This window comes from Streptomyces beijiangensis (genome assembly GCF_017315755.1).
GTDB classification, from domain to species: Bacteria; Actinomycetota; Actinomycetes; order Streptomycetales; family Streptomycetaceae; genus Streptomyces; species Streptomyces beijiangensis.
This window is the reverse complement of record NZ_JAFLRJ010000159.1, coordinates 1-56,320: the sequence shown is the minus strand read 5'-3', so window position 1 is coordinate 56,320 and position 56,320 is coordinate 1. Positions and strand designations below refer to the sequence as shown.

Sequence of the window (56,320 nt, the reverse complement as noted above, 5' to 3'; positions counted from 1 at the left end):
GTACGTCCAGGTGCCTGGCGCCTCCCTGTTGACCTGCAGCGTCGGCCCCGGACCACCGGAAGGAGATCCCACCTTCCAGGCGGTCCCCTCCAGCCGCGGCGCGTCCGTGAACCCGAGGGCGCCGGCGAGCTTCCTCACCTCGTCCGCGGAGACCGTGCCCTGCGCGCGGTACACCGCCGCACGGTCCTTCCCCTCGGGGAGTTTCCCCTCGGCCCGGTAGACGGTCCGTCCGCCGGTCGGGTCGGGCTCACCGGGTGCGATCCCCGGCGGGCCGCTCTGCGAGGCGCCCTTCGAGGCGCCGTTGCCGAGCGACAGCGGGGGAGGAGAGCCCCTGCCCGCGGGCTCACCACCGCTCTTCGTACCGCCGTCGTCGCCGAAGGCGGTCGACGCCCAGTACGCACCACCGCCACCGGCCAGCAGCACCGCTGCCGCGACCGAGGTGACGGCGAGCGGGGAATGCCGCCGCCGGGGGCTGCTCACCACGTCGTTGTCAGGTCGCTCGCTGCTCACCGCACGCTCCTTCGCCTTGTGCTTCCCGTTCCGTGCCGTACGTCGTATCCCCTCAACGGGGGACACGGGTGGGACGGAACGGGGGAGCGCACGGTTCCCTCCGGGCGCTCCTCAGTCGCCGTACTGGGACATCGAGTCGATCAGACGGGCGGATGCGGGCGGGACGGTGATGCCGTGAATCAGCGACGGATGGACCGGTTCGGGCAGTGGTGCGGCGGGCACGACCCAGTGCGGAGCCATGCGGGCGCAGTCGACGCGGAGTTCGATCAGGCTGAGTTCGACAGGGTTCGCCATATCCGCACCGTACGCACCTGGGACGCTGCGAAAAAAGCCCTACTATCAGGTAGTTTCCCGGCTTCGGCGCACAGCCGCCGACCCGGTAGCGTGAAGTGTCAACCTCCCTCCTCCACAGGAGCGTCCTCGCCGTGCGCATCGCAGTCACCGGCTCCATCGCCACTGACCACCTCATGACCTTCCCCGGCCGCTTCGCCGACCAACTGGTCGCGGATCAGCTGCACACGGTCTCCCTCTCGTTCCTCGTCGACAATCTCGACGTGCGGCGCGGGGGCGTCGGCGCCAACATCTGCTTCGGCATGGGCCAGCTCGGCACCAAGCCGATCCTGGTCGGCGCCGCGGGCTCCGACTTCGACGAGTACCGCGCCTGGCTCGACCGCCACGGCGTCGACACCGGATCGGTCCGTATCTCCGAAGTGCTGCACACCGCGCGCTTCGTCTGCACCACGGACTCCGACCACAACCAGATCGGCTCCTTCTACACGGGCGCGATGAGCGAGGCCCGCCAGATCGAGCTCCACTCGGTGGCCGAGCGCGTGGGCGGCCTGGACCTGGTCCTGATCGGCGCCGATGACCCCGAGGCGATGCTCCGGCACACCGAGGAGTGCAAGTCCCGCTCGATCCCCTTCGCCGCGGACTTCTCCCAGCAGATCGCGCGCATGTCGGGGGACGACATCCGCACGCTGCTCGAGGGTGCGACGTACCTCTTCTCCAACGAGTACGAGAAGGGCCTCATCGAGTCGAAGACCGGCTGGACCGACAAGGAGATCCTGGGCAAGGTCGGCCACCGCGTCACCACCCTCGGCTCGCGCGGCGTCCGTATCGAGGCCGTCGGCTCCGACCCGATCGAGGTCGGCTGCGCCGAGGAGGAGGCCAAGGTCGACCCGACGGGCGTCGGCGACGCGTTCCGCGCGGGCTTCCTCTCCGGCCTCTCCTGGGGTGTCGGCCTGGAGCGCGCCGCCCAGATCGGCTGCATGCTCGCCACCCTGGTCATCGAGACGCTCGGCACCCAGGAGTACACCCTGCGCCGCGCCCACTTCATGGACCGCTTCACCAAGGCGTACGGCCACGAGGCCGCGGCCGAGGTCGAGGGCTTCCTCGTCTGAATTGCCGCTTCCAGTCGCCGCTTCCAGTCGCCGCGTCCAGTTGCTGCGTCTAGTTGCTGCGCCGCACCCGGTAGGCGGTTCCGCCGCCCACCGGGTGCGCCCCCAGGTACTCCTGCGAACGCATGTCGCACCACGCGGGGATGTCGAGCCGCGCCGCCTCGTCGTCGGCCAGCACCGTCACGACCCCGCCCACCGGCACATCGCCGATGACCTTGGCGAGCTCGATCACCGGGATCGGGCACAGCTTCCCCAGCGCGTCGACCACCAGGTCCGCCGGCTCCTCCAGGCCCTCCAGGCGTTCCCTGCCGCCGCTTCCCGCGGCGGGCGCGGCCGGAGCCCCCAACTGCTTGCGTACGCCCTCCACAGCGGCCGGCAGCACCTCCAGGAACCGCTCCACGTCCGCCTCGGCGGTCCCCACCGGCAGCGACACCCGCACATTGCCCTCCGAGAGCACGCCCATCGCCTTCAGCACATGACTGGGCGTCAGCGTGGAACTGGTGCACGAGGACCCGGACGACACCGAGAAACCGGCCCGGTCCAGCTCGTGCAGCAGAGTCTCCCCGTCGACATAGAGACAGGAGAAGGTGACGAGGTGCGGCAGCCGGCGCACCGGATCTCCGACCACCTCGACATCCGGCACGGCCCCGGCCACCCGTGCCCGGATCCGGTCCACCAGGGCGCGCAGCCGCAGCGACTCGGCCGCGGCCTCGGCCCGTACCGCACGCAGCGAGGCGGCCGCCGCCACGATCGCCGGGATGTTCTCGAAACCGGGGGAGCGCCCCGACTCCCGTTCGTCCGCCGGGCCTTGAGTAGCGAACCTCACACCTTTTCGTACGGCAAGGAGCCCGACCCCTGCCGGTCCGCCCCATTTGTGGGCACTCGCGGTGAGCAGCGACCAGGGTGCGTCGACCGGGCCCCAGGCCAGCGACTGTGCGGCGTCCACCAGCAGCGGCACCCCCGCGGCCCGGCATGCGGCGGCAACTTCGGCGACGGGCTGCTCTGTCCCCACCTCGTGGTTGGCGGACTGCAGACAGGCCAGCGCGGTGTCCTCGCGCAGGGCGGCGGCGAACGCGGAGGCGGTCACCGCGCCGGTCCTGTCCACCGCCACCTCGGTCACCGAACCGCCGTCCGCCGCCAGGGCTGCCGCCGAATGGAGCACCGAGGAGTGCTCGACCGCCGAAACGACCAGATGACGTCCGACACGCCGACGTCCCGCAAGCGCTCCGGCAATTCCCAGATGGACCGAACGGGTCCCCGAAGAGGTGAAGACGAGCTCGTCGGGACGGCAGCCGACGGCCTCGGCGGCTGCCTCGCGCGCCGCGTCGATGAGGAGTCTGGCGCGCCGCCCCTCCCGGTAGAGCCGGGCCGGATCGGCCCATCCCTCGTCCAGCGAGGCCTGCAAAGCCTGGCGGGCGACGGGATGCAGGGGTGCGGAGGACGCGGCGTCGAAGTAGGGCACGCCGCCACGCTAGCGCCCGGTAGGGACCCGCAGCTCCTCCGGCCGGCGCCGTTCGTATCCGCCGTCAGGGGAGGGGCCGTCAGATAGCCCTCGGAAGCCGGGATTCCATCCCTTCGGGGAGTCGGACGGCGCGTTGGGCACCCTCCCCGCGCGACCCCAAATGGCCTCCAGTAGGGTTTGGTCCGCATAAACATCCAAACCCCTGCCCGCGCAGGATCCGGCGACCGACCAGAGAGACGGCCGCAGGGCCGCACGGGCGAGACTCTCGGGAAGGCGCTACGTGAGTCCCACCGGCTCCGACCGCTCGTCGCGGCGCCCGATGCGGCGGAAGCTGCTCCAGGTGCTTACCGCGGGCGTGGTCCTGGCGACCGCCTCTGGTTGCACATACAAGGACTTTCCCCGCCTGGGTATGCCCACCCCGGTAACGGAAGAGGCCCCTCGGATCCTCTCCCTCTGGCAGGGCTCGTGGGCGGCAGCGCTCGCCACGGGCGTGCTGGTATGGGGGCTGATCATCTGGAGCGTCATCTTCCACCGGCGCAGCCGCACCAAGGTGGAGGTCCCTCCGCAGACCCGGTACAACATGCCCATCGAGGCGCTGTACACCGTGGTCCCCCTCATCATCGTCTCGGTGCTCTTCTACTTCACCGCGCGTGATGAGACGAAGCTCCTCAAGCTCTCCCCGACCACACCGGCCGTCACGGTCAACGTGGTCGGATTCCAGTGGAGCTGGGGCTTCAACTACATCGAGGACGTCGACGGCAAGGCCGATACCGGCGATGCCGCCAAGTCCAAGGAACTGAAGGACATTCCGGACAGGTTCCTGAACCAGTTCCCGGCGAGTGCCGAGGGCGTCTACGACGTCGGCACCCCGGGTACCCGTAACCCGCAGAACGGCAACCCGGGTCCGACCCTGTGGCTGCCGAAGGGCGAGAAGGTCCGCTTCGTTCTCACCTCGCGCGACGTCATCCATGACTTCTGGGTGGTGCCGTTCCTGATGAAGATGGACGTCGTCCCGGGCCACACCAACTCCTTCGAGGTGACCCCTTCTCGTGAGGGCACCTTCAAGGGCAAGTGCGCCGAGCTCTGCGGCACCGACCACTCCCGGATGCTCTTCAATGTGAAGGTCGTCTCCAAGGAGAGGTACGAGCAGCACCTCAAGGACCTGGCGAAGAAGGGCCAGAACGGCTACATCCCCGCCGGGATCGCGCAGACTGGCCACGCCAAGAACGCGGAGACGAACAACCTGTGAGCATCCTCAACGAACCTCAGGGTGCCGAGGCAGCAGACTCCTACGAGAGCGAGCTGCCGGTACGGCGCAAAAAGCCGGGATCCATCGTCGTCAGCTGGCTGACCACCACTGACCACAAGACGATCGGCACGATGTACCTGGTCACGTCGTTCGCGTTCTTCTGCATCGGCGGGATCATGGCGCTCTTCATGCGCGCCGAACTCGCCCGCCCCGGCACGCAGATCATGTCGAACGAGCAGTTCAACCAGGCGTTCACGATGCACGGCACGATCATGCTGCTGATGTTCGCGACGCCGCTGTTCGCCGGATTCGCGAACTGGATCATGCCGCTGCAGATCGGGGCGCCCGATGTGGCGTTCCCGCGGCTGAACATGTTCGCGTACTGGCTGTACCTCTTCGGCTCGCTCATCGCGGTCGGTGGCTTCCTCACCCCGCAGGGCGCGGCCGACTTCGGCTGGTTCGCCTACTCCCCGCTGTCGGACGCCGTCCGCTCACCGGGTGTCGGCGCCGACATGTGGATCATGGGTCTGGCCTTCTCGGGCTTCGGCACGATCCTCGGGTCGGTCAACTTCATCACCACGATCATCTGCATGCGCGCCCCTGGCATGACGATGTTCCGTATGCCGATCTTCGTGTGGAACGTCCTGCTGACCGGTGTTCTGGTCCTGCTGGCCTTCCCGGTGCTCGCCGCCGCGCTCTTCGCGCTGGAGGCGGACCGCAAGTTCGGTGCGCACATCTTCGACTCCGCCAACGGCGGGGCCTTGCTATGGCAACACCTCTTCTGGTTCTTCGGCCATCCAGAGGTGTACATCATCGCCCTGCCATTCTTCGGAATCATTTCCGAAGTGATCCCAGTGTTCTCCAGAAAGCCGATGTTCGGTTACATCGGCCTCATCGGAGCCACCATTGCGATCGCCGGCCTGTCCGTGACCGTGTGGGCCCACCACATGTACGTCACCGGCGGAGTGCTCCTGCCGTTCTTCTCCTTCATGACGTTCTTGATCGCCGTGCCAACGGGCGTGAAGTTCTTCAACTGGATCGGCACGATGTGGAAGGGCTCACTGTCCTTCGAGACACCGATGCTCTGGGCCGTCGGCTTCCTGATCACCTTCACCTTCGGTGGTCTGACCGGCGTCATCCTGGCCTCGCCCCCGATGGACTTCCACGTCTCGGACTCGTACTTCGTGGTCGCGCACTTCCACTACGTCATCTTCGGCACCGTGGTGTTCGCGATGTTCTCCGGCTTCCACTTCTGGTGGCCGAAGTTCACCGGCAAGATGCTGGACGAGCGGCTCGGCAAGATCACCTTCTGGACCCTGTTCGTGGGCTTCCACGGCACGTTCCTGGTGCAGCACTGGCTGGGTGTCGAGGGCATGCCGCGTCGTTACGCCGACTATCTGGCGGCCGACGGGTTCACCGCGCTCAACACGATCTCGACGATCTCCTCCTTCCTGCTCGGCCTGTCGGTCCTGCCGTTCTTCTACAACGTCTGGAAGACCGCCAAGTACGGCAAGAAGGTCGAAGTCGACGACCCGTGGGGCTACGGCCGCTCGCTCGAGTGGGCGACGTCCTGCCCGCCGCCGCGGCACAACTTCCTCACACTGCCGCGGATCCGCAGCGAATCCCCGGCGTTCGACCTGCACCACCCGGAGATCGCGGCTCTCGACCAGCTCGAGAACCACGACCTCGGTGACAAGGCCCTCGCCGGCGGCAAGGAGGCAGGCAAGTGAAGGTCCAGGGAAAGATGTTCCTGTGGCTGAGCTTCTTCATCCTCGCGATGGCCATCGTCTACGGCGTCTGGTCGAAGGAGGCCGCCGGAACCACGGCGCTCTTCATGGCCTTCGGCCTGAGCGTGATGATCGGCTTCTACCTGGCCTTCACGGCCAGGCGGATGGACGCTCTCGCGCAGGACAACACCGAGGCCGATGTCGCGGACGAGGCCGGTGAAGTGGGCTTCTTCGCCCCGCACAGCTGGCAGCCGATCTCGCTGGCCATCGGTGGCGCTCTCGCCTTCCTGGCGATCGCCATGGGCTGGTGGCTGCTGTACTTCTCCGCACCGCTGCTCCTGATCGGCCTCTTCGGCTGGGTCTTCGAGTTCTACCGCGGCGAGAACCAGAACCAGTAACACCTGTTCCATGCACGACGAGGGGCCCGGTCACCGGTTCAGGTGGCCGGGCCCCTCGTTTGCAGTCACCCAGCGTGCCGGATCTGACTGGCCTTCATAACGTGAGCCCATGAGCCACGCACCTCGAATCCGTACGGTCCTGAGCTGCACCCTGCTGGTCGCGTCCCTGGCAGCGTCAGCGACCGCGTGCGCAGGGTCCGGCGCCAACCCGCTCTCCGCGAAGCCGTACGACGCGGCGGGGCAGGTCTCCTTCAACGGTCCCGCGGGCAACGGGAAGACCAGCCCCGACAAGCCTCTGGAGATCACCGCCAGGGGCACGGACGGCCGCATCACCGATGTGACCGCCACAGACGCCTCAGGACGCTATCTGGCGGGCGAGCTCTCCGCCGACGGCAGCAGATGGCACTCGACCGCCCCACTGGCCGCAGACGCCCACTACACGGTCAAGGTGGGCACCGAGGACCAGGACGGCGCACCGGGCCTCAGGACGCTCACCTTCGACACCGCCGCCGCCTCCAACCGGCTGAAGGTCACCTTCGGCCCCGAGGGCGGCACGTACGGCGTCGGACAGCCCATCACCGCCCAGCTCAGCGCGAAGATCAAGTCCCCGGCCGCCAGGGCGGTCGTCGAGCGTTCGCTGAGGGTCGAGACCTCGCCGTCCGTCGACGGCGCCTGGTACTGGGTGGACGACAATCTCCTGCACTACCGCCCCAAGGAGTACTGGCCCGCGCACACCACCATCAACGTGCACAGCAACCTCGACGGCATCAAGGTCGAAGGCAAGCTGTACGGCGGCGCGGCGACACCCCTGAAGATCACCACGGGCGACCGCATGGAGGCCGTCACGGACTCCGGCTCGCACTACATGACGGTGAAGCGGAACGGGAACGTGATCAATACCATTCCGGTCACCACGGGGAAGCCCGGCTACTCCACCCGCAACGGCGTCAAGGTCGTGCTGGGCAAGGAGTACTACGTACAGATGCGCGGTACCAGCATCGGTATCCCCGAGGGCAGTTCGGACTCGTACAACCTGCCGGTCTACTACGCGACACGCGTCACATGGAGCGGTGAGTACGTCCACGCGGCCCCGTGGTCCGTCGGCTCGCAGGGGTACGACAACGTCAGTCACGGCTGCACGGGCATGAGCACCGACAACGCCGCCTGGTTCTTCAACAACTTCCGCTCCGGCGACCTCGTCACGGTCGTCAACAGCGAGGGCGACACCATGACGCCGTTCGACAACGGCTTCGGCGACTGGAACCTGTCCTGGGCCAAATGGCGCAAGGGCAGTGCCCTGGACGCCGGTACGCAGCGGAACAGCGATCCCGCGGCCCCCGCGGACTCCGAGGAATCCGCGGGATCGGCACGGCTGCGGCCGACCGCGGCCTGATCCGCAGCCGGTGGAGTGCTCAGATGCGTACGGCCGACTCACTGCGCAGCAGGGCGGCCAGTGTGCCGGCGAACTCCACCGGCTCGACCGGAAGGGTCACCGCCGCCTCCGCACGGCTCCAGGTGGCCAGCCAGGCGTCCTGCGGGCGGCCCATGAGCAGCAGCACGGGCGGGCAGTTGAAGATCTCGTCCTTCATCTGCCGGCAGACGCCCATGCCGCCCGCGGGGGCCGCCTCGCCGTCCAGCACGCAGACGTCGATCCCGCCGCGGTCCAGTGCGGTCATGACGGCGTCGAGGGTGGCGCACTCCAGGAATTCCACCGGGGGAACGTCGGCGGCCGGCCTGCGACCCGCCGCAAGACGCACCTGTTCGCGGGTGTTCGCGTCGTCGCTGTAGACCAGGACCGTGGCGCTCGGCTGCATTGTTCCTCCGTGACGACTGTGTCTTCGGCGTATGCGGTGTACTCGTTGCCAGTAGGGCTCGTTGGGCGTGAACCCTGGCGCGGATGCTACTCCGCCGGACACCCCGTCAACACCGCTTCGGACCGTCTTCCGATGGGCCGTTCGGGCAGGACACACGCCCCTGACACACCGAACAGCACCCCCCAGGGTGAGGGCGGGATAAGCGACCGACATAATGTCGGTCGTGGCGACAGCAACGACAGTAGAAACCGGGCACGCGCACCCGTCGGTCAATCGACCGAACCTCACCAGCGTCGGAACCATCATCTGGTTGAGTTCCGAGCTGATGTTCTTCGCGGCCCTCTTCGCGATGTACTTCACCCTGCGATCGGTGACGGGTCCCGATCACTGGAAGGAAATGGCGCACAGCCTGAACCTTCCGTTCTCGGCGACGAACACCACGATCCTGGTGCTCTCCTCCCTCACCTGCCAGCTCGGCGTCTTCGCCGCGGAGCGGGGCGACGTGAAGAAGCTCCGCTCCTGGTTCATGATCACGTTCGTGATGGGTGCGATCTTCATCGGAGGCCAGGTCTTCGAGTACACCGAACTGGTGAAGAAGGACGGCCTCTCGCTTTCCTCGGATCCATACGGTTCGGTGTTCTACCTGACCACCGGCTTCCACGGCATGCATGTGACAGGCGGTCTGATCGCCTTCCTGCTCGTACTCGGCAGGACATACGCAGCCAAGAGATTCACTCATGAGCAGGCCACAGCCGCCATCGTCGTGTCCTATTACTGGCACTTCGTCGATGTCGTCTGGATCGGCCTCTTCGCCACGATCTACCTGATCAGGTAGCCGGGCCCGCGCGCCCCACTCATCCCGCAAGCACCGACGCAGAAGATCCTGACACCGGGGTAATCCGTGAAAAAGCTCTCCGCACGACGACGCCATCCGCTGGCGGCGGTCGTCGTCCTACTCCTCGCGCTGGCGGCCACCGGGGGGCTGTATGCCGCGTTCGCTCCCGCGGGCACGGCACAGGCCGACGAGACCTCTCAGTCCCTTGCCATCGATGAAGGCAAGAAGCTCTACTCCGTCGGCTGCGCAAGCTGCCACGGAACCGGTGGTCAGGGCACCTCGGACGGTCCCAGCCTGGTCGGCGTCGGCTCTGCCGCCGTTGACTTCCAGGTCGGCACCGGCCGTATGCCTGCCCAGCAGCCCGGCGCCCAGGTGCCGAAGAAGAAGGTCATCTACTCGCAGGCTGAGATCGATCAGCTCGCCGCGTACGTGGCCTCTCTCGGCGCCGGCCCCATCACGCCGACGGAAAAGCAGTACGACTCGGCGGGAGCAGACATCGCCAAGGGCGGTGACCTGTTCCGCACCAACTGTGCCCAGTGCCACAACTTCACCGGTGAAGGCGGCGCGCTGACCAACGGCAAGTTCGCTCCGAGCCTGGAAGGCGTGGACGCGAAGCACATCTACGAGGCCATGCAGGTCGGCCCGCAGAACATGCCGTCCTTCCCCGACACGACGATGCCGGAGAAGAACAAGCAGGACATCATCGCGTACATCAAGACCGTCAACGGTGACAACTCCGCCAGCCAGGGCGGCCTCAAGCTGGGCGGCCTCGGTCCGGTCAGCGAGGGTCTGTTCGGCTGGATCTTCGGTCTGGGTGCGCTCGTCGCAGTAGCCATCTGGGTCGCGGCCCACACCGCTAAGGCCAAGAAGTCATGAGTAGCAACGAGAATTCCGAAGAGAACCTGCCGAGCGCGCAGGGCGAAGGCGAGCACGGCTCGGTGGAGCGTGCGGACAATCCGTTCGCCGACCCGGGACTGCCGGCCCACAGGCCGCGCGTCCAGGACATCGACGAGCGGGCCGCCAGGCGCTCCGAGCGCGTGGTCGCGTTCCTGTTCACGCTGTCGATGATCGCCACGATCGCGTTCATCGCGTCGTACGTGGCCTTCCCGGTCGACAAGATCGTCTACATCTTCCCGATCGGGCATGTGAGCGCGCTCAACTTCTCCCTGGGCATGACCCTGGGCGTGGCGCTCTTCTGCATCGGAGCGGGCGCGGTCCACTGGGCCCGCACGCTGATGTCGGACGTCGAGACGCCGGCCGACCGCCACCCGATCGAGGCAGACGCCGAGACCAAGGCCCAGGTCCTCGCGGACTTCAAGCAGGGTGCCGAGGAGTCCGGCTTCGGCCGGCGCAAGCTCATCCGCAACACGATGTTCGGCGCGATGGCCATGGTGCCTCTCGCCGGTGTGATGCTGCTGCGCGACCTCGGTCCGCTGCCGGAGAAGAAGCTCCGCACCACCCTGTGGGCCAAGGGCAAGGTCCTCATCAACATGAACACCAACGAGCCGCTGCGTCCTGAGGACGTAGCAGTCGGCTCGCTGACGTTCGCCATGCCCGAGGGCCTGGAAGAGGACGCGGAAGACTTCCAGACGCAGATCGCCAAGGCTGCCCTGATGATCGTCCGTATCCAGCCGGCAGACATCAAGGACAAGCAGGAACGCGAGTGGGCCCACGAGGGCATCGTCGCGTACTCCAAGATCTGCACCCACGTCGGCTGCCCGATCAGCCTGTACGAGCAGCAGACGCACCACGTGCTCTGCCCGTGCCACCAGTCCACCTTCGACCTGTCCGACGGCGCACGCGTCATCTTCGGCCCGGCCGGGCACGCCCTGCCGCAGCTGCGGATCGGCGTCAACGGCGAGGGGAACCTCGAAGCGCTCGGCGACTTCGCAGAGCCCGTCGGTCCTGCCTTCTGGGAGCGCGGATGAGCACCGTGACGGATTCACAGCGCAAAGCGCCCGCCGGCGAGCGGGTGGCCGACTGGGCGGACGGACGCCTGGGCATCTACGGCCTGGCCAAGACCAACATGCGCAAGATCTTCCCGGACCACTGGTCCTTCATGCTCGGTGAGATCTGCCTGTACAGCTTCATCATCATCATCCTCACGGGTGTGTATCTGACGCTGTTCTTCCACCCGAGCATGAACGAGGTCGTGTACCACGGCCCGTACGCACCGCTCCAGGGTGTGCGCATGTCCGAGGCCTACGCCTCGACCATGAACATCAGCTTCGAGATCCGCGGCGGTCTGCTGATCCGGCAGATCCACCACTGGGCCGCGCTGATCTTCATCGCCGGCATGCTCGTGCACATGATGCGCGTCTTCTTCACGGGCGCCTTCCGCAAGCCGCGCGAGGTCAACTGGCTGTTCGGCTTCCTGCTGTTCATGCTCGGCCTGTTCACCGGCTTCACCGGCTACTCCCTCCCGGACGACCTGCTCTCCGGTACGGGTGTCCGGTTCATGGAGGGCGTGCTGCTCTCCGTGCCGGTCGTGGGCTCGTACATGGCGATGTTCCTGTACGGCGGTGAGTTCCCCGGCGGTGACTTCGTCGCCCGGTTCTACTCGATCCACGTACTGCTGCTGCCGGGCATCATGCTCGGCCTGCTGGTGGCGCACCTGATCCTGGTCTTCTACCACAAGCACACGCAGTTCGCGGGTCCCGGACGTACGAACAAGAACGTCGTGGGCATGCCGCTGCTGCCGGTCTACATGGCCAAGGCCGGAGGCTTCTTCTTCCTGGTCTTCGGCGTCATCGCGGTCATGGCGGCGGTCGCCTCGATCAACCCGATCTGGGCGATGGGCCCCTACCGTCCCGACCAGGTGTCCACGGGCGCCCAGCCGGACTGGTACATGGGCTTCTCCGAGGGTCTGGTCCGCATCATGCCGGGCTGGGAGATCAACGCCTGGGGTCACACGCTCGTCCTGGGTGTGTTCATCCCGATCGTGATCTTCCCGCTGGTCCTGGTCGCGATCGCGGTCTACCCGTTCATCGAGGCCTGGGTCACGGGCGACAAGCGCGAGCACCACATCCTGGACCGCCCGCGCAACGTTCCTACGCGCACCGGCGTCGGTGTCGCCTGGATCACGCTCTATCTGATCCTGCTCGTCGGTGGCGGCAACGACCTCTGGGCCACGCACTTCCACCTGTCGATCAACGCGATCACCTGGTTCGTCCGGATCTTCATGTTCGTCGGACCGGTACTCGCGTTCATCTTCACCAAGCGGTGGTGCCTGGGTCTGCAGCGCCGTGACCGCGAGAAGGTGCTGCACGGACGTGAGTCCGGCGTCATCAAGCGGCTGCCGCACGGCGAGTTCGTGGAGATCCACCAGCCGCTGAAGCCGGCGGAGATGCACACGCTCACCGCGCACGAGCAGTACAAGCCGCTCGAGATCGGCCCCTCGGTCGACGAGAACGGTGTCGAGCGCAAGGTGTCGCCGCTGCAGAAGCTCAAGGCCAAGCTGAGCAAGGGTTACTACGGCGGCGAGAGCCAGATCGAGAAGCCCACCGCACAGGAGCACGAGGAGATCACCAGCGGCCACGGCCACCACTGATCACCTGACCTCAAGGTCGCCACAGCTGGAGCCCCGTCCATCCGATGGACGGGGCTCTTCGCTGTCCGGCGGCGCTGGATAAGGTGTTCCCATCCCTATTCGGCAGTGGACCCAGGAGCGGACCATGAACGTTGTGACCCCGGTCGGCGGCGACAGCGTGGCGGCATACTCCTGGCCGGGCGTACTCGACGCACTGCTCGGCGGCACGGACGTGGGTGCGGACGTCACGGCCTGGGCCATGGACCGGATCATGAGCGGTGAGGCGACGAACGCCCAGATCGCCGGCTTCGCGGTGGCGCTGCGGGCCAAGGGCGAGACGGTGGAGGAGATCTCCGGTCTCGTACGGACCATGTACGCGCACGCCAACCTCATCGAGGTCTCCGGACAGACCGTGGACATCGTCGGGACCGGTGGTGACGGCTTCAAGACCGTCAACATCTCCACCATGTCGGCGATCGTGGTGGCCGGGACCGGGGCGAAGGTCGTCAAGCACGGCAACCGGGCGGCGTCGAGTGCGTCGGGTGCCTCGGACGTACTGGAGAAGCTCGGCGTCAATCTGCAGCTGACGCCGAAGCGGGTCGTCGAGGTCGCGGAGGAGGCGGGGATCACCTTCTGCTTCGCCGTAAAGTTTCATCCGGCGCTGCGCCATGTGGCCAGCGCACGGCGGGAGTTGGGGATCCGCACCACCTTCAATCTGCTGGGTCCGCTGACCAACCCGGCCCAGGTACGGTCCCAGGCCGTCGGTGTCGCCGATGCGCGGATGGCGCCCATCGTGGCCGGGGTGCTGGCCGAGCGTGGCAATTCGTCGCTGGTCTTCCGGGGCGACGACGGCATGGACGAGCTGACGACGACCGCGACCTCCAAGGTGTGGGTCGTACGGGACGGTGCCGTCCGCGAGGAGGCCTTCGACCCGCGGGACGTGGGCATCGGCCTGGTGCCGGTGGAGGCGCTGCGCGGAGCGGACGCCTCGTTCAACGCCGAGGTCGCCCGGCGGCTCCTCGACGGCGAGAAGGGTCCCGTACGGGACGCGGTCCTGCTCAACTCGGCGGCGGCGCTGGTCGCCCTGGAGCCGGGGCCCGGCACCCTGAACGAGCAGATCGAGGCGGGGATCGCCAAGGCGGCCCGGTCCATCGACTCAGGGGCCGCACGCAGCGCTCTGACCCGCTGGGTCGCGGTGAGCAACACCTAAACCTGGGTCCGGTGTGACGTAAGGCGCAGTCCAGATGACGGACTGCGCCTTGCGTGCGTTGGGCCTTGTGGCAAAATTCTCGGCAGGTCATGAGTGACAGCGATTTCGGCCTCAGCCCGCTGTCCGGCAACCCTCCTTCCGTGGCGGGGTGCCCTGAGTGAAGACCAGGCCGCAGGCAGCGACGTCTGTGGCAAGCGCGGATCCCTCGCCAGGGGTCCTGGTTTCCGAGGGAGTGTCTTCCGTGGTTCAGCGAATGCGATAGGGCAGCAGCCCCTCTTCCCGCACACCCTTTTTCGCTTCTTCTCGCCTGCCTTTCCCGGGAGTTCGCCATGTCTGTCTCCAGCACTGTCGCCGACGCTTCGGTTTGTACCCCTCTGCCCGTACTTGGGCGAGATGTCCTCGTCCCGCTCGTCACCGGCGGCGAGGTCACCTACGCGGCTCTCGACTACGCGGCCAGCGCCCCGGCCCTGCAGCGCGTGTGGGACGACGTGGCGGCGTACGCCCCGTACTACGGCAGCGTGCACCGCGGTGCCGGGTACCTCTCGCAGCTCTCCACCGACCTCTTCGAGAACAGCCGCGCTACCGTCGCGGAGTTCCTCGGCTGCCGCGAGGGCGACCAGGTCGTCTTCACCCGCTCCACCACCGACTCCCTGAATCTGCTGGCCGCGGCCGTCCCCGCCGGCTGCCAGGTCTTCGTCTTCGAGACCGAGCACCACGCCTCGCTGCTGCCCTGGCGCGACGCCGAGGTGACCTACCTCAACGCCCCCCGCACCCCGCAGCAGGCAATCGAGACCCTGGAGCGCGCGCTCGCCGACCGTGACCCCTACGGTCCCGCGCTGGTCTGCGTCACCGGTGCTTCGAACGTCACCGGTGAGCTGTGGCCCGTGAAGGAGCTGGCCGCCGCAGCGCACGCCCACGGCGCGCGGATCGTCCTCGACGCGGCGCAGCTCGCGCCTCACCACCCCGTGGACATCGCGGAGTCGGACGTCGACTGGGTCGCCTTCTCCGGCCACAAGCTGTACGCGCCGTTCGGCTCGGGCGTCCTCGCCGGCCGCTCCGACTGGCTGACGGAGGCCGAGCCGTACCTCGCGGGCGGCGGCGCCTCCCGCAAGGTCGCCCGGCGCACCGACGGCGGAGTGGACGTGGAGTGGCACACCACGGCCGCCCGCCACGAGGCCGGTTCGCCGAACGTGATCGGCGTGTACGCGATCGCCTCTGCCTGCAAGGCGCTCACCGAGGCCGGCTTCGACTCGCTCGTCGAGCGCGAGCAGTCCCTGGTCACCAAGGTCCGCGAGGGCCTGGCCGAGGTGGACGAGGTCAAGGTGCTCTCGCTCTTCGGCGACGACGCCCCCCGCGTCGGCGTCATCTCCTTCGTGGTCGAGGGCTGGAACAGCTCGCACTTCGCCGCGGCACTCTCCGCCGAATACGGCATCGGCGTGCGCGACGGCCTCTTCTGCGCCCACCCGCTGGTCCGCACCCTCCTCGGCAGCGACCCGCAGGACCCGGGCGAGTGCGGCGCTCCCGAGGCCGAGCCGGGCGAGCGCTCGCTGAACGCGATCCGGGTGAGCTTCGGCGCCGGGACCCCCGACGAGCACGTGGAGCGCTTCGTGCGCGCGGTCAAGGAGCTGGTGCGCGACGGCGCGCGCTGGAACTACCGCACCGAGGACGGGCGTTGCGTCCCCGCGGTGTGACGCGGACAGACACGACGCGGACAGACACGACGAGGCCCCGGCAGCAGCTGCTGCCGGGGCCTTCGTGCGTAAAAAGAAGTGAGGGTTACGCGTCCAGGCCGATCGCGAAGGCCGCTTCCAGGTCGTGCTGGGAGTACGTACGGAACGCGACGTGCGTGTCCGTCGCCTCGACGCCGGGGATCTTGCTGATGGAGCCGGGGATGATGTCGGCCAGGTCGTCGTGGCGGGCGACGCGCACCATGGCGATCAGGTCGTACGTACCCGTGACGGAGTAGACCTCACTGACGCTGTCCAGCGCGGCGATCGATTCCGCGATCTCGGGGATCCGGTCCACGCTGGTCTTGATGAGCACGATCGCGGTGATCACGGCTTGCTGTCTCCCTCGGTGGCCGTCGCTGGGACCTTCACTCTAGTCGTACGGCGGTAGCGCGCCGCCGCGTAGAGGAACCCGGTGGAGAAGCCCACCAGGTGGGCCAGATAGGCCACCCCGGGGCCGTCGCCCGCACCCTGCGCGGCCAGCCACTGCAGTACGAACCAGAAGACCAGCACGATCCAGGCGGGGAAGCGCAGCGGCAGGAAGAGCAGGAACGGGAAGATGCTGGTGACCCGGGCCTTGGGGAAGAGATAGAGGAAGGCGCCGAGCACTCCGGAGATGGCGCCTGACGCGCCCACCAGGGGCTGGTCGGACGTGGGGTGCGCGAGGGCGTACCCGAGCAGGGCGAGATAGCCGACGACGAGATAGAAGACGGCGAACTGGACCCGGCCCATCCGGTCCTCCGTCAGCGCCCCGAAGACGTACAGGAAGAGCATGTTGCCGAGCAGATGCAGCCAGTTCGCATGCACGAAGAGTGCGGTGAGCGGGGTGACGAGGGCGTGCGCCGCGGCGGTGGTCAGCTCGTCGGGCACCACGCCCCAGCGGGCGAAATAGGCGCTCTGGGCCGCGAGGAGCGTGTCGCCCGTGCCGTAGACCGGATTGAAGCCCGAGACGGGGCTGAGAAGGAAGACCAGACAGCACAGGCCGATCACCCCGTAGGTGACCACGGGTCCCTGGATCGTGCCCTGCCGTCCGGTCGTACGCATCTTCGTCATCCACCTCTTGAACACAAGCGCGAGCATGACGTAAATGGACCAAACGGTACAGACCGCCTCGCCGGATCTCACATGGTCGACTGGCTCCACAAGGGGTACGCGCGAGGCCGTAGGGTTACAGGCAGTACACGGCGACGCGAAAGAGGACGGCACGTATGACGACGGTTCCCCAGGCGACGGCCACGACCCGCTGGCGCTGCACGCTCTGCGGCAATCTGACCCGGTTCGACGTGACCCGCTCGTCCAAGGTCGTCGAATACCTCCATCTGGACCTGGCCGGAGAGGCCAAGGTCGAGGAACGCGAGGTGGTCAGTGAGACCATCGAGTCGGTGCGCTGCCGGTGGTGCAACGCGGTGGACCAGATCGAACTCGTGGACAGGCCGGATGCCGCCTCCTGAGGGAGCGTGGGCAGGACAACAGTTGGGGTGACGGATGGTGGAGCCAGCAAGCGGCGCTGATCCGGCCGGTGCGGCCGACGGTGTTGCCGAGGCGCTCGACCGCCCGCTGCCCGAAGGTGTACGGCGCCGGGTCATCGCCCTCGTGTCGGACGCGTTCGGCGGTCTGACCGTCACCGAACTCCCGGCGCAGCTGCGCCAGTACGCCCGCTTCACCCCCACCAGACGTGCCAAGTTCGCGGGCAACGCGATGGCGGCCGCCCTGGAGAGCGACCCGCTGTTCCGCCAGCGTATCGGCGAGCGGCTGAAAGAGGCCCAGCCCGAGCTGGCCGGCGCCCTGGAGGACGGCTCGCCGCCCGCCGCCGCCGATCCGGTCGATGTGGCCGCCGCCGCCTATGTGCTGCGCCCCGTCGGCTGGGTGAAGCTGGTCGCCGCCGCGGGTGAAGAGGCCCAGCGTGCGGACGCCGAGCGTGCGGACGAGGCTGCCCAGCGCGAGCTGGAGCGGCTGCGCGAGGAGCTCGCCGGGGCGCGGGCGGAGACCAGGGGCGAGAACGAACGGCTGCGCGCCGAGCTGGACGCGGCCCGCAAGGAAGCCGAATCGTTGCAGCGCAAGCTGCGCAGCGCACACAGTGACATCAAACGGGGCGAGGCCGCCCTGCGCCGTACGCACGCGGAGATCGACACCGTCAAGGCGGAGGCCGCCACCAAGGCCGCGGCCGCCGAGGCCGAAGCGCGGCGCCTGAAGGCACGTCTCGGCGAGGCGGAGGCGTCGGCGGAGGCCGGGCGCCGTGCCGTAAGGGAAGGGCGGTCGGTCGAGGACATGCGGCTGCGGCTGCTGCTCGACACGGTCCTGGACGCGGCTCAGGGGCTGCGCAGGGAGCTGGCGCTGCCGCCCGCGACCCAGCGCCCCGCCGACCTGGTCGACGCGGTGGAGCCGGGGCGCATGTCGCCCAAGGACATCGCGGCCAGGGCGCTCTCGGACATGGACCCGGCCCTGCTCGACCAGCTCCTCGCGCTGCCGCAGGCCCATCTGGTGGTGGACGGCTACAACGTCACCAAGACCGGCTATCCGCAACTTCCGCTGGAGAAGCAGCGGCTGCGCCTCCTGGGCGGGCTCTCGATGCTCGCCGCGCAGACCGGCGCCGAGATGACCTGCGTCTTCGACGGGGCGGAGCTGGCGGCTCCGGTCCTGCTCGCGCCGCCGCGAGGGGTGCGGGTCCTGTTCTCCAAGCCGGGTGTCACCGCGGACGAGTTGATCCGTCAGCTCGTACGGGCGGAGCCCTCGGGGCGGCCCGTCGTGGTCGTCTCCACCGACCGTGAGGTCGCGGACGGCGTGGCGAAATCCGGTGCCAGGCCCGTCGCGTCCGCCTTGTTGCTGAAGCGGCTTTCGCGCGTCTAGTAACTCCTGTACCCATTGCCCGAATTCGATCCCTTCGGATCGAAGCACTGTGTCAAGTGGTCATTACTGCCCGTGTGATGTGGGTAAAGAATGCGCTCGGTGACCGAGATTTTTGCTATCGGGATTTGAACTGATCACAGGATGGTCACTAAGGTCAGGCCTCGTACCTTTGCGCGGTTGATCACTCATCCCGAGTGGCGGCGAAGGTCCCGCCGAGTCAAAGCTGTTCGGCGGCTGAGGAAGAAGGAGCTCGCCTTCGTGGCGTCCCACCGTCGACCCAAGCCTGCGAGCCGCACCCGCGTGACCGTGCTCACCGCGACCGCTGCCGCTGCCGTGGCCCTGACATCCCAGGCTGCGCACGCCGACCCGAAGCCGACCAAGAGCGAGGTCAAGGCGAAGGTCGACAAGCTCTACGAAGAGGCGGAGCAGGCCACCGAGAAGTACGACGGGGCCAAGGAGCAGCAGGACAAGCTGAAGAAGCAGGTCGACGACCTCCAGGACAACGTCGCCCGCGGCCAGCAGGACCTGAACAAGCTGCGCGGTGAACTCGGTTCGCTCGCCAGCGCCCAGTACCGCTCGGGCGGCATCGACCCGTCCGTGCAGCTCTTCCTCTCCTCGGACCCGAGCAACTTCCTCGACAAGGCGTCCTCGATGGACCAGCTGAGCTCTCAGCAGGCCGAGGCCGTCACCAAGATCCAGTCCAAGCAGCGCTCGCTGGCGCAGCAGCGCCAGGAGGCGCAGGACAAGCTCGGGGACCTCTCCGACACGCGCAAGCAGCTCGGTGAGAAGAAGAGCGAAGTCCAGGACAAGCTCGCCGACGCGCGGAAGCTCCTCAACACGCTGACCGCCGCCGAGCGCTCCTCGCTCGCCGCCGCGGACGCCCGCTCCAGCCGCGCCAGCTCCCGCGCCGACCTCGGCAACGACGTCCCGGCCTCGCAGCTCGGCGGTGCCGCCCTGGCGGCGGCGCAGTCGAAGATCGGCTCGCCGTACGTCTACGGCGCCACGGGCCCCGGCTCCTTCGACTGCTCCGGGCTGACCTCCTGGGCGTACGCCCAGGCCGGCGCGACGATACCGCGTACCTCGCAGTCGCAGGCCGGCGCCGGCACCCGCATCTACTCGCAGAGCGCCCTGAAGCCGGGTGACCTGGTCATCTTCTACGGTGACGCCCACCACGTGGGTCTGTACGCGGGCAACGGCCAGGTCCTGCACGCCCCCAAGCCCGGTGCGTACGTCCGCTACGAGTCGATCGGCAACATGCCGTTCCAGTTCGGCGTGCGCATCTGACGTCCGGCCTCTCCCCGGAAGAGCTGCCGACACCGCCCAAACGGGCGAATTACGGCAACTCCCGCTGACACCCCGCCCCGTCGGTGACCTGTGGTCTCCGGCGGGGCGTCACTTTGTGTACGCAACGGGGTCTTTGGCCGCAGTGTGGTCGCACGGCTACTGTCTGGCGTCGCAGCTCCCGGCAAACAGACCGCCCACCAGGGTGGCAGGGAGCCGCACACAGCGGAAGGGAGTGCGACTCCTGTGGCGTTCCATCGCCGTACGGGCCAGTCCGGTCTCACCCACAGCGCCCGGGTCACCGTGCTGTCCGCCGCCGCGGCCACCGCGGCGGCAGCACTCGGGGCCGCTCCCGCGGTCGCGGACCCGCAGGACACGGCCACCTCCGCGCAGACCCGGGTCGACGGGCTCTTCGAGCAGGCGGAGAAGGCCACCGAGGCGTACAACAAGGCCGGCGAGCGCGCCGGCCGGCTCCGCGCCGAGGTCGCCGCCACCCGGGACAGCGTCGCGCGAGGACAGGAGCGGCTCAACCGGATGCGGGGCAGGCTCGGTGCCTTCGCGGGCGCCCAGTACCGCTCCGGAGGCATGGACCCCTCGCTGGCGCTGCTGCTCTCCGGCAGCCCGGACACCTATCTCGACAAGGCCTCGACGATCGAGCGGATCGGGGACCGGCAGTCCGGCGAACTGCGCGAGGTCCAGGAGGAACAGCGCAGAATCGGCCAGCAGCGTCTTGAGGCGGCGGCCCAGCTCGCGGATCTCGAGGAGTCGAGGACCGCGGTCGCCCGCCACAAGCGCGTGATCGAGAGCAAACTGGCGGAGGCACGGCGGCTGGTCAACGCGATGCCCGCACAGGAGCGGGCGGCGTTCGACCACGCCTCGCGCTCCTCGCTCCGTGACGAACTGCCCTCGCTCTCCGGCTCGGCGCCGTCGTCGGCGCGCGCGGCGGCCGCGGTGATGGCGGCCAGGCAGGCCGTCGGAAGGCCCTACGTCTGGGGCGCCAACGGGCCGTCCGGATTCGACTGCTCCGGGCTGATGCAGTGGTCGTACGCCCAGGCCGGTGTCGGGCTGCCGCGTACCTCGCAGGCGCAGCGGTACGCCGGGCGGCAGATCCCCCTCTCCGAGGCGAAACCCGGTGACCTGGTGATCTACCGCGACGACGCCAGCCATGTGGCGATGTACATGGGCAACGGCCAGGTGGTGCACGCGCCGTACCCGGGCGCACCGGTGCGCTACGACCCGGTCGGCATGATGCCCGTTTCCTCGGTGACGCGGGTCTGATCCGACCGGCTCCGGGCAACGTACGATCGGCGGCGTGGCAGGTCAGCGGCGCGGCACACGACGACGGCAAGAGGTGGTGGCGCTGGGTGCCGCCGCCCTGGTGCTGGCGTCCGGGTGCGCGTCGCCCGCACCGCGGCCCGACTCCACGGGACAGGACATCCAGGCGGTGCTCGACCGGAGGGCCGCCGCCGTCGTCGACCGTGACGAGAGCGCCTATCTGACCGCCGTCGAACCGCAGGCGACTGCCGAACGGGCGGTGGAGCAGCGGGAGTTCAGGAATCTCGCCGAGATCCCGCTCGGCTCGTGGGGCTACCGGGTCAAGAGCGTGCGGCACACCGGCGCCCGGGCCACCGCCGAGGTCGAGCTGCGCTACCGGATCAAGGGGTACGACCTGTCCCCGGTGGTCAGTGCGCGCACCCTGAAGCTGGCCGAACACGGCGGCCGCTGGTACATCGCCACCGACCGGCCGGGCAAGGGTGCGGGCCGGCTGCTCTGGCAGCAGGGCAAGGTCACCGCGGTCGCGGGCGGCCACAGCCTGGTCCTCGGCGTCGGCCAGCGCGCGCGCCTGCTGCGCGAGGTCGCGGCGGTCGCGGACCGGGCGGTGCCCGCGGTGGACTCCGCGTGGCAGGAGAAGTGGTCCGGGCGGGTGGTCGTCCTGATGCCGTCCTCGCTGGAGGCGATGGCCTCGCTGCTCGGCGCGCCGGCCGCTTCGTACCGGGGGATCGCGGCGGTGACCACGGGGGAAGCAGGGAGTTCGGGCTCGGCGCCCGCGGACCGGGTGATCATCAATCCGCAGGCGTTCGCGGTGCTCGGCGAGTTCGGGCAGCGCGTGGTGGTCACGCACGAGACCACGCATGTGGCGACGCGGACGCACACGACAGCGGCGACCCCGCTCTGGCTCTCCGAGGGCTTCGCCGACTGGGTCGCGTACCGGGGGAGCGGGCGCACCGCCCCGCAGGCCGCACCCGAGCTCCAGAGCGCGGTCCGCAGCGGGTCGCTGCCGGCCACGCTGCCCACCGACGAGGACTTCGGCTTCGGGGGCGACGCGGACAAGCTGGCGCGGGCGTACGAGGGCGGCTGGCTGGCCTGCAAACTGATCGCCCAGAAGTGGGGCGAGGCGAAACTGACCGCCTTCTACCGGGCCGTGGGCGCGCACAAGACGCGCGACGGAGCCGTGGAGAAGGCCATGAACGATGTGCTCGGCACGACCCCGGAGGACTTCGCGGCGCGCTGGCGCGAGTACCTCAGAGACCAGCTGGGCTGAGTTCCGCGGGAGTTGCCGAGGCGATGCGTGCCGCGCGCCGCCTCGGTTCGGACACCGTGTGGATCCAGAGCGTGCGGCAGGCGGTCAGCGAGGCGGCGACGAGCAGTCCGTTGCGTACGAGAAGAACCGTGATCCCCAGCAGGTCACTGGCCACCACGTGTGAGAACCAGACCGGGAAGTCCAGGAAGCTGAAGAAGGTGGCGAGCAGCACCAGACGGGCCGGGAGCGCCATCCTGCTGGTGCGGAACACCAGGCACGCGGCGGCGAGGCCGACCAGCCACAGCATGTACTGGGGGCTGATGACCCGGCTGGTGGTGGTGAAGAGCAGGATCGCGGTGAAGGCCGTGTCGCAGGTCGTGCTCGCACTGAACCTCCGTGCCGCGAGACGCCAGAACAGCAGCCAGCCGAAGGCGGCGACGGTGAGGCCGAGCGCGAGGGTGGAGACCGTGGAGACGTACGGACCGAGGAACTCCACCGAGCCGTAGTTGAGCAGCACCTGCCCGTGCCAGCCGAAGTGCCTGGCCACGTGGAAGACCATGGCGCCGAGCGACTCGACCTCCGTGCCCCGGTCGCGCTGGAAGGTGAGGAAGGCCAGCGAGCCGGGCATGACGGCGCCGAAGAGGAGCAGCAGCCCGGCGGCGGTGACCGCGGCGGCCGTCCAGGAGGTGCGGGTGACGCGGCCGCGCGGGGTGCCGGCCAGCAGCAGGACCGGCCACACCTTCAGCAGGGCCCCGAAGGCGGCCAGCGCGCCCATGGTGCGCGGGTGGCGTGCCCCCGCGAGCAGGGCGGCGACGGCGACAGCGGTCACCATCAGGTCGTAGCGCGCGTACGCGGTCGGTCCGAGCAGGGCGACACCGGCGACCCACACCCAGGCGCCCGCGAGCCGCCTGCCGGGGCGGCGGGCCGCGCGCAGGAGCAGGAGGAGGACCGCGGTGTCGCAGAGCAGGGCGAGGACGAAGAAGGCGGAGGCGTACGAGAGGAAGGGCAGCAGGGCGGGGGCGAGGATGACGAGCGCGGCGGCCGGCGGGTACTGCCAGGTGACGTCGTCGAGGGGGTAGGTGCCGGTCTTCAGGATCTCGTACCAGCCCTGGTAGATCACCGAGACGTCACCTGTGACGTCGACGCCGGGGGAGGTCAGCACGTGGAAGACGCAGAGCAGCAGCACGGTCCTCGTCAGGGCCCAGACCGCGATAATGGACTTTGTACTGGTTGCGCCCGGCATGACCCGCCTCATCCGCATTAGTGGGGTGTTGGGGTGTCATCATGCCGGGCGGCCCTGTGCACGAGCCATCAAGCAGGGCCGAGCGGAAACGGTACTGTCGGCGGCGATGCACAAGACCTTGATCGTGACCAATGACTTCCCGCCCCGCCCCGGCGGGATCCAGGCGTTCCTGCACAACATGGCGCTGCGTCTGGACCCCGAACAGATCGTCGTCTACGCCTCCACCTGGAAGCGCGGCAGCGAGGGCACGGAGGCGACCGCGGCCTTCGACGCCGAGCAGCCCTTCACGGTCGTACGCGACCGGACGACGATGCTCCTGCCGACCCCGCGCGTCACCCGCAGGGCGACCGAGCTGCTGCGCGAACACGGCTGCGGATCGGTGTGGTTCGGGGCGGCCGCCCCGCTCGGGCTGATGGCCCCCGCCCTGCGCAAGGCGGGCGCCGAGCGTATTGTCGCGACCACGCACGGGCACGAGGCGGGGTGGGCACAGCTGCCCGCGTCCCGCCAACTGCTGCGCAGGATCGGCGAGTCCACGGACACGATCACCTATCTCGGTGAGTACACACGCTCGCGGATCGCGGCCGCGCTGACCCCCGACGCGGCCGGCCGGATGACCCAACTGCCGCCAGGCGTCGACGAGAAGACCTTCCACCCGGGATCGGGTGGCGCGGAGATCCGGGCCAGGCTGGGGCTCTCCGACCGCCCGGTGGTCGTCTGCGTCTCGCGTCTCGTCCCGCGCAAGGGCCAGGACACCCTGATCCTGGCGATGCCCGCGATCCTGGCGAAGGTGCCGGACGCGGTGCTGCTGATCGTCGGCGGCGGTCCGTACGAGAAGGAACTGCGCAAGCTGGCCGCGGAGACCCGTGTCGCGGACTCCGTGCGCTTCACCGGCTCCGTCCCCTGGTCCGAGCTGCCCGCCCACTATGGCGCGGGTGACGTCTTCGCGATGCCCTGCCGTACGCGCAGGGGAGGCCTGGACGTCGAGGGCCTCGGCATCGTGTACCTGGAGGCGTCCGCGACCGGGATCCCGGTGGTCGGCGGCGATTCGGGCGGTGCACCGGACGCCGTGCTCGACGGTGAGACAGGTTGGGTGGTCCGGGGCGGCTCGCCCGAGGAGGCGGCCGACCGGATCGTCACGCTGCTCCAGGACCCGGAGCTGCGCCGGCGGATGGGGGAGCGGGGCCGGGCCTGGGTCGAGGAGAAGTGGCGCTGGGACCTGCTCGCCGAGAAGCTCAGGGCGCTGCTGTAAGGCTGCCGCAACGACAGAGGGGCGCCGTCCAGACCCGGACGGCGCCCCTCTTCGTATGCGGGTCTCTCAGCCGCGGTAGATCGCCTCGATCTCGTCCGCGAAGTCCTTCGCCACGACATTCCGCTTGAGCTTCAGGGACGGCGTGATGTGGCCCGCCTCCTCGGTGAACTGGGCGGGGAGGACCCGGAACTTGCGTACCGACTCCGCCTTGGAGACCGCCGCGTTGCCGTCGTCCACCGCACGCTGCACCTCGGCCAGGAGCTCCGGGTCGTCGCGCAGCGACAGTGCCGTGGAGGTGACCGGCTTGCCGTGCTCCTCGGCCCAGCGGCCGATGAACTCGTCGTCCAGCGTGATGAGCGCGCCCACGAAGGGCCGTCCGTCGCCGACCACCATGCACTCCGCGACCAGGGCGTGCGCCCGGATGCGGTCCTCGATCACCGCGGGGGCGACGTTCTTGCCGCCCGCCGTCACGATGATCTCCTTCTTGCGGCCGGTGATCGCGAGGTAGCCGTCCTCGTCGAGGGTGCCGATGTCGCCGGTGTGGAACCAGCCGTCGGCGAGCGCCTCGGCGGTGGCCGTCTCGTTGTTCCAGTAACCGGAGAACAGGTGCTCGCCGTGGAGCAGCACTTCGCCGTCGTCGGCGATCCGGACGACAGAGCCGGGCAGCGGCTGGCCGACCGTGCCGATCTTCTGGCGGTCCCAGGGGTTGAACGCGGTGGCGGCGCAGGACTCGGTCAGTCCGTACCCCTCCAGGACCGTGAAGCCGATGCCCCGGTAGAAGTGGCCGAGCCGCTCGCCGAGCGGGGCGCCGCCGGAGATCGCGTACTCGCCGCGGCCGCCGAGCACCGCGCGCAGCTTGGAGAAGACCAGCCGGTCGAAGACCTTGTGCTTGAACTTCAGGCCGACGGACGGGCCCTGGGGGGTGCCGAGCGCGCGGCTGTAGGCGATCGCGGTGTGCGCGGCCTTGTCGAAGATCTTGCCCTTGCCGTCGGCCTGGGCCTTGGCGCGCGCCGAGTTGTAGACCTTCTCGAAGACGCGCGGGACTCCGAGGATCAGCGTCGGGCGGAAGGACGCCAGTTCATCGGTGAGGTTCTTGATGTCCGGTACGCAGCCGATCTTGATCGGCGCCATCACCGAGGCCACCTCGACCAGCCGGCCGAAGACATGGGCCGCGGGCAGGAAGAGGAGCACCGAGCACTCGCCCGTACGGAAGAGGGGCTTGAGGCGCTCGACGATGTTCCCGCACTCGGCGAAGAAGCTGCGGTGGGTCAGCACACAGCCCTTGGGGCGTCCCGTGGTGCCCGAGGTGTAGACGATCGTGGCCGGATCGTCGGCCTTCGCGCTGGAGCTGCGCTCCTCGACGAGGGAGTCGGGGACGCCGGCGCCCTCGGCGCGCAGGGTGTCGACCGCGCCCTTGTCGATCTGCCAGATGTGCCGGAGTGCGGGCAGCGCGTGCCGTACGGACTCGACGGCGACAGCGTGCGCGTCCATCTCGATGATGACCGCGACCGCACCCGAGTCGCCGAGGATCCACTGCACCTGTTCGGGCGAGCTGGTCTCGTACACCGGCACCGTGATGGCGCCCGCGCTCCAGATCGCGAAGTCCAGCTGCACCCACTCGTAGCGGGTACGGGACATCAGGGCGACGCGGTCACCGGGCTGGATGCCCGCGGCGATCAGCCCCTTGGCCGCCTCGCGGACCTCGGCCAGGAACTGGGTGGCGGTGACGTCGGTCCAGACGCCGGCCACCTTTCTCGCCATCACCGCCACATGGGGGTGCTGAGCGGCATTGCGGCGGATGAGATCCGTCAGATTGCCGTCCGAAGGGACCTCGTACAGGGCCGGAAGGCTGAACTCGCGCAAGACTGCTGCTCCTCTGGGCGCCATCGCCGCTATTGGACTGCCCGGACGTTACCCGCGGGTACAAGGTTCCGGATAGGGGGTTCCGGCCAGATGTTCCATGCGTCACACGGATCGGCGGCGCTGGGGACGCTTCGGGGCGCACAGTAGTCCACGCATATCGGGACTCGGAAGTAACCGCAGGTCCGACCCCCTCTATCCAGCCGGGGGGTGTAGTCCTAGGGTGATCGCATGCGCGTGCATGTGGTCAGTGACGTCCATGGCAACACCGAGGGCCTGGCGAGGGCGGGTGAGGGTGCCGACGCCCTGATCTGCCTCGGCGACCTGGTCCTCTTCCTCGACTACGCCGACCACTCGCGAGGGATCTTCCCCGAGCTCTTCGGTGTCGAGAACGCCGACCGGATCGTCGAGCTGCGCACGGCGCGGCGGTTCGATGAGGCCCGTGAGCTGGGCAGATCCCTCTGGGCGGGGGTCGACCGCGACTCCGCGATCGAGGCGGCCGTACGCAAGCAGTACGCCGAGATGTTCGCGGCGCTTCCCACGCCCACGTACGCCACCTACGGCAATGTCGACATCCCCTCCCTCTGGCCGCAGTACGCGGGCCCCGGCACCACCGTCCTGGACGGCGAGCGCGTCGAGATCGGCGGCCGGGTCTTCGGCTTCGTCGGCGGCGGGCTGCGGACACCGATGCGCACCCCGTTCGAGATCAGCGACGAGGAGTACGCGGCCAAGATCGAGGCCATCGGCGAGGTCGATGTGCTCTGCTCGCACATCCCGCCCGAGATTCCCGAACTCGTGTACGACACCGTGGCGCGCCGCTTCGAGCGCGGCAGCCGGGCCCTCCTTGACGCGATCCGCCGCACCAAGCCGCGGTACGCACTCTTCGGTCATGTCCACCAGCCGCTCGCCCAGCGGGTCCGTGTCGGCCGCACCGAATGCGTGAACGTCGGCCACTTCGCCTCCTCCGGCCGCCCCTGGGCACTGGAGTGGTGAGCTGTGCATACGCGATAGCCTGCACAGCGCACACTCCACCCCCTGACGAACCCACCTGACGGACCCCGTACTGGAGGCGCCACCGCGATGGCTGAACACACCAGCTCGAGCATCACGATCGAGGCGGCACCGGCCGATGTCATGGGAGTGATCGCCGACTTCGCCCGTTACCCGGAGTGGACCGGTGAGGTGAAGGAGGCCGAGATCCTCGCGAGCGACGAGAAGGGGCGCGCCGAGAAGGTGCGGCTGCTGCTCGACGCCGGGGCGATCAAGGACGACCACACCCTCGCGTACACCTGGACCGGCGAGAACGAGGTCAGCTGGACGCTGGTCAAGTCGCAGATGCTGCGGTCCCTCGACGGCTCGTACCGGCTCGCGGCCAAGGGCGACGCCACCGAGGTGACGTACCAGCTGACCGTCGACGTCAAGATCCCGATGCTCGGCATGATCAAGCGCAAGGCGGAGAAGGTCATCATCGACCGCGCCCTGGCCGGTCTGAAGAAGCGCGTGGAGTCCGGACCCGACCTCACGGCCGGGTCCGAGCCCGAATCCGGGGCCGCGTCCGAGTCCGGAGCCGCGTCCGAGTCCGGGTCAGGGTCCGAGACCGAGCCCAAGGCCTGATGTCCTGATGCGTACGGTCCTCGTCACCGGATCAGGCGGCGCGGGCCGTACGACCGTCTCCGCGGCGACCGCGCTCGCGGCCGCCCGCAGCGGACTGCGGGTGCTGCTGCTCACCGACGGGTGGCCGCTCCTCTCCGGCGAACCGGGGCTGACCGTCTCGCGGATAGACTCCGGCGCCCATTTCCGCAGCGAGCTGATGGCCCTGCAGGAGCGGTCGGCCGCCGCACTGGAACTCCTCGGTGCGGACCGCCTGGACGCGGACGAACTGACCGAACTCCCGGGCGCCGAACAGTTCGCGCTGCTCAGCGCGCTGCTGGAGGCATCGGGCGGCGACAGCGACCTGGTGGTCGTCGACATGCCGCCGACCCCGCAGGCCCTCGCCGTACTCGCACTGCCCGAACAGCTGCGCCGTTATCTGCGGCGGCTGGTCCCGCCCGAGCGGCAGGCGGCCAGGGCGCTGCGGCCGATGCTGGCGCAGCTCGCCGGCGTACCGATGCCGGCGCAGTGGCTGTACGCGACCGCCGCTCGCTGGCAGCTCCAACTGGCCGCCGTCCAGGCCGTGACGGACGCCCCCGACACCGTCGTACGGCTGGTCGCCGAGCCGGGACCCGCGGCCGGCGAGGCCCTGCGCACCGCCCGCCTCGGACTCGCGCTGCACGGCCACACCCTCGACATGGTCACCGCCAACCGGCTGCTGCCCACCGGTTCGCCCGACGCCTGGCTGGCCGCTCTCGCCGCCCAGCAGCAGGAGCACCTCAAGGAGATGTACGCCGACTTCGGCGACGTTCAGGAACTCGCGCACCTCGGCCGGGACCCGCGCTCCTCCGACGACCTGAACCTCCTGTCGCGCCCGGAGGCACCGCTCGCGGCGGGCCCCGGCTGGTCGGTCGAGGACCGGCGCGCAGAGGACGACGGCGTACTCGTATGGCGGCTGCCGCTGCCGGGCGCGGCCAAGGACGACGTGGGTCTGGTCCGGCGCGGGGACGAACTCCTGCTCACCGTCGGCCCGTTCCGCAGAATCGTCTCGCTGCCCTCCGCGCTGCGCCGGTGCACGGTGTCCGGCGCGGGGCTCGCCGACGGCGTGCTGAGCGTACGGTTCACGCCGGATCCCGCTCTGTGGCCGCAGACACAGTGAACGCCTTACGCCCATTCGGGTAACGTCGGGGGTAGGCACCAGACCGCACCAGACCCTCAGCCCGCCCCGCACCGTCCGCAGGAGTCCGTCATGAGCGAAGACACCGAGCGTCCCGCCGCCGACTCGGACGCCTGGGAGAAGGCATGCGCCGAGGATCTCGCCGCTGAGAAGGCCCGGCGCCGTACGCAGTACGGGACGCAGCCCGGATCGGCCGCCGAGGAACTGCGCAAACTGCTCGACGCCGTCACCGACAAGGTCACCTCCTTCCAGTCCTCGCTGCCCGGAATGGCCGCGCAGGGCGCCGTACAGCAGGTGCTGAATCAGGCCAAGGCCGCGGTCGAGCCCGTCATCGAGCGCAACCCCGACGTCTTCGACCATCTGGCGGCGGCCGGCAGCGAGCTCCTCGCGGCCTACCGTTCGGCCGTGGTGAACCACGAACGGCGCTGGACGAACGAGCCCAAGAAGGACGAAGGCGACAGCGGCGCAGGCGAACACATCGATCTCGACTGACAGCGCTCGGGTACGGTTGGCCGTAGCGGGGCTCGACCGAAAACTGAGGGACTAATGGGACTCACCATCGGCGTCGATATCGGCGGCACGAAGATCGCGGCCGGAGTGGTCGATGAGGAAGGCAACATCCTCTCGACATTCAAGGTGCCGACTCCCAGCACGTCGCAGGCCATCGTGGATGCGATCGCTTCGGCCGTGGAAGGCGCAAGGGCGGGACACGACGTTGTCGCCGTGGGCATCGGCGCCGCGGGTTACGTCAACCGCCAGCGTTCCACCGTCTACTTCGCGCCCAACATCGACTGGCGGCAGGAGCCGCTGAAGGCCAAGGTCGAGGAGCGCGTGGGTCTGCCGGTCGTCGTCGAGAACGACGCGAACGCGGCAGCCTGGGGCGAGTACAAGTTCGGTGCGGGCAAGGGCCACCGCAACGTCATCTGCATCACGCTCGGTACCGGGCTCGGCGGCGGCATCATCATCGGCAACAAGCTGCGCCGCGGCCACTTCGGCGTCGCAGCCGAGTTCGGCCACATCCGGATGGTCCCCGACGGGCTGCTCTGCGGCTGCGGGAGCCAGGGCTGCTGGGAGCAGTACGCATCGGGCCGGGCCCTCGTCCGGTACGCGATGCAGCGTGCCAACGCCACCCCGGAGAACGCCGAGTACCTGCTCTCGCTGGGCGACGGAACCCCCGAGGGCATCGAGGGCAAGCACATCTCGATGGCCGCCAGGCAGGGTGACCCGGTGGCTGTCGACTCCTACCGCGAGCTGGCCCGCTGGGCGGGTGCCGGTCTCGCCGACCTGGCCTCGCTCTTCGACCCGTCGGCGTTCATCGTCGGCGGCGGGCTCTCGGACGAGGGCGAACTGGTCCTCGACCCGATCCGCAAGTCCTACAAGCGCTGGCTGGTGGGCGGCAACTGGCGCCCGGTGGCCGACGTGATCGCCGCCCAGCTCGGCAACAAGGCCGGACTGGTCGGAGCGGCCGACCTGGCGCGGGAGCCCGACCCGGTCATGTGACACCAGCACCACGACGTTGCCCGCCGTGCCCCCTGGGGACCCGGCGGGCATCGTCGTATCGTGGCGCCCATGGTGATCACCGCTCTGCCCAACTCCCGCACCGAACCCGACGGTTCGGCCGTGATCCGGGTGCTCAGCTACAACATCCGCTCGATGCGCGACGACCGCGCCGCACTGGTCCGGGTGATCCGCGCCTGCGCACCGGACCTGGTCCTGATCCAGGAGGCGCCGCGCTTCTTCCGCTGGCGCAAGCGCGCGGCCTGGCTGGCCTCCCGGACCGACCTGGTGGTGCTCGGCGGCGGGGCGACCGCCTCGGGGCCGCTGCTGTTGTGTTCGCTGCGGGCGACGGTCGAGAGCACGGAGGACGTACTGCTGCCGCGGACGCCCGGGCTGCACCAGCGGGGGTTCGCGACCGCTGTCGTACGGATCGGGGGAGCCCGGATCGGCGTGCTCAGCTGCCACTTGAGCCTGCAGAGCGCGGAGCGCCAGGTCCAGGCGGGGCTGCTGCTCGACCGCCTCGACGCGATGGATGTGCCGTACGCGATCGCGGCGGGCGACCTCAACGAGGGGCCTGGGGGGAGGAGCTTCCGGCGGCTGGCGGAGCGGCTGCAGGACTGCTGGGCGGTGAAGCCGTGGGGCGGTGAGCACACGTCGCCGGCCCGGGGGCCGTATCAGCGCATCGATGCGGTGTTCGCGACGGAGGGGGTCGAAGTCCTGGGCTGCGGTGTCCCATCGGAGATTTCGGAGACGGATCTGCGGGCAGCGACGGATCACCTGCCGGTGCTGGCGGCGCTGCGCGTGCCGGTGGCGTAAGCGGATCTCCCGTACGCGACCTTCGGCCGCGTGTCCTCAATCGCCGGACGGGCTATGAATAGCCCGTCCGGCGATTGAGGACATCTTTACGGGGTCAGACCACCGCGCCGCGCCCCGGATCGTCGTCGTCCTCGTCGTGCGACATCCGCGCCACCAGCGTCGCGAACCCGCCGAGGAACCCGCCGATGCCCAGGAACGTCAGCCACCACGTCATCTCCCAGCCGAGCAGCACCGCCAGAAGCAGCAGCACCGGTCCGCCGACCACGGCCAGCCACGCGAACTTCGAGGTGACGTCGCCCTCGGGGAGGTCCGGGTCCGGCGGGACGAAGTGACCCTCGTCCTTGTCGTCGAGGTCGTCCTCCTTGGGCTCGGCCACGCTGAAGTCACGCGGGCCGCCGACCCCGGGGGCGAAGACCACCGAGCTGCCCAGCGCCGGCTTCCCGGGCCCGGGCTTCTCCGGATCCGCCGCCGGAGGCGCAGGCGTCTCGTTGACGTCGTCCTCCAGGAGGGCGAGGTCCTCCACCGACTTGAACGGCTTGCTGCCCGCCGGGTCCTTCGGCTCCTCGCCGTACCCGGCGACGATCGCCGCCCATACCGCTTCCTCGTCGATCGGCTGCGGCTCGCGCTCCGCGTCGTTCTCAGCCACCTGTGGTGCTCCCCTTCTTCCCGGCACTCGGAGCGAGGCGGCCGATGAACGTGTGACTCTTCTCGAAAATCCGCTCCGCATCGTGGTCCAACGTCGCGACGTGGTAGCTCTGTTCCAGCAGGATCTCCTCGACATCGGTCGAGGAGATACGGCTCAGGATGCGCGCGGTGTCGGCCGGCGGGACCACATGGTCCTGGGGGCTGTGGAGCACCACCACCGGCTGCGTGACCTGCGGGAGCTCGCGGTCGACCAGCCGGCAGAAGTTCCGGAAGGAGTGCGCCGCGTGCAGCGGCACCCGGTCGTAGCCGACCTCCTCGGAGCCCTCCAGGGCGATGTCACTGGCGATTCCCGGCGCGGAGCGGACCAGATGCCTGGCAATCGGCAGCGCCTGCGCCGCCAGCCCGTGCACCTTGTTCGCCGGGTTGACGAGGACCAGTCCGGCGATGGCGTCCCCGTGCTTGGCGGCGAGCCGCAGCGAGAGCGTGCCGCCCATCGAGAGACCGAAGACGAAGACCTTGGTGCAGCGCTCCAGCAGGGCGCGCAGCTCGCGGTCGACCTCCGCGTACCAGTCCTGCCAGCCGGTGACCTGCATGTCCTGCCAGCGGGTGCCGTGCCCGGGCAGCAGCGGCAGTGCCACGGTCAGGCCGCGCTCCGCCAGATACTCCGCCCAGGGGCGCAGCGACTGCGGGGAACCGGTGAAACCGTGACAGAGGAGGACGCCGACTTCGCCGCCCTCATGACGGTAGGGCTCGGCTCCAGGAAGGACCGGCACCAGGGCCTCCTGCGTGTGGGATCTGAAAGGTCTACTCACCGTACGCGACCGGACTGACACCGACCAGGGCCGTCGCCCGCTCAGAACAGAGAGCGCAGGCCGCCCACGGGATAGGGTCGGGTCGGGCGTACACAGGAGGAACCCGAGTTGATCTACGGCGCAATGAAGTTCTCCATCGGGGGATCACTGAAGCTGGCCTTCAGACCCTGGGTCGAGGGGATCGAGAACATTCCCGCCGACGGGCCGGCGATCCTCGCGAGCAACCATCTCTCTTTCTCGGACTCCTTCTTCCTGCCCGCGGTCCTGGACCGCAAGGTCACCTTCATCGCCAAGGCGGAGTACTTCACCTCGCCGGGAGTGAAGGGGAAGCTGACCGCGGCCTTCTTTAAGGGCGTCGGCCAGCTGCCGGTGGACCGCTCGGGTGCGCGCGGCGCGGGTGAGGCGGCGATCAAGGCCGGTATCGACGTCATCGAGGCAGGCGGTCTCTTCGGGATCTATCCGGAGGGCACGCGTTCGCCGGACGGACGCCTCTACCGGGGCAAGCCGGGCGGTCTCGCCCGGGTGGCCCTGGCCACGGGCGCGCCCGTCATCCCGGTCGCGATGATCGACACGGAGAAGATCCAGCCGCCCGGCCAGGTGATGCCCAAGCTGATGAGGCCCGGCATCAAGATCGGCAAGCCGCTCGACTTCAGCCGCTATCACGGCATGGAGGGCGACCGTTTCATCCTGCGTTCGGTGACCGACGAGGTCATGTACGAGATCATGAAGCTCTCCGGCCAGGAGTACGTCGACGTCTACGCGACGGCGGCCAAGCGCCAGATCGCGGACGCGGCCAAGGCGGAGAAGGCCGAAGAAAAGGCCGAGAAGGCTTAGAAGCAGCAGCCCATGGGGGTGGGGGACATGTCCAGGCGAGAGAAAAGCGAGCGCGTCATACGTATGTCGGTCGAGCAGCCGCTGTGGCGTGCGCTGACCGGCTACCGCGTACTGACCATGCTGTACGCCATCGTGCTGTTCGGCTCCGCCTGGGAGAAGTTCGTACGCCCCTGGGTGGCCGTCGGCTACCTCGCGGTGCTCGCCGTCTGGACCGTGGCCACGCTCCCCAGGGTCGCGAACGCCGTCAGCTGCACCAAGCGCTTCCTCGCCGCCGACCTCACCATCGCGCTCGTCGGCATCCTGCTGACCCCGGTCGCCGACGCCCACTCCCGGATCGTGGCGGGCGGCCCGACCATCCCGTCGATATGGACCGCGGGCTCCGTCATCGCCTTCGCCATCAAGGGCGGCTGGCGCTGGGCGGGATTCGCCTCCTCGCTGGTCGCCGTCGCGAACATCGTCGAGCGGGGCCGGCCCACCCAGGACACCCTGCACAACATCCTGCTGGTGTGGATCGCCTCCATCGCCATCGGCTACATCGTCGAGGTCGCCCGCGCCTCCGAGCGCACCCTCGCCCGCGCCCTGGAGATCGAGGCGGCGACCCGCGAGCGCGAGCGCCTGGCGCGGGGCATCCACGACAGCGTCCTGCAGGTGCTCGCCATGGTGCAGCGCCGCGGGACCTCGCTCGGCGGCGAGGCGGCCGAGCTGGGCAGGATGGCGGGGGAGCAGGAGGTCGCCCTGCGGACCCTGGTCTCCAGCGGGCTCCTGCCGGTGCAGGGAGGCCCGCCAGGGGAGGGGTCCGACCCGGCGGCGGTCGACGCGGACGCTCCCTGCGACGTACGGACGCTCCTCGCTCCGCACGCGGGGTCGCGCATCACGCTCTCGGACCCCGGCGCCCCGGTGATGCTCCCGGCCGTCGCGGCGACGGAGCTGGCGTCCGCTGTCAGTGCCGCACTGGACAATGTCCGCAGGCACGCGGGAGAGGACGCCCAGGCCTGGATCCTGGTCGAGGACGAGCCGGACGAGGTGATCGTGACCGTACGGGACGACGGCCCCGGCATCCCGGAGGGGCGGCTCGCCGTGGCCGAGGGCGAAGGGCGTCTCGGTGTCGCGCACTCGATCCGCGGGCGTCTGCGCGATCTGGGCGGCAGCGCCGAACTGATCTCGGTCCCGGGTCAGGGCACAGAAGTTGAACTGAAGGTTCCACGAGTGAAGGCAGGGCGGGGCCGATGACGGCGGGCGAACAGCAGACGATCAAGGTGATGGTCGTCGACGACCACCCGATGTGGCGGGACGCGGTCGCCCGCGACCTGGCCGCCGCGGGCTTCGAGGTGGTCGCCACGGCGGGCGACGGGCCGCAGGCGGTCCGCAGAGCCAGGACCGTCGCCCCCGACGTCCTGGTCCTCGACCTCAACCTGCCCGGGATGCCGGGCGTCCAGGTCTGCAAGGAGCTCGTCGGCGCCTACCCGGGTCTGCGGGTGCTCGTCCTCTCCGCCAGCGGTGAGCACGCCGACGTACTGGAAGCGGTGAAATCCGGGGCCACGGGCTATCTGCTGAAGTCGGCCAGTACGGAGGAGCTGACCGACGCGGTGCGCAGGACCGCCGTCGGCGACCCCGTCTTCACCCCGGGTCTCGCGGGCCTGGTGCTCGGCGAGTACCGCCGCCTCGCCTCGGACCCGGTGCCCGCCACGTCCGACGATCCCAAGGTCCCGCAGCTCACCGACCGTGAGACCGAGGTGCTGCGCCTCGTCGCCAAGGGCCTGAGCTACAAGCAGATCGCCGAGCGTCTCGTCATCTCCCACCGCACCGTCCAGAACCACGTACAGAACACCCTGGGCAAGCTCCAGCTCCACAACCGCGTGGAGCTCGTCAGGTACGCGATAGAGCGAGGCCTGGACGACGCCTAGTGACGTGGGTCACCTCACCCGTAGCTTGGGAAGCACGACATCTTCCACAGTGAAGGGACGTGGTTCCATGCGGGTCGGAGTCCTGACCGGAGGCGGCGACTGCCCCGGTCTCAACGCGGTCATCCGAGGCATCGTCCGCAAGGGCGTGCAGGAGTACGGCTACGACTTCACCGGGTTCAAGGACGGCTGGCGGGGCCCCCTGGAAGGCGCCACCGTCCGGCTCGACATCCCGGCGGTGCGCGGCATCCTGCCGCGCGGCGGCACCATCCTCGGATCCTCGCGCACCAACCCCCTCAAGGCGGAGAACGGCATCCGCCGGGTCAAGGAGAACCTCGCGAAGCAGGAGGTCGACGCACTGATCGTGATCGGCGGCGAGGACACCTTAGGGGTGGCCGCCCGGCTGAACGACGAGTACGGCGTCCCTTGCGTCGGCGTCCCCAAGACCATCGACAACGACCTCTCGGGCACCGACTACACCTTCGGCTTCGACACCGCCGTCGGCATCGCCACCGAAGCCATCGACCGGCTCCACACCACCGCCGAATCCCATATGCGCGTCCTGGTGGTCGAGGTCATGGGCCGGCACGCAGGCTGGATCGCCCTGCACTCCGGACTCGCGGGCGGCGCCAACGTCATCCTCATCCCCGAGCAGCCTTTCGACCTCGAACAGGTGTGCTCCTGGGTGACCTCCCGCTTCAAAGCCTCGTACGCACCCATCGTCGTCGTCGCCGAGGGGGCCCTGCCCAAGGACGGCGACGCGGTGCTCAAGGACGGCACCCTGGACTCCTTCGGGCACGTCAGGCTCTCCGGCGTCGGGGAGTGGCTGGCCAAGGAGATCGAGAAACGGACCGGCAAGGAAGCCCGCACCACCGTCCTGGGCCACGTCCAGCGCGGCGGCACCCCCAGCGCCTTCGACCGCTGGCTGGCGACCCGCTTCGGGCTCCATGCGATCGACGCCGTGCGCGACGGGGACTTCGGCAAGATGGTCGCCCTGCGCGGTACGGACATCGTGCGCGTCCCCATCGCGGAGGCCACCGCCAGGCTCAAGACGGTCGATCCCGCGCTGTACAGCGAGGTCAGCGTTTTCTTCGGGTAGGGACTCTTCGGGCAGCGACTCTTCGGACAGGGTCTCTTCGGGCAGGGATTCCTCGGCTGAGCGGGGCCGGGCTGTGGGCCGTATATTCGCGATATCCGGCCCATAGTCGTACGTTCCGGGAGTCAGCGTGGAAATCATTGCGTTTGGTGTGCAGGCCGATGAGAAGCCGCTGATCGAAGCGGCCTTCGCGGGCCGCTGGCCGGTCCACTGCCTGGACACCTTTCTCAACGAGGACACCGCGCCGCTCGCCGCCGGGCACCAGGTCGTCAGCTCCAGCGTCAACGGCATCCTCGACGCCCGGGTGCTGCGCATCCTGGCGGCCGGCGGCACGAAGCTGATCGCACAGCGCTCCACCGGCTTCAACAACATCGACCTCGACGTCGCCAGGGACCTGGGCCTCACCGTGGCCCGGGTCTCGTACTACTCGCCGTACTCGGTCGCCGAATTCGCCTGGACCCTCGCCATGGCGGTCAACCGCCGCATCGTCCGCGCATCGGCCCGCACCCGGGACTTCGACTTCCGTCTCGACGGGCTGATGGGACGCGACCTGCGCGGCCGCACCGCGGGCGTGATCGGCACCGGCAAGATCGGCGAGGCTTTCACCCGAATCGCCCATGGCTTCGGCATGAACCTGCTCGGCTGGGACGTCGCGGAGAACCCGGCCTGTGTGGAGCTCGGCATGAAGTACGTCGAGAAGGACCAGCTCCTCGTCGAGTCCGACGTGATCAGCCTGCACGTCCCGCTGCTGCCCTCGACCCACCACATCATCGGGTCCGCGGCCCTGCGGTCGATGAAGGACGACGCGATCCTCATCAACTCCAGCCGCGGCGGGCTCATCGACACCGAGGCACTCGTCCACGAGCTGCGCCAGGGCCGCTTCGCCGGTGTGGGGCTCGATGTGTACGAGGCCGAGGCCGGGCTCTTCTTCCTCGACAAGTCCCTGGAGGTCGTCGAGGACGACACCCTCGCCCGCCTCGTGACCTTCCCGAACGTGCTGGTCACCTCGCATCAGGCGTACTACACCGTGGACGCGGTGGGCCAGATCGTCGACGCCACCGTCCAGAACGTCGAGGACTTCGAGGCCGGCAGGCGCAGCGAGAACACTCTGGTCCCCGCCGCGCCCAAGGAGTGATGCCGGACACCCTCCTAGACCAGCACCGCAGCGAGCAGCGACGCGGTGATGGCCGCCCCGTCCAGCGTCAGTACCGACTCCGGGTGGAACTGCACGCCCGCGAAGCCGGGACCGCGCAGTGCGTGGATGTCACCGCTCGCCGGATCGCGGCTCAGCTCGACCCGGTGCAGGGCCAGTTCGGCCGCTGCCTGCTCGTCGCACCGTGCCGTCCAGGAGTTGTAGAAGCCGACGGTCTCCGGGCGCCCGAAGAAGTCGATCCGCTCCTGGGCGCCCTGGTACGGCACGTCCTTGCGTACGAGATCCAGGCCAAGCTCCGCCGCGATCAGCTCATGGCCGAGGCAGACCCCGAGCAGACCGCCCCGGTGGTCACGGAGGAGTTCGGCCGCCAGCCCGCGCAGGAAGCGCATCTTCGGATCGGCGGCGTCCGCCGGGTCCCCGGGTCCTGGGCCGAGGACCACGGGCCCCTCGTGGGCACGGACCGCATCGCGCAGCCCCGGCTCGTCGTAGCGCCGTACCGACACCTCCAGGCCCGAACCCCGCAGCAGATGCGCCAGCATCGAGGTGAAGGTGTCCTCCGCGTCCACCACCAGCACGTGCCCGCTCAGGTCCGCCGCGAAGTCCTGCATCCGCAGCCAGAACGGCGCCAGGTCCGCCCGCCGTGCGTCCAGCGCCGCCTGCACCCGGGGGTCGTCCGCCAGCCGTGGTCGCTGCGCCTCGCCGGCGGGGCGCCCGGGCCGTACTCCCAGCGCCGCCAGCACGCCCGCCGCCTTGGCGTGCGTCTCGGCGACCTCGCCCGCCGGGTCCGAGTGCCGTACGAGCGTCGCCCCGACCGGGACCCGCAGCCGGCCGTCGCCGGAGATGTCGGCGGTACGGATCAGGATCGGCGAGTCCAGGGTCTGGGCGCCGCCCGCGTCCCGCCCGACCAGGGCCAGCGCGCCCGCGTAGTAGCCGCGCCCGACACCGTCCCGCCCGAGGGGCTCGTAGCGTTCGATGACCCGGCAGGCGTTCTGCACCGGGGACCCGGTGACGGTCGCCGCGAACATCGTCTCCTTCAGCACCTCGCGCACGTCGAGGGAGCTGCGACCCCGCAACTCGTACTCGGTGTGGGCGAGATGGGCCATCTCCTTGAGCCGCGGCCCGATCACCACCCCGCCCATGTCGCCCACCGTGCACATCATCTTCAGCTCCTCGTCGACCACCATGGAGAGCTCCTCGGTCTCCTTGCGGTCGCCCAGGAAGTCGAGCAGCGCCTCGGCGGTCGGGCCCTCGGGCGGGTAGCGGAAGGTGCCGCTGATGGGGTTCATGACGACCGTCCCGCCGGACATCCGCACATGCACCTCGGGGCTCGCGCCGACCAGGGTCCGGTCGCCGGTGTGCACGACGAACGTCCAGTACGCGCCCTGCTCGCCGGTGAGCAGCCGCCGGAAGAGGGCGAGGGCGTCGGCTCTGCCGAAGCCGGGGATCTCGCCGGTGTACGTACGCCTGATGACGAAGTTGGCACCCTCGCCCCGGCCGATCTCGTCCTCGATGACCCGGCGGACGATGCCCGCGTACTCCTCGTCACCGACGTCGAAGGCGCCGCCCTCCACCCGTACGTCGTGCGCGGGGAGTTCGGCGAGCACCTGGTCGAGGGGGAGTTCGTACGTCTCGTCGGGGACCAGCACCGACAGCGGCGTCCCGTCGTCGCGTACATCGAAACCGCGTTCCCTGATCTGCCGGAACGGCACCAGGGCCAGTGCCTGGTCGGGGATGTCGGCGAGGCGTTCGACCTCGTGGACGGGGCCGATGAGCAGCTCCACGGTGTCGTGGTCGCGGCCGGGCGTGCGGCGGCGCAGCAGGGCGAAGGGCGGGCAGTCGTCGCCGAGCAGCTTCTGGACGATCATGGGGGCGGTTCCTTCCGGGTGACGGAGTGGAGAGGAACGGCCCGTGGAAACGGAAAAGGCCGCCCTCCCGGGCGGCCTTCGCGAAGTGTGTACGCGCAGTCAGTGGGCCGCCGGATGAGCGGGCCACCACCAGTTCTGGTTCGTCTGCGTGAACATGGGGCCGACCCTAGCGCATCGGTGCGCGCGGCGCGGTGCTCGCGACCTTCCGGACGTCGGACGCCTTCACCCAGGCGATCCGGTGGTTGTAGCGGATCGGGTAGAAGGTGTTGGTGCCCTTGACCAGCGTGCGGGAGCCGGGGCCCTTGCCGTCGACGGTTCCGCCGTAGTAGTAGTCGCCGGTCACGGCGGCGCCGGCGAGGGCGTACTTCTGGCCCGCGGGGAGCGAGTACTTCGTCAGCGAGGCGGAGTTGCTCGTCTGGACGGGGACCTTCGTGGAGGCGTACGCGGCCTTCTCCGGGTAGGCGCGGCCGTAGACGGGGACCGAGGCGGCTCCCGGCCGGGCCGTGACGACCTGCTGGGAGGTCTTGCCCGCGGGCACGGTGAACCGGCCGCCGGGGTTGGCGAACCAGGCCTTGTGGCCGCCGTACCAGATGGCCGTCCAGCCGGTCCTCACCTCGGCGACGACATACGCGCTCCCCGCGACGGCCTTGTCGGCCCAGTTCGCTCCGTCGCTCCAGAGGGGTGAGCCCAGGTACGGGTCCTTGACGACGGCCGCCCGGGTGGAGGGCGCGGTGTAGAGGTAGCCGAAGTTGGCGGGGCGGGCGGCGACGGCCTTGCCGTCGTTGGTCACCCTGGGGCGGTTGGCGCCGGTGAACGGCGGTACGTAACGGATCAGCTGCCCCGCCTTGAGCGGGCCGCCCGCGGAGGCGGAGGTGGCGCGGACGGGCGCGCCGAGCAGCGACATGTAGTGGTTCCAGTCCCAGTAGGGGCCGGGATCCCAGTGCTGGCCGGCGATGCCGGAGTCCAGGACGCCGGGCACCTCGTCGTGGCCGATGATGTGCTCGCGGTCCAGCGGGACGGCGAAGCGGGCCGCCAGATACTTCACCAGGGCTGCCGACGACTCGTACTGCGGCTCGGTGTACCAGCTGCCCGCCTTGATGGCGTAGCCCTCGTGCTCGATGCCGATGGAGTGCATGTTCACGGTCTTGTTGGCCGAGTGCCAGGCCTCGTCCTTCGTCCGCACCATCTGGGTGACCAGGCCGTCGGAGGCGCGGATCAGATAGTGGGCGGAGGCGTAGACGGCGGGGTTCCCGAAGTAGCTGAGGGAGCCCTCGTAGCCGCCCTCCGTGTCGTGGATGACGATCTGGCGGATGTCCTGGCCGTTGGCCGGGCGCCGGGAGACGTTGTAGTCGCCGTAGTCGTCGGGGGCTGAGTTCGCCGCGTATCCGGCCGGGACGAAGGTGCATCTGAGACGGGCGGGACACTCGGGCTTCGGGGCCGCGGCGCTGCTCGCGTGCCTCGCGAGGGGGGACGTCTGTGCCGGTTCCGCCGGGGACACCCTGGGGTCGGCGGGGAGCGTCAGCCGCTGCCCGTCGGCGGTCAGCCGGCTCTCGCCGGTCCTGACCGAGTCGAATACGCGCTCCGCGAAGAGCCGGGCGCCCTCGGCGTCGGGCGACTGGCTGAAGCGGGCGACGGCCGGGTACCACTGGCCGGGGTCCTTCCCCGGAGGGCCGCCCGCCTCGCGCTGGTACGCGGCGAGCAGGGCCGCGCCCGCGCGGATGCTCCGGGCGGAGTCCGTCCGCAGCGAGTCCGCCGGGGCGCCGATCAGCCGGGCGGCCCTGTCCAGGGTGTGCAGCCGGGGATCGGTGGTGTCGACGGCCGCCCGGGCGCCCCTGAGGGCGCGGCCGGCGTCGAACTTCTTCATGACGGCCGGGTCGCCGCTCAGATTGAAGTGCGCGAGCAGGTCGTCGGCGCCGGGCTGCGCCAGGTCCTGCGCGGTCACCCGGGTCAGCCCCATGACGTTGTACGCACCGGTGGTGCTCGGCCTGCCGCCGTGCGTCTCCCAGAGCGTCTGACGGTACGAGACCGCCATGAGCACGCCCAGCGGTACGTGGAACTCCCGCGCCGCTTCGGAGAACTGTGACTGCATCGGCGTGTCGGCCGCGGATCTCCCGTTCGCGGACGTCACGGGCGAGGCGGCCGCGACCGTCCCGATCGCGCAGGCCGCCGCCACCGCCGTCGCTGCGGCGCAGGCCAGAAGCTGTTTTCTGCCGTCTTTTCGATGTCTCCGGTTCAACGCCCACCTCAACGCTCGCCTGGATCACTCCTGAAAGGCCGCGAGACTAGCATTATCGGGAGGAATCGGACGGTGTCTCACTCACTGAGCAGTGCGTAAAGCAGTGGACACGACCCCGTAATGTGGAGCGCGTGACCGTGAACGTAAACACCTGGCGAGACCTTCCCGCGGCGCAGCAGCCCGAGTACCCCGATGCCGAGGCTCTGCGCGATGTGATCGCGGACCTCGAGTCGTATCCGCCGCTCGTCTTCGCGGGCGAGTGCGACCAGCTGCGTGCCCGCCTGGCAGCCGTCGCCAAGGGCGAAGCGTTTCTGCTCCAGGGCGGCGACTGTGCCGAGGCCTTCGACGCCGTGTCCGCAGAGCACATCAGGGCCAAGCTGAAGACCCTGCTCCAGATGAGCGCTGTCCTGACCTACGCGGCCTCCGTGCCGGTGGTCAAGGTCGGCCGCATCGCCGGGCAGTACTCCAAGCCGCGCTCCAAGGGTGTGGAGACCCGCGACGGCGTGACCCTGCCGACGTACCGCGGCGACTCCGTCAATGGCTTCAACTTCGACGAGAAGTCCCGTATCCCGGACCCCGAGCGCCTCAAGCGGATGTACAACGCCTCCGCCTCCACGCTCAACCTGGTCCGCGCCTTCACCACCGGCGGTTACGCCGACCTGCGCCAGGTGCACGCCTGGAACCAGGACTTCGTGAAGTCGTCCCCCTCCGGACAGCGCTACGAGCAGCTCGCCCGCGAGATCGACAACGCGCTGAACTTCATGAAGGCCTGCGGCACCGACCCGGCCGAGTTCAAGGCGGTCGAGTTCTACGCCTCGCACGAGGCGCTGCTGCTCGACTACGAGTCGGCGCTCACCCGCACCGACTCCCGTACCGGCAAGCTCTACGACACCTCGGGCCACATGGTCTGGATCGGCGAGCGCACCCGGCAGCTCGACCACGCGCACATCGAGTTCGCGGCGCAGATCCGCAACCCCATCGGTGTGAAGCTCGGCCCGACCACCACGCCGGAGGACGCGCTCACCTACATCGAGCGTCTGGACCCCGACCGCGAGCCCGGCCGGCTGACCTTCATCGTCCGGATGGGCGCGGGCAAGATCCGCGACCACCTGCCGAACCTGGTCGAGAAGGTCACCGCCTCCGGTGCCCAGGTCGTCTGGATCACGGACCCGATGCACGGCAACACCTTCGAGGCCGCCTCGGGCCACAAGACCCGCCGCTTCGACGACGTGCTCGACGAGGTCAAGGGCTTCTTCGAGGTCCACAAGGCGCTGGGCACGCACCCGGGCGGCATCCACGTCGAGCTCACCGGTGACGACGTCACCGAGTGCGTGGGCGGCGGCGACGAGATCTTCGTTGACGATCTGCACCAGCGTTACGAGACGGCCTGCGACCCGCGCCTCAACCGCAGCCAGTCCCTGGACCTGGCGTTCCTGGTCGCCGAGATGTACCGCGACCAGTAGGGACAAGGGAAAAGGGCCGTGGGGCGCGGATCACATCGATCCGGGCCCCACGGCCCTTTTGCGTCTTCCACGCGGCGGGTAAGGTTAGGTTAGCCTCACCGATTAATCGGGACGGGCGTCACTTATCGATCCCGCCGGGAGGTGAACCGCGTGTACGTCTGCTCGTGCTTCGGCGTCACCGAGAAGCAGGTCAAGCAGCACGCGGACGCGGGTGCCTGCACCCCCCGCCAGATAGCCTCCGCCTGCAAGGCCGGCACCGACTGCGGTGGCTGCGTACGCCGGATCCAGGCTCTGCTCGGCAGGGGCGCCTGCCCGCAGCGCGAGCTCATCGAGCAGGGCGCACCGGCGCCGGCCGCCGAGCCGGAGCGCTTCGAGTTCCCCGAAGCCGCCTAGCCCTGGCCTAGGAACTGCTCGGCTGCTCGATCAGCTGGGCGATGTAGAGCGGCTCGCCGAGCTTCTCCACCAGTTCCAGCTGGGTGTCGAGATAGTCGATGTGGTGCTCCTCGTCCGCGAGGATCGACTCGAAGATATTGGCCGAGGTGATGTCGCCCTTGGCGCGCATGACCTCGATGCCCCGCTTGAGGCGGTCGATGGCCTCGACCTCCACCTGGCGGTCGGCCTGGAACATCTCTGTGACCGTCTGACCGACCCGCACGTGGAAGAGTCGCTGGTAGTTCGGCAGACCGTCCAGGAAGAGGATCCGGTCGGTCAGCAACTCCGCGTGCTTCATCTCGTCGATCGACTCGGAGCGGGTGTACGCCGCGAGCTTCGTCCAACCGAAGTTCTCCTGCATCTTCGCGTGCAGGAAGTACTGGTTGATGGCGGTGAGTTCGGCGGTCAGCTGCTCGTTGAGGAACTCGATGACCTCGGTGTCGCCCTGCATCGCAGAGGCTCCTTCCAAACGGTGAACCAGGCAGGTTCCGCGCATCCTCGCACCGCGCTCCGGGGCCGTCCAGTAAGTACACGCTTAGTCGGAGTTGCCCGGATCGGCGGGACGCTGGTCATGACCACCCCGTGCTGTCTGTCACCATGGAGGCATGGATCAGTCCGAGCTTCCGCCGGGACAACGGCTGCAGCGTGGCTGGCCGGTGACGCACTACGGACCCGTCCCGAAGTTCAAGCCCGAGCGCTGGGAATTCCGGGTCTTCGGGGCCACCGCCGACGGCGACAAGCACTGCTGGAACCACGAGGAGTTCTCGGCCCTGCCGTTCTCCACGGTCGTCGCCGATCTGCACTGCGTCACGAAATTCTCCATGCTGGGGGCCGAATGGGGTGGCGTACTCGCCCGTACGCTCACCGAGCTGGCACCGCCCGCACCCGATGTCACCCATGTCATGGTCTGGGCCGAGTACGGCTACAGCGCCAATCTGCGGGTCGAGGACTTCGTCGCCGAGCGCACGGTCTTCGCCACCCACAAGGCCGGTGACCTGCTCACCGCCGAACACGGCTTCCCCCTGCGCCTGGTGGTGCCGCATCTGTACGCGTGGAAGGGCCCCAAGTGGGTCCGCGGCGTCGAGTACATGACGGCGGACCGCCGCGGCTTCTGGGAGGAGCGCGGCTACCACAACCTCGGTGACCCCTGGCGCGAGCAGCGCTACTCCTATCAGGAGGAGCCGGGCGAAGGTCCGGAGCTGTAGGGGAGTTACGTCTCCCGGCACGTTGACCGGGGTCGGCGGCGGCAGGCCCCTTCCTGCGCAGACCCGGAGGGCCTGGGACTGGGGTGCGACCGCCGGGGTCCTCCTCGCGGTCCTGGTGTCGGTGCGCCGCGTGGTCGTGGTGCGTGTGCTCGGCGTGTGTGTCGTGCTGCATGGTGTGGCCCCCATAACCGGACAACGGTTCCTGTCGATGACAGGAACCGTATACCCCCCTGGGGTATTCCCTCAAGGGCGCAGCGACTTCAGCAGCGCCACGTCCGCCGCATGTCCTTCCTTGCCGCCGGGAGTCTCGATGACCAGCGGAACACCCTCGGTGGCCGGGTGGGAGAGCAGCTCACGGAAGGGCTCCTCGCCGATGTGACCTGCGCCGATGTTCTCGTGACGGTCCTTGTGCGCGCCGGTCACGTCCTTGGAGTCATTGGCGTGGATCAGCTTGAGACGGCCCTCGCCGACCGTGTCCACGAGGAGGTCGAGGGTCTGCTTCATCCCGCCGGGGCCCGCGAGGTCGTGGCCCGCGGCGAAGATGTGGCAGGTGTCCAGGCAGACGCCCAGCTTCGGGTGGGAGTCCAGCGCCTCGAAGTACGGGCCGAAGTCCCAGGTCCGCGAGCAGAGCGAGGAGCCCTGGCCGGCCGTCGACTCCAGGAGCAGGAACGGGTCGTCGTCGTGGGTCAGCTCGTCGAGCAGGGGCAGCAGATGGGTGCGTACCTGCGCGAGCGCCTCCGGACGGGGACGGCCGCCGGTCGCCGAACCGGTGTGCACCACCACGCCCAGCGCGCCGATCTCCCGGCCGCGCCGCAGCGAGTGGCGCAGCGACTCCACGGACTTCTCGACGGTCGCCTCGGTGTGCGAGCCGAAGTTGATCAGGTACGGGGCGTGGACGTACGCGGGGATCGACTCGGCCTCGCACTCGGACCTGAACAGCTCGTCCTGCGCCGGGTTGCCGGGCGGGGTGGCCCAGCCGCGCGGATTGGCGACGAAGACCTGGACGGTCTCCGCGCCGAGCTCGCGTGCGTACGTCAGACCGACCTTGGCGAGGCCGCCGGCCACGGGGACATGGCCGCCGATGGGGTTGCGCATGGGATGGATCAGAGTCCCTTGGTCTTGATGGTGATGGTGGAGCCCTGCAGGGCCTGGTCCCCACCGTCGACGGACTGGCCCGTCACGGTGTCGGAGAGGAAGGGGAAGGAGCGGTCGACCTTCACCTCGAAGCCCGCCTCCTTGAGGTCCTTCGTCGCGTCGGCGACGTTCTCGCCGGTGACATCGGGGACGTCGACGAGCTCGGGGCCCTTGGAGACGGTGAGGGTGATCGTGTCGCCCGTGGCCGCCTGCGTGCCTTCGGCCACGGACTGCTCGGCGATGCTGCCGGGCTCCTCGGGGGAGTTGACCTGGGCCGGTGCGATCTCGACCTTGAACCCCTCGTCCTCCAGGGCGGACCGGGCGTCGTCCTCGGTTTCGCCGATCACTCCGGGGACATCGACGGGCGAGCCCTTGGAGACGGTGAGGGCCACGGCGGAGTCCGTCCGGCGCTCGGTGCCGGGCGCGGGGTCCGTGCTGACGACGCTGCCCTGGTCGATGTCGTCGTTGAACTCCCGGGTCACCAGGCCCGGGGCCAGGCCCTTCGCCTTGAGCTCGGCCGTGGCGTCGGCGAGCGTCCTGCCCGTGACGTCCGGGACCTTCACGGTCCGGGGGCCGTCGGAGACGGTGAGCGTCACCGAGACGTTGTCGCGGACGCGCTGGCCCGAATCGGGGTCGGAGTCCATGACCGTGCCGCGGGCGTAGGTGTCGCTGTAGCCGCGGTCGACCTTCTTGACGTCGATCCCTGCGGAGGCCAGCCGTGACTCGGCTTCCTTCTGGGTCTGCCCGAGGAGCGACGGTACGTGCGTGAACTGGCCCGAGTTGATGTACCAGACGCCGGCGCCGAGACCCAGGACGAGCAGGACGGCGGTGACGAGGGCGATCGGTCCCCTCCGGCCGCGCCGCTGCCGCGCGGGCCGCGCCGGATGCGGCGGCTGGGGCGCCTGGGGTGCCATTTCCAGGCGACTGGTGCGGTGGACGGCGTCCTGGACGGACTCGGCGGGCAGGGCGCGCGGGATCACGCTCGTACGGTCCTCGGTGCCGCCCTGCTCGACGGTCCTGGCCTGCGGCGGGACCGCGTCCAGCTGCGCGTCGGTGAGCGTGGCACGGGCCTCCTGGACCATGCCGAGGAGCGCCACCGCGTCGTAAGGACGGAGTGCGGGGTTACGGGCGGTCGCGGCCGCGACCAGGTCGTCGATGGCCGGCGCGAGGCCGGGGGCGGTGGCGGACGGCTGCGGCACGTCCTCGTTGAGATGGCGGTAGAGGACCTGGGCCGGGGTCTCGCCGGTGTGCGGCTTGGCGCCCGTCAGCATCTCGAAGAGCACGACACCACAGGCGTAGACATCGACACGGGGGTCGGCCGTACCGTGCTCGATCTGCTCGGGGGCCAGATAGGAGACGGTGCCCAGGAGGGTGCCTGTGGTGCTCGTCACCGTGTCCACGGCCCGTACGAGACCGAAGTCGGCGACCTTCACCCGGCCGTCGTCCCCTATCAGGACGTTCTCCGGCTTCATGTCGCGGTGGACGAAACCGGCCCGATGGGCGGCGCCGAGCGCGGCCAGGACCGGCTCCAGGATGTCCAGGGCCGCGCGCGGCTGCAGGGCGCCGCGCTCGCGGAGCACATCGCGCAGGGTGCACCCGGCGACGTACTCCATCGCCAGATAGACGTAGGCGCCCTGAGCGCCCTGGTCGAAGACGCCGACCACATTGGGGTGCGCGAGGCGCGCGACGGACTTGGCCTCGCGGATGAACCGCTCGACGAAGGCGGCGTCTGCGGCGAGGGCGGGGTGCATCACCTTGAGGGCGAGCGCGCGGTCGAGGCGGGTGTCGACGGCCCGGTAGACCGTGGCCATGCCACCGACGGCGATGCGCGCCTCTACTCGGTAGCGGCCGTCGAGCAGCTGCCCGACAAGGGGGTCCTGGAGGGTCGTATCCACGGAGCGAGTCTACGAGGCGGGGCTGACAGCCTGGTCCGGCCCGGTGCGGTCGGTGCCGTACTGAAGCCGACCTGTGACAGGCCGGGGCTCCGCCCCGGACCCCGGAAAGATGTCCTCAATCGCCGGACGGGCTTGATCTGCCCGGTGTGGGGCGACACGCGCGGGCATTTTCAGCCCGTCCGGCGATTGAGGACCGGGGTCCGGGGCGGAGCCCCGGGGGCTCAGAACGCGGGGCGCTCCGGGTCCAGCGCAGCCAGACCTCCCACTGGCGACGACGCCTCGGCGAAGTGCCGGCGCGGGATGCGGCCCGCGCGGAACGCCAGCCGCCCCGCCTCCACACCGTGCCGCATCGCCTCGGCCATCAGCACCGGCTCCTGCGCCCGCGTCACCGCCGAGGCAAGCATCACCGCCGCGCAGCCCAGCTCCATCGCCAGCGTCGCGTCCGACGCCGTGCCCGCGCCCGCGTCCAGGATCACCGGGACCCCGGCGCGCTCCGTGATCAGCTGGAAGTTGTGCGGGTTGCGGATGCCGAGCCCCGAGCCGATCGGCGAACCCAGCGGCATGATCGCCGCGCAGCCGACGTCCTCCAGTTTCCTGGCCAGGACCGGGTCGTCGTTCGTGTACGGGAGGACCGTGAAGCCGTCGTCGACCAGGATCTCGGCGGCGTCCAGCAGCTCGATCGGGTCGGGAAGGAGCGTGCGCTCGTCCGCGACCACCTCCAGTTTGATCCAGTCCGTGCCCAGCGCCTCACGCGCCAGACGCGCGGTCAGCACCGCTTCGCCCGCCGTGAAACAGCCCGCCGTGTTCGGCAGGACCCGGATCGAGAGGCGGTCCAGTACGGAGAGGACCGAACCCTGGACCGTCGGGTCGAGGCGCCGCATCGCCACCGTCGTCAGCTCGGTGCCGGAAGCGACGAGCGAGCGCTCAAGAATGTCCAGGCTGGGCGCGCCGCCCGTCCCCATGATCAGACGCGAGGTGAAGGTCGTGGAGCCGATGGTCAGGCAGTCGTCAGCCATGGTCAGCCTCCCTGGACTGCGGTGAGGATCTCGACGCGGTCGCCGTCGCCGAGCGCGGTGGCGGGCCACTGCCCGCGCGGCACGACCGTCTCGTTGACGGCCGCGGCGACCCCGGAGGGGGCCGCGGTGAGGGCGGCGACCAGCAGATCGAGGGTGATCCCCGGTGTGAGGTCGCGCGCGGCCCCGTTGACCGACACGTTCATACGGACTGCTCCTGTCGTACGGCGGAGAAGCGCCGTGGCGTGAACGGCCGCGCCTCCTGGGGAAGTTCGCCGGTGACCAGCAACTCGGCCATCACGTCGCCGGTCACCGGGGTGAGGAGCACCCCGTTGCGGAAGTGCCCGGTGGCCAGATGCAGCCCGGGGACCTCCGTCGGGCCGAGCAGCGGCGCGTTGTCGGGGGAGCCGGGGCGCAGGCCCGCCCGGGTCTCGGTGAGCGGGAGCTCGGTGATGCCGGGGACGAGCTCGTGGGCGTCGCGCAGCAGCTCGTACACTCCGCCCGCCGTGACCGTGGTGTCCCAGCCGAGCTCCTCGCTGGTCGCGCCCACGACGAGTTCGCCGTTCTCGCGCGGTACGAGATAGATGTGGCTGCCGCGGACCACCGCACGCACCGTCCGGGAGAGGAAGGGCGCGTACGCACGCGGCACCGTCAGCCGCAGGACCTGCCCCTTCACCGGTCGCACCGGTACGCCGGCGAGCTTTCCGCTGAGACTGCCCGCGGCCACCACCACCTGGTCGGCGGCGAGCTCCGTACCGTCGGCGAGAACCGCGCCGACAGCCCGGTCCCCCACGACGGAGAGCCGCTCCGCCCAGCCGCGGTGGAAGACGACCCCGGCCCGCTCGCAGGCCACCACCAGCGCCGCGGCCAGCCGCCGCGGGTCGACCTGGTGATCGCCGTCCACCCGCAGGCCCCCGCGTACGCCCGGCGCGAGCATCGGTTCGAGACGCCGGCACTCGCGCCCGGTGAGCCACTCGGACTCCAGGCCCGAGCGGCGCTGCAGGGCATGGAGTTCGCGCAGGTGGGCGCGGTCGTCCGAGTCCAGGGCGACGGCGAGGGTGCCGCAGGCGCGGTATCCGATGTCGCGCCCCGAGGCCTCCTCCAGCTCCGCGGCGAAGGCCGGATAGCGCTCGGCGGAGGCCACATTGAGGGCGAGCAGGGTCTCCTCGCCGTAGTGCAGCTCGGTGACGGCCGCGAGCATGCCCGCCGCGACCTGTGCGGCCCCGCCGCCGGGCTCGGGGTCGGCGAGCGCGATCCGCAGACCGCGCTGCGCGGCCCGCCAGGCCGTGACGAGACCGATGATCCCGCCTCCGACCACGAGGACATCTGAAGAGTTACGTGAATGCATGGGTGTCCAGCCCCTCCCTTCGCCGGCATGACCCGGATCAGGTTCGTACGGTCGGAGGCCGCCCAGCCTCCCTCTCAGCCCGGTACGTCCGGGCTCCCGCGAGTGTTCTACGGTGGCCACCCTAAACCCCGGCCCCAAGGTGCAGTAAGGGAGCATTCGCTGTGGCACGGTCGCTCGACGGACTCGTCCTCTCTCCGGTCGCGGACCAGGCCCCCGGCCAGGTCGGCACCCGGACCCGCTTCACGTACCACGAGCGCGGGGGCCGGATCTGGGCCGAGTACGAGGGTGGCGACATCGTGCACGGGCGGCTCGTCGGCACGCGCGCGGGGGACCGGCTCGACTTCCGTTATGTCCAGCTCAAACAGGACGGACGGACCTCGTCGGGACACTGCGCCTCGGCCGTCGTCGAGCTCCCCGACGGGCGGATCCGGCTGGAGGAGACCTGGGAGTGGGAATCCCAGGAGGGCAGCGGGACGAGCGTCGTCGAACAGTCCCTTTCCTGACGGTCCGTCAGATAGTTAAGGTGGCCGGGTGAGCGAGCAGAGGAAAGTCATCATCGTCGGCGCCGGAATGGCGGGCGTGCAGACCGCCGTGGCCCTGCGTGAACAGGGTTTCGGCGGGAAAGTCACGCTGATAGGGGCCGAGCCGCACCAGCCGTACGACCGGCCACCGCTCTCCAAGGCGGTACTGCTCGGCACGGCGGAGAGCTCCGCCTTCGACGTCGATTTCGAGGCGCTCGGCGTCGAACTGCTCCTGGGGCGCGAGGTCAAGGGTGTACGCCCGCAGGCCCGTGAGCTGGACACCGAGGCCGGCCCCGTCCCGTACGACACCCTCGTCATCGCCACCGGCGCGTACCCGGTGGCACTCCCCGGCACCGAAGGCGTCCCTGGTGTCCATCTGCTCCGTACGCTCGACGACGCAGGACGGCTGCGGCCGGTCCTCGCCGCCAAGCAGGACGTGGTGGTCGTCGGAGCGGGCTGGATCGGCGCGGAGTTCGCGACGGCCGCACGCGAAGCGGGCTGCACGGTGACCGTGGTCGAGGCGGCCGGGCGGCCCCTCGCGGGCGCGCTGCCCGCCGAGATCACCGCGCCCATGACCGACTGGTACGCGGAGAACGGCGTCGAACTCCTCACCGACGCACGGGTCCTGGAGATCGAACCGGGAACGGTCGTCCTGGCGGACGGCCGCAGGCTCTCCGCCGGAGCCGTGGTCGTCGGTATCGGCGCACGGCCCGCCACCGAGTGGCTCGCGGGCTCCGGGATCGCGCTGGGCCCCGACGCCGCGGTCACCGCCGACGCACAGCTGCGGACCTCGCTCCCCGAGGTGTACGCGGTCGGGGACTGCGCCTCCTTCCCCTCCGGCCGGTACGGCGAGCGGCTCCTCATCCACCACTGGGACAACGCGCTGCAGGGGCCGCGCACGGTCGCGGCGAACATCATCGGGGCGGTCCCCGAGACCTACGACCCGGTGCCGTACTTCTGGTCCGAGCAGTTCGGCCGCTTCGTCCAGTACGCGGGCCACCACGCGTCCGCCGACACGATGCTCTGGCGCGGTGACAGCCTGGGCCCCTCGTGGTCGGTGTGCTGGCTGCGCGAGGGCCGGCTGGTCGCGGTGCTCGCCGTGGGGCGTCCCCGCGATCTGGCGCAGGGGCGCAAGCTCATCGAGTCCGGTGCCGTACTGGACCAGGCGCGGATCCCCGATCCTTCCGTACCGCTGAAGGCGGCCGTGGTCCGCTAGCCGGACGGGCATGGCGCAGTACGAGCACGGTGCGCGTCCGCCCGTCGCCCGGCCTGGGGAAACGCAGCAGCGAACTGCTCACCCGGTGCCCGCCGAGCGCGAAGCGCAGCTCGTCCAGGTGCGGGCAGCGGCGGCCGTGCGCGTCGTGCAGCGGATGGACCCGCACCTCGCCGCCGGGGGCGGTCACCCGGACCAGTTCGAGCAGCCCGGCCAGCTGGTCGGCGGGGGAGAAGACCCCGGGATAGGCGAAGAGCAGAAATGAGCTGAGCGCCGTCCCGAAGACGCCGTCGGCGAACGGCAGCCGGGGCAGCCGGGCCGCGACGTAATCACCGGGATGGCGGTCCGCGTCCGCGGCGAACAACGCCCTGGCCCGGTCCCAGCTGCGCAGATACGCCCCGGGGCGGCCGCTCAGCGCGGCAGGGGAGACCTCGGGGGCGGCCACCAGCTGGGCTTCCATCGCGGCCCGGGCCGCCAGCGCGCGGCCGGGGAGCGTGTCCATCGCCGCGTACAGCGGATCCACCGCCACGGCCCTGCCGCCCAGTTGCCGCACCTCGGCCACCAGGCCGGCCGCCCCGCCGGGGCAGTCCAGCAGCGGTCCCGCGGCGAGGGCGCGGGCCAGGGACGCCCTGGTCAGGCCGAACAGCGCGCAGTACTCGTCGAGAGGGCGGGATGTGACCAGGATCTCGCCGGTCCCGTTGATTCCGCTGATCGGAGGCACGCATTCCATGGTCCGATCCGAACATTGGCGTGCTCCATGCGCACCTCAGGAGCAGCCCGGGTATCGACTGTCAGTCTCAGATGGCAGGCTTGTCCCGTGACCGAGATTGACGCAAACATCGATGCTCTCGTCCCTGCGTGGCTGTACCTCCCCGACATCTCCGAAAAGTTCGACATCGAGGTGACGCGGGTGCGTCAGCTGGTGCGGGAAGGCCAGCTGATCGCCGTGCGCCGTGGTGAGAACCGCGCGCTCCAGGTGCCCGCCGCCTTCATTGACGACGGACAGATCGTCAAGGGCCTCGTCGGGCTCCTGACGGTCCTGCGGGACGACGGCTTCAGCGACGAAGAGATGCTGGAGTGGCTCTTCACTCCGGACGAGACCCTGCCGGGTACCCCGGCGCAGGCCCTGAGTGAGAATCGCGGTACGGAGGTGAAGCGCCGGGCCCAGGCGCTCGCTCTCTGACCGAGAAAGACCAAGGGTGCAAGGGTGTACGGACCGGGCCGCAGTGTCCGGTCCGTACACCCGCATCCCTGACCGCACCTCGCACCACCCATGGGGGAACGCTCGATGTCCACGGCACAAGCTCCTGAGCTGCTGTCCGATGCCCGGCTGTATCTGTGCACGGACGCACGCAAGCGCCAGGGCGACCTCCCCGAGTTCCTCGACGCCGTCCTCACGAGCGGTGTCGACATCGTGCAGCTGCGCGACAAGGGCATGGAGGCCGCCGAGGAACTGGAGCACCTCCAGGTCTTCGCCGACGCCTGCCGCCGGCACGGCAAGCTCCTCGCGGTGAACGACCGCGCGGACGTCGCCCACGCCATCGGCGCCGACGTGCTGCACCTGGGCCAGGGCGACCTCCCGGTCCCCGCGGCCCGCGCGATCCTCGGCCGGGACGTACTGATCGGCCGCTCCACGCACGCCGAGTCCGAGGTGGACGCGGCGGCGGCCGAGGTCGGCGTGGACTACTTCTGCACCGGACCCTGCTGGCCCACCCCGACCAAGCCCGGCCGGTACGCCCCCGGGCTCGGGCTTGTCAGGTACGCGGCCGCGCTCACCACCCTGCGCCCCTGGTTCGCCATCGGCGGGATCGACGCGGCCAACCTCGACGAGGTGCTGGACGCGGGCGCGCGCAGGGTCGTCGTCGTACGGGCGATCACCGAGGCGGACGACCCGGCAGCGGCGGCGGCGGATCTCGCGAAGAGGGTCAGGGCCCGTAACTCTTAAGTGTCCGAAGCGTGGACAAGTAACGGACAAAGAGGGCAATTCGTAGGGCTTCGGTTGGGTGGGAGGTCGGCCCTGACTACGCTGCGGACATGGCCTTCGGCACAGCTTCCACCAGGACTGACGGCGCACGGACCGTGCGCGACTATCTCGCGACCGGTAAGACGTCGTACTCCTTCGAGTTCCCGGCGCCCAAGACCGCGAAGGGCGAGCGGAACCTGTGGAACGCGCTGCGTCGTATCGAGGCGGTGGCGCCCAGCTTCGTCTCCGTGACGTACGGCGCGGGCGGCACCTCGCGCGAGGGCACTGTGCGGGCCACCGAGCAGATCACCTCGAACACCACGCTCACCCCGGTCGCGCACCTCACGGCGGTGGACCACTCCGTCGCCGAACTGCGCAACATCATCGGCCAGTTCGCCGACGCGGGGATCCGCAACATCCTCGCCGTGCGCGGCGACCCGGCCGGTGACCCGCTCGGCGAGTGGGTACAGCACCCCCAGGGCGTGCTGTACGCGGCCGACCTGGTCCGCCTCATCAAGGAGTCCGGCGACTTCTGCGTGGGCGTCGCCGCCTTCCCCGAGATGCACCCGCGCTCCGCGGACTGGGACAGCGATATCCGTCACTTTGTCGACAAGTGCCGGGCGGGCGCCGACTACGCCATCACGCAGATGTTCTTCGACCCGGAGAGCTATCTGCGGCTGCGTGACCGCGTCTCCGCCGCAGGCTGCGAGACTCCGATCATCCCCGAGGTCATGCCGGTCACCACGGTCCGGATGCTGGAGCGGCTGCCGCAGCTCTCCACCGCGGTCTTCCCGCCCGTACTGAAAGATCGCATCCTCGCCGCCAAGGACGACCCCGCGGCTGTACGCTCCATTGGCATCGAGTTCGCCACAGAATTCTGTGCGAGGCTGCTTGCCGAGGGAGTCCCCGGGATGCACTTCATTACGCTGAACAACTCCACGGCGACCCTCGAAATCTACGAGAATCTCGGACTGCACCAGCAGTCGTGACCGGCTGTACCCGCCCCACACCCGGGCGGCGGCCGTAGGAGAGGGGCGGGCATGGGCTGGACGGTCCTCTATATCGCGTTCGGGCTGGTCGCACTGTGGCTGCTGGGCGAGGTGCTGCTCCAGTACAAGGCGCGGCTGCGCTGGCGTCTGGTGGCCTTCGTCGGTTTCCTCGGTGTGGTCATCGGTGTGCTCCTGGCCAATGTGCTCGTGATCGCGCTCGGCGCCGTGACCTTCGCGCTCGGCCAGACCTACGTCACGATGTCCTTCCGCCGCGGGTTCTCCACGGGCTGGGCGATCGGCGGCGGCCCCGGGGCCAGCCGCCGTCGCAGGGGCGGTGGTGAGTCGGACGCACAGGAGCCGACGCTCCAGGTCTCCGACCTCTCGTACGAACAGACCGGTTACGGCACTTCGGGCTTCGAGACACCCGGTTTCGAGGCACCCGGATTCGAGACGCAGGGCTTCGAGACCGCGTCCTTCGATGCGCCCGCGTACGGCAGCGCCATGGCCGCCGACCCCGCCGCGGTCTACGCCCCGCAGCCGATGCCGGACGACACCGGGCAATACGGCATATACAGCGAGGCGGCCTTCGGGGCCAACGCGCAGGCCCAGTACGGGAATCACGACGCCTACTCCGGCTACGACCAGCAGCAGGGCCAGCAGGGC

Annotated in this window: 56 protein-coding genes, 1 pseudogene and 2 riboswitches (1 of these 59 cut by a window edge); of the genes and pseudogenes, 37 read left to right on the top strand and 20 right to left on the bottom strand. The window is 69.6% G+C overall.

What is annotated here, in order from left to right:
- Together J0695_RS18080 and J0695_RS18075 are read right to left on the bottom strand one after the other, a co-directional pair.
- Positions 1–510 carry the 5' end (the start) of a hypothetical protein gene (locus J0695_RS18080; protein WP_206963114.1) on the bottom strand. Its footprint begins 921 nt before the window's first position, so 510 of the gene's 1,431 nt are visible here — the first part of the coding sequence; the start codon lies at positions 508–510; its stop codon lies beyond the left edge, outside the window.
- 111 nt (positions 511–621) lie between these two features.
- A complete protein-coding gene (locus tag J0695_RS18075; protein WP_206963113.1) occupies positions 622–804 on the bottom strand; it encodes a hypothetical protein in 183 nt (60 codons plus the stop codon).
- Between the two features lie 131 nt (positions 805–935).
- On the opposite strand from J0695_RS18075, the gene J0695_RS18070 reads away from it, so the two are divergent.
- Entirely contained in the window at positions 936–1,910 is a 975-nt protein-coding gene (locus J0695_RS18070; RefSeq protein WP_206963112.1) for a carbohydrate kinase family protein, read from the top strand.
- Positions 1,911–1,959: 49 nt separating this feature from the next.
- Here the strand turns inward: J0695_RS18070 and J0695_RS18065 are convergent, their stop codons facing one another.
- Complete coding sequence (locus J0695_RS18065) at positions 1,960–3,369, bottom strand: cysteine desulfurase/sulfurtransferase TusA family protein (RefSeq protein WP_206963111.1); 1,410 nt, start codon at positions 3,367–3,369, stop codon at positions 1,960–1,962.
- Between the two features lie 280 nt (positions 3,370–3,649).
- On the opposite strand from J0695_RS18065, the gene ctaC reads away from it, so the two are divergent.
- The 4 genes from ctaC to J0695_RS18045 all read left to right on the top strand — a co-directional run bounded on the left by ctaC (position 3,650) and on the right by J0695_RS18045 (position 8,136).
- The gene (ctaC, locus tag J0695_RS18060) at positions 3,650–4,618 is read left to right on the top strand and encodes an aa3-type cytochrome oxidase subunit II (protein ID WP_206963110.1); all 969 of its coding nucleotides are present in this window, start codon (positions 3,650–3,652) and stop codon (positions 4,616–4,618) included.
- A complete protein-coding gene (ctaD, locus tag J0695_RS18055; RefSeq protein ID WP_206963109.1) occupies positions 4,615–6,348 on the top strand; it encodes an aa3-type cytochrome oxidase subunit I in 1,734 nt (577 codons plus the stop codon). The genes ctaC and ctaD overlap by 4 nt, the downstream gene beginning before the upstream one ends.
- Positions 6,345–6,743: a cytochrome c oxidase subunit 4 gene (locus J0695_RS18050; protein WP_206963108.1), complete on the top strand. Its 399-nt coding sequence runs from the start codon at positions 6,345–6,347 to the stop codon at positions 6,741–6,743. Before ctaD ends, J0695_RS18050 begins: the two co-directional genes overlap by 4 nt.
- Positions 6,744–6,852: 109 nt before the next feature.
- Positions 6,853–8,136, top strand: coding sequence for a L,D-transpeptidase (locus J0695_RS18045; RefSeq protein WP_206963107.1), 1,284 nt, complete (start codon positions 6,853–6,855; stop codon positions 8,134–8,136).
- 19 nt (positions 8,137–8,155) lie between these two features.
- Here the strand turns inward: J0695_RS18045 and J0695_RS18040 are convergent, their stop codons facing one another.
- Entirely contained in the window at positions 8,156–8,557 is a 402-nt protein-coding gene (locus J0695_RS18040; RefSeq protein ID WP_206963106.1) for a DNA-binding transcriptional response regulator, read from the bottom strand.
- A gap of 214 nt (positions 8,558–8,771) precedes the next feature.
- On the opposite strand from J0695_RS18040, the gene ctaE reads away from it, so the two are divergent.
- The 6 genes from ctaE (at position 8,772) to J0695_RS18010 (ending at position 15,822) form a co-directional block, all read left to right on the top strand.
- Positions 8,772–9,392, top strand: a complete 621-nt coding sequence (gene ctaE / locus J0695_RS18035; protein ID WP_206963105.1) for an aa3-type cytochrome oxidase subunit III — start codon at positions 8,772–8,774, stop codon at positions 9,390–9,392.
- A 66-nt stretch (positions 9,393–9,458) separates the two neighbouring features.
- Positions 9,459–10,268, top strand: a complete 810-nt coding sequence (gene qcrC, locus J0695_RS18030) for a cytochrome bc1 complex diheme cytochrome c subunit (protein WP_206963104.1) — start codon at positions 9,459–9,461, stop codon at positions 10,266–10,268.
- Positions 10,265–11,320, top strand: a complete 1,056-nt coding sequence (gene qcrA, locus J0695_RS18025) for a cytochrome bc1 complex Rieske iron-sulfur subunit (protein ID WP_206963103.1) — start codon at positions 10,265–10,267, stop codon at positions 11,318–11,320. Before qcrC ends, qcrA begins: the two co-directional genes overlap by 4 nt.
- Positions 11,317–12,942: a cytochrome bc1 complex cytochrome b subunit gene (gene qcrB, locus J0695_RS18020; RefSeq protein WP_206963102.1), complete on the top strand. Its 1,626-nt coding sequence runs from the start codon at positions 11,317–11,319 to the stop codon at positions 12,940–12,942. Before qcrA ends, qcrB begins: the two co-directional genes overlap by 4 nt.
- A 124-nt stretch (positions 12,943–13,066) precedes the next feature.
- Positions 13,067–14,131: an anthranilate phosphoribosyltransferase gene (gene trpD / locus J0695_RS18015; protein WP_206963101.1), complete on the top strand. Its 1,065-nt coding sequence runs from the start codon at positions 13,067–13,069 to the stop codon at positions 14,129–14,131.
- A gap of 85 nt (positions 14,132–14,216) precedes the next feature.
- A riboswitch (SAM riboswitch) is annotated at positions 14,217–14,334 on the top strand.
- Between the two features lie 126 nt (positions 14,335–14,460).
- The gene (locus tag J0695_RS18010) at positions 14,461–15,822 is read left to right on the top strand and encodes an aminotransferase class V-fold PLP-dependent enzyme (protein WP_206963100.1); all 1,362 of its coding nucleotides are present in this window, start codon (positions 14,461–14,463) and stop codon (positions 15,820–15,822) included.
- Positions 15,823–15,907: 85 nt separating this feature from the next.
- On the opposite strand, the gene J0695_RS18005 is transcribed toward J0695_RS18010, so the two are convergent.
- Entirely contained in the window at positions 15,908–16,189 is a 282-nt protein-coding gene (locus J0695_RS18005) for an Lrp/AsnC family transcriptional regulator (RefSeq protein ID WP_206963099.1), read from the bottom strand.
- The gene (locus J0695_RS18000; RefSeq protein WP_242552828.1) at positions 16,186–16,911 is read right to left on the bottom strand and encodes a rhomboid family intramembrane serine protease; all 726 of its coding nucleotides are present in this window, start codon (positions 16,909–16,911) and stop codon (positions 16,186–16,188) included. The genes J0695_RS18005 and J0695_RS18000 overlap by 4 nt, the downstream gene beginning before the upstream one ends.
- 155 nt (positions 16,912–17,066) lie before the next feature.
- On the opposite strand from J0695_RS18000, the gene J0695_RS17995 reads away from it, so the two are divergent.
- The 5 genes from J0695_RS17995 to J0695_RS17975 all read left to right on the top strand — a co-directional run bounded on the left by J0695_RS17995 (position 17,067) and on the right by J0695_RS17975 (position 22,528).
- Positions 17,067–17,309, top strand: a complete 243-nt coding sequence (locus J0695_RS17995; RefSeq protein WP_206963097.1) for a hypothetical protein — start codon at positions 17,067–17,069, stop codon at positions 17,307–17,309.
- Positions 17,310–17,343: 34 nt separating this feature from the next.
- Positions 17,344–18,705 (top strand): NYN domain-containing protein, encoded by a 1,362-nt coding sequence (locus J0695_RS17990; RefSeq protein WP_206963096.1) that lies wholly within the window; start codon positions 17,344–17,346, stop codon positions 18,703–18,705.
- A 258-nt stretch (positions 18,706–18,963) separates the two neighbouring features.
- Positions 18,964–19,989: a C40 family peptidase gene (locus J0695_RS17985; RefSeq protein WP_206963095.1), complete on the top strand. Its 1,026-nt coding sequence runs from the start codon at positions 18,964–18,966 to the stop codon at positions 19,987–19,989.
- 243 nt (positions 19,990–20,232) lie between these two features.
- Positions 20,233–21,264, top strand: coding sequence for a C40 family peptidase (locus J0695_RS17980; protein WP_307798673.1), 1,032 nt, complete (start codon positions 20,233–20,235; stop codon positions 21,262–21,264).
- A gap of 34 nt (positions 21,265–21,298) precedes the next feature.
- A complete protein-coding gene (locus J0695_RS17975) occupies positions 21,299–22,528 on the top strand; it encodes a hypothetical protein (RefSeq protein WP_307798672.1) in 1,230 nt (409 codons plus the stop codon).
- On the opposite strand, the gene J0695_RS17970 is transcribed toward J0695_RS17975, so the two are convergent.
- Positions 22,509–23,750 (bottom strand): glycosyltransferase 87 family protein, encoded by a 1,242-nt coding sequence (locus tag J0695_RS17970; RefSeq protein WP_206963094.1) that lies wholly within the window; start codon positions 23,748–23,750, stop codon positions 22,509–22,511. The genes J0695_RS17975 and J0695_RS17970 overlap by 20 nt on opposite strands.
- Before the next feature lie 106 nt (positions 23,751–23,856).
- Here J0695_RS17970 and J0695_RS17965 point away from each other — a divergent pair, with 106 nt between their 5' ends.
- Positions 23,857–24,999, top strand: coding sequence for a glycosyltransferase family 4 protein (locus tag J0695_RS17965; RefSeq protein ID WP_206963093.1), 1,143 nt, complete (start codon positions 23,857–23,859; stop codon positions 24,997–24,999).
- A gap of 66 nt (positions 25,000–25,065) precedes the next feature.
- On the opposite strand, the gene J0695_RS17960 is transcribed toward J0695_RS17965, so the two are convergent.
- Positions 25,066–26,862: an AMP-dependent synthetase/ligase gene (locus J0695_RS17960; protein WP_206963092.1), complete on the bottom strand. Its 1,797-nt coding sequence runs from the start codon at positions 26,860–26,862 to the stop codon at positions 25,066–25,068.
- Between the two features lie 228 nt (positions 26,863–27,090).
- On the opposite strand from J0695_RS17960, the gene J0695_RS17955 reads away from it, so the two are divergent.
- The 6 genes from J0695_RS17955 (at position 27,091) to J0695_RS17930 (ending at position 31,939) form a co-directional block, all read left to right on the top strand.
- Positions 27,091–27,852, top strand: a complete 762-nt coding sequence (locus J0695_RS17955) for a metallophosphoesterase family protein (protein ID WP_206963091.1) — start codon at positions 27,091–27,093, stop codon at positions 27,850–27,852.
- Positions 27,853–27,939: 87 nt separating this feature from the next.
- Positions 27,940–28,473, top strand: coding sequence for an SRPBCC family protein (locus J0695_RS17950; protein ID WP_242552818.1), 534 nt, complete (start codon positions 27,940–27,942; stop codon positions 28,471–28,473).
- A gap of 7 nt (positions 28,474–28,480) precedes the next feature.
- The gene (locus J0695_RS17945; RefSeq protein WP_206963090.1) at positions 28,481–29,608 is read left to right on the top strand and encodes an ArsA family ATPase; all 1,128 of its coding nucleotides are present in this window, start codon (positions 28,481–28,483) and stop codon (positions 29,606–29,608) included.
- Positions 29,609–29,698: 90 nt separating this feature from the next.
- On the top strand, positions 29,699–30,118 hold the full coding sequence (locus tag J0695_RS17940; RefSeq protein WP_206963089.1) for a DUF5304 domain-containing protein: 420 nt from the start codon (positions 29,699–29,701) through the stop codon (positions 30,116–30,118).
- A gap of 54 nt (positions 30,119–30,172) precedes the next feature.
- Positions 30,173–31,126 carry an ROK family glucokinase gene (locus tag J0695_RS17935; RefSeq protein ID WP_206963088.1) on the top strand — a complete coding sequence of 318 codons (954 nt, stop codon included), beginning with the start codon at positions 30,173–30,175 and terminating at the stop codon, positions 31,124–31,126.
- Positions 31,127–31,195: 69 nt separating this feature from the next.
- Positions 31,196–31,939 (top strand): endonuclease/exonuclease/phosphatase family protein, encoded by a 744-nt coding sequence (locus tag J0695_RS17930; protein ID WP_206963087.1) that lies wholly within the window; start codon positions 31,196–31,198, stop codon positions 31,937–31,939.
- Positions 31,940–32,033: 94 nt separating this feature from the next.
- Here J0695_RS17930 and J0695_RS17925 read toward each other — a convergent pair whose 3' ends face one another.
- Positions 32,034–32,585, bottom strand: coding sequence for a hypothetical protein (locus tag J0695_RS17925; protein ID WP_206963086.1), 552 nt, complete (start codon positions 32,583–32,585; stop codon positions 32,034–32,036).
- On the bottom strand, positions 32,578–33,357 hold the full coding sequence (locus J0695_RS17920) for an alpha/beta hydrolase (RefSeq protein WP_206963085.1): 780 nt from the start codon (positions 33,355–33,357) through the stop codon (positions 32,578–32,580). Before J0695_RS17920 ends, J0695_RS17925 begins: the two co-directional genes overlap by 8 nt.
- Positions 33,358–33,504: 147 nt before the next feature.
- On the opposite strand from J0695_RS17920, the gene J0695_RS17915 reads away from it, so the two are divergent.
- The 5 genes from J0695_RS17915 to J0695_RS17895 all read left to right on the top strand — a co-directional run bounded on the left by J0695_RS17915 (position 33,505) and on the right by J0695_RS17895 (position 38,362).
- Entirely contained in the window at positions 33,505–34,230 is a 726-nt protein-coding gene (locus tag J0695_RS17915; protein ID WP_206963084.1) for a lysophospholipid acyltransferase family protein, read from the top strand.
- Positions 34,231–34,257: 27 nt separating this feature from the next.
- Positions 34,258–35,460, top strand: coding sequence for a MacS family sensor histidine kinase (gene macS, locus J0695_RS17910; protein ID WP_206963083.1), 1,203 nt, complete (start codon positions 34,258–34,260; stop codon positions 35,458–35,460).
- Positions 35,457–36,134 carry a response regulator gene (locus tag J0695_RS17905; RefSeq protein WP_206963082.1) on the top strand — a complete coding sequence of 226 codons (678 nt, stop codon included), beginning with the start codon at positions 35,457–35,459 and terminating at the stop codon, positions 36,132–36,134. Before macS ends, J0695_RS17905 begins: the two co-directional genes overlap by 4 nt.
- A gap of 67 nt (positions 36,135–36,201) precedes the next feature.
- A complete protein-coding gene (locus J0695_RS17900) occupies positions 36,202–37,230 on the top strand; it encodes a 6-phosphofructokinase (protein ID WP_206963081.1) in 1,029 nt (342 codons plus the stop codon).
- Between the two features lie 127 nt (positions 37,231–37,357).
- Positions 37,358–38,362: a 2-hydroxyacid dehydrogenase gene (locus J0695_RS17895; protein ID WP_206963080.1), complete on the top strand. Its 1,005-nt coding sequence runs from the start codon at positions 37,358–37,360 to the stop codon at positions 38,360–38,362.
- 14 nt (positions 38,363–38,376) lie between these two features.
- Here J0695_RS17895 and J0695_RS17890 read toward each other — a convergent pair whose 3' ends face one another.
- From J0695_RS17890 to J0695_RS17880, 3 genes are all read right to left on the bottom strand, one after another.
- Positions 38,377–40,245: an anthranilate synthase family protein gene (locus J0695_RS17890; RefSeq protein WP_206963079.1), complete on the bottom strand. Its 1,869-nt coding sequence runs from the start codon at positions 40,243–40,245 to the stop codon at positions 38,377–38,379.
- A 99-nt stretch (positions 40,246–40,344) separates the two neighbouring features.
- Positions 40,345–40,401 carry a trp operon leader peptide gene (locus J0695_RS45670; protein WP_206963125.1) on the bottom strand — a complete coding sequence of 19 codons (57 nt, stop codon included), beginning with the start codon at positions 40,399–40,401 and terminating at the stop codon, positions 40,345–40,347.
- 10 nt (positions 40,402–40,411) lie between these two features.
- Positions 40,412–42,334: an N-acetylmuramoyl-L-alanine amidase gene (locus tag J0695_RS17880; RefSeq protein ID WP_242552816.1), complete on the bottom strand. Its 1,923-nt coding sequence runs from the start codon at positions 42,332–42,334 to the stop codon at positions 40,412–40,414.
- A gap of 269 nt (positions 42,335–42,603) precedes the next feature.
- On the opposite strand from J0695_RS17880, the gene J0695_RS17875 reads away from it, so the two are divergent.
- Both J0695_RS17875 and J0695_RS17870 read left to right on the top strand, forming a co-directional pair.
- Positions 42,604–43,944 carry a class II 3-deoxy-7-phosphoheptulonate synthase gene (locus J0695_RS17875; RefSeq protein WP_206963077.1) on the top strand — a complete coding sequence of 447 codons (1,341 nt, stop codon included), beginning with the start codon at positions 42,604–42,606 and terminating at the stop codon, positions 43,942–43,944.
- 141 nt (positions 43,945–44,085) lie between these two features.
- Positions 44,086–44,337: a (2Fe-2S)-binding protein gene (locus tag J0695_RS17870; RefSeq protein WP_206963076.1), complete on the top strand. Its 252-nt coding sequence runs from the start codon at positions 44,086–44,088 to the stop codon at positions 44,335–44,337.
- Between the two features lie 7 nt (positions 44,338–44,344).
- Here the strand turns inward: J0695_RS17870 and bfr are convergent, their stop codons facing one another.
- Complete coding sequence (gene bfr / locus J0695_RS17865; protein ID WP_206963075.1) at positions 44,345–44,827, bottom strand: bacterioferritin; 483 nt, start codon at positions 44,825–44,827, stop codon at positions 44,345–44,347.
- A gap of 154 nt (positions 44,828–44,981) precedes the next feature.
- Between bfr and J0695_RS17860 the strand changes: the two genes are divergently transcribed.
- Positions 44,982–45,581, top strand: coding sequence for a sulfite oxidase-like oxidoreductase (locus tag J0695_RS17860; protein WP_206963074.1), 600 nt, complete (start codon positions 44,982–44,984; stop codon positions 45,579–45,581).
- A gap of 243 nt (positions 45,582–45,824) precedes the next feature.
- Here J0695_RS17860 and J0695_RS17855 read toward each other — a convergent pair whose 3' ends face one another.
- The 5 genes from J0695_RS17855 to thiO all read right to left on the bottom strand — a co-directional run bounded on the left by J0695_RS17855 (position 45,825) and on the right by thiO (position 50,971).
- Complete coding sequence (locus tag J0695_RS17855) at positions 45,825–46,676, bottom strand: deoxyribonuclease IV (RefSeq protein ID WP_206963073.1); 852 nt, start codon at positions 46,674–46,676, stop codon at positions 45,825–45,827.
- 8 nt (positions 46,677–46,684) lie between these two features.
- On the bottom strand, positions 46,685–48,610 hold the full coding sequence (gene pknB, locus J0695_RS17850; protein ID WP_206963072.1) for a Stk1 family PASTA domain-containing Ser/Thr kinase: 1,926 nt from the start codon (positions 48,608–48,610) through the stop codon (positions 46,685–46,687).
- Positions 48,611–48,831: 221 nt separating this feature from the next.
- Positions 48,832–49,626 (bottom strand): thiazole synthase, encoded by a 795-nt coding sequence (locus J0695_RS17845; protein WP_206963071.1) that lies wholly within the window; start codon positions 49,624–49,626, stop codon positions 48,832–48,834.
- Between the two features lie 2 nt (positions 49,627–49,628).
- Entirely contained in the window at positions 49,629–49,829 is a 201-nt protein-coding gene (gene thiS, locus J0695_RS17840; RefSeq protein WP_206963070.1) for a sulfur carrier protein ThiS, read from the bottom strand.
- On the bottom strand, positions 49,826–50,971 hold the full coding sequence (gene thiO / locus J0695_RS17835) for a glycine oxidase ThiO (RefSeq protein WP_206963069.1): 1,146 nt from the start codon (positions 50,969–50,971) through the stop codon (positions 49,826–49,828). The genes thiS and thiO overlap by 4 nt, the downstream gene beginning before the upstream one ends.
- A riboswitch (TPP riboswitch) is annotated at positions 50,969–51,081 on the bottom strand. It overlaps the preceding gene by 3 nt.
- A gap of 51 nt (positions 51,082–51,132) precedes the next feature.
- Here thiO and J0695_RS17830 point away from each other — a divergent pair.
- Together J0695_RS17830 and J0695_RS17825 are read left to right on the top strand one after the other, a co-directional pair.
- Positions 51,133–51,474 (top strand): avidin-fold protein, encoded by a 342-nt coding sequence (locus tag J0695_RS17830; RefSeq protein ID WP_206963068.1) that lies wholly within the window; start codon positions 51,133–51,135, stop codon positions 51,472–51,474.
- Positions 51,475–51,502: 28 nt separating this feature from the next.
- Complete coding sequence (locus J0695_RS17825) at positions 51,503–52,708, top strand: NAD(P)/FAD-dependent oxidoreductase (RefSeq protein WP_307798670.1); 1,206 nt, start codon at positions 51,503–51,505, stop codon at positions 52,706–52,708.
- Here J0695_RS17825 and J0695_RS17820 read toward each other — a convergent pair.
- Positions 52,629–53,426, bottom strand: a complete 798-nt coding sequence (locus J0695_RS17820; RefSeq protein ID WP_206963067.1) for a class I SAM-dependent methyltransferase — start codon at positions 53,424–53,426, stop codon at positions 52,629–52,631. The two genes, J0695_RS17825 and J0695_RS17820, sit on opposite strands and share 80 nt — an antisense overlap.
- 96 nt (positions 53,427–53,522) lie before the next feature.
- Between J0695_RS17820 and J0695_RS17815 the strand changes: the two genes are divergently transcribed.
- The 4 genes and pseudogenes from J0695_RS17815 to J0695_RS17800 all read left to right on the top strand — a co-directional run.
- Complete coding sequence (locus tag J0695_RS17815) at positions 53,523–53,888, top strand: Rv2175c family DNA-binding protein (RefSeq protein ID WP_206963066.1); 366 nt, start codon at positions 53,523–53,525, stop codon at positions 53,886–53,888.
- Between the two features lie 105 nt (positions 53,889–53,993).
- Positions 53,994–54,650, top strand: a complete 657-nt coding sequence (gene thiE, locus J0695_RS17810) for a thiamine phosphate synthase (RefSeq protein WP_206963065.1) — start codon at positions 53,994–53,996, stop codon at positions 54,648–54,650.
- A gap of 89 nt (positions 54,651–54,739) precedes the next feature.
- Positions 54,740–55,657, top strand: a complete 918-nt coding sequence (gene metF, locus J0695_RS17805; RefSeq protein WP_206963064.1) for a methylenetetrahydrofolate reductase [NAD(P)H] — start codon at positions 54,740–54,742, stop codon at positions 55,655–55,657.
- Between the two features lie 51 nt (positions 55,658–55,708).
- Positions 55,709–56,320: pseudogene (locus J0695_RS17800) on the top strand (hypothetical protein); the annotation flags it as partial.

What these genes read in the sequence shown, in the direction of transcription:
- J0695_RS18075 (WP_206963113.1), bottom strand. Translation starts at nt 804, where the DNA reads ATGGCGAACCCTGTCGAACTCAGCCTGATCGAACTCCGCGTCGACTGC.
- J0695_RS18045 (WP_206963107.1), top strand. Translation starts at nt 6,853, where the DNA reads ATGAGCCACGCACCTCGAATCCGTACGGTCCTGAGCTGCACCCTGCTG.
- J0695_RS18040 (WP_206963106.1), bottom strand. Translation starts at nt 8,557, where the DNA reads ATGCAGCCGAGCGCCACGGTCCTGGTCTACAGCGACGACGCGAACACC.
- ctaE (WP_206963105.1), top strand. Translation starts at nt 8,772, where the DNA reads ATGTCGGTCGTGGCGACAGCAACGACAGTAGAAACCGGGCACGCGCAC.
- qcrA (WP_206963103.1), top strand. Translation starts at nt 10,265, where the DNA reads ATGAGTAGCAACGAGAATTCCGAAGAGAACCTGCCGAGCGCGCAGGGC.
- qcrB (WP_206963102.1), top strand. Translation starts at nt 11,317, where the DNA reads ATGAGCACCGTGACGGATTCACAGCGCAAAGCGCCCGCCGGCGAGCGG.
- trpD (WP_206963101.1), top strand. Translation starts at nt 13,067, where the DNA reads ATGAACGTTGTGACCCCGGTCGGCGGCGACAGCGTGGCGGCATACTCC.
- J0695_RS18010 (WP_206963100.1), top strand. Translation starts at nt 14,461, where the DNA reads ATGTCTGTCTCCAGCACTGTCGCCGACGCTTCGGTTTGTACCCCTCTG.
- J0695_RS18000 (WP_242552828.1), bottom strand. Translation starts at nt 16,911, where the DNA reads ATGACGAAGATGCGTACGACCGGACGGCAGGGCACGATCCAGGGACCC.
- J0695_RS17995 (WP_206963097.1), top strand. Translation starts at nt 17,067, where the DNA reads ATGACGACGGTTCCCCAGGCGACGGCCACGACCCGCTGGCGCTGCACG.
- J0695_RS17990 (WP_206963096.1), top strand. Translation starts at nt 17,344, where the DNA reads ATGGTGGAGCCAGCAAGCGGCGCTGATCCGGCCGGTGCGGCCGACGGT.
- J0695_RS17970 (WP_206963094.1), bottom strand. Translation starts at nt 23,750, where the DNA reads ATGCCGGGCGCAACCAGTACAAAGTCCATTATCGCGGTCTGGGCCCTG.
- J0695_RS17965 (WP_206963093.1), top strand. Translation starts at nt 23,857, where the DNA reads ATGCACAAGACCTTGATCGTGACCAATGACTTCCCGCCCCGCCCCGGC.
- J0695_RS17955 (WP_206963091.1), top strand. Translation starts at nt 27,091, where the DNA reads ATGCGCGTGCATGTGGTCAGTGACGTCCATGGCAACACCGAGGGCCTG.
- J0695_RS17950 (WP_242552818.1), top strand. Translation starts at nt 27,940, where the DNA reads ATGGCTGAACACACCAGCTCGAGCATCACGATCGAGGCGGCACCGGCC.
- J0695_RS17945 (WP_206963090.1), top strand. Translation starts at nt 28,481, where the DNA reads ATGCGTACGGTCCTCGTCACCGGATCAGGCGGCGCGGGCCGTACGACC.
- J0695_RS17940 (WP_206963089.1), top strand. Translation starts at nt 29,699, where the DNA reads ATGAGCGAAGACACCGAGCGTCCCGCCGCCGACTCGGACGCCTGGGAG.
- J0695_RS17935 (WP_206963088.1), top strand. Translation starts at nt 30,173, where the DNA reads ATGGGACTCACCATCGGCGTCGATATCGGCGGCACGAAGATCGCGGCC.
- J0695_RS17930 (WP_206963087.1), top strand. Translation starts at nt 31,196, where the DNA reads ATGGTGATCACCGCTCTGCCCAACTCCCGCACCGAACCCGACGGTTCG.
- macS (WP_206963083.1), top strand. Translation starts at nt 34,258, where the DNA reads ATGTCCAGGCGAGAGAAAAGCGAGCGCGTCATACGTATGTCGGTCGAG.
- J0695_RS17905 (WP_206963082.1), top strand. Translation starts at nt 35,457, where the DNA reads ATGACGGCGGGCGAACAGCAGACGATCAAGGTGATGGTCGTCGACGAC.
- J0695_RS17900 (WP_206963081.1), top strand. Translation starts at nt 36,202, where the DNA reads ATGCGGGTCGGAGTCCTGACCGGAGGCGGCGACTGCCCCGGTCTCAAC.
- J0695_RS17890 (WP_206963079.1), bottom strand. Translation starts at nt 40,245, where the DNA reads ATGATCGTCCAGAAGCTGCTCGGCGACGACTGCCCGCCCTTCGCCCTG.
- J0695_RS17880 (WP_242552816.1), bottom strand. Translation starts at nt 42,334, where the DNA reads ATGCAGTCACAGTTCTCCGAAGCGGCGCGGGAGTTCCACGTACCGCTG.
- bfr (WP_206963075.1), bottom strand. Translation starts at nt 44,827, where the DNA reads ATGCAGGGCGACACCGAGGTCATCGAGTTCCTCAACGAGCAGCTGACC.
- J0695_RS17860 (WP_206963074.1), top strand. Translation starts at nt 44,982, where the DNA reads ATGGATCAGTCCGAGCTTCCGCCGGGACAACGGCTGCAGCGTGGCTGG.
- J0695_RS17855 (WP_206963073.1), bottom strand. Translation starts at nt 46,676, where the DNA reads ATGCGCAACCCCATCGGCGGCCATGTCCCCGTGGCCGGCGGCCTCGCC.
- J0695_RS17845 (WP_206963071.1), bottom strand. Translation starts at nt 49,626, where the DNA reads ATGGCTGACGACTGCCTGACCATCGGCTCCACGACCTTCACCTCGCGT.
- thiS (WP_206963070.1), bottom strand. Translation starts at nt 49,829, where the DNA reads ATGAACGTGTCGGTCAACGGGGCCGCGCGCGACCTCACACCGGGGATC.
- thiO (WP_206963069.1), bottom strand. Translation starts at nt 50,971, where the DNA reads ATGCATTCACGTAACTCTTCAGATGTCCTCGTGGTCGGAGGCGGGATC.
- thiE (WP_206963065.1), top strand. Translation starts at nt 53,994, where the DNA reads ATGTCCACGGCACAAGCTCCTGAGCTGCTGTCCGATGCCCGGCTGTAT.
- metF (WP_206963064.1), top strand. Translation starts at nt 54,740, where the DNA reads ATGGCCTTCGGCACAGCTTCCACCAGGACTGACGGCGCACGGACCGTG.